Source organism: Paenibacillus terrae (assembly GCF_000943545.1).
Classification (GTDB): domain Bacteria; phylum Bacillota; class Bacilli; order Paenibacillales; family Paenibacillaceae; genus Paenibacillus; species Paenibacillus terrae_A.
Genome location: NZ_JTHP01000006.1, coordinates 1 through 57,671 on the forward strand (window position 1 = coordinate 1; position 57,671 = coordinate 57,671).

General features: G+C 49.2%; 50 protein-coding genes and 1 other RNA gene (1 of these 51 running past the window's edge). 6 read left to right on the forward strand and 45 right to left on the reverse strand.

Features of this window, described 5'->3' with window-relative positions; translation table 11 throughout:
• Both QD47_RS04925 and QD47_RS04930 read left to right on the forward strand, forming a co-directional pair.
• The coding region (locus tag QD47_RS04925; RefSeq protein WP_044645069.1) for an ATP-binding cassette domain-containing protein at positions 1-578 on the forward strand (578 nt) is incomplete at its 5' end.
• Positions 571-2,421, forward strand: coding sequence for an ABC transporter ATP-binding protein (locus tag QD47_RS04930; RefSeq protein WP_044645070.1), 1,851 nt, complete (start codon positions 571-573; stop codon positions 2,419-2,421). The genes QD47_RS04925 and QD47_RS04930, both read left to right, overlap by 8 nt.
• A 121-nt stretch (positions 2,422-2,542) precedes the next feature.
• Here QD47_RS04930 and QD47_RS04935 read toward each other — a convergent pair whose 3' ends face one another.
• Positions 2,543-2,773, reverse strand: a complete 231-nt coding sequence (locus QD47_RS04935) for a hypothetical protein (RefSeq protein ID WP_044645071.1) — start codon at positions 2,771-2,773, stop codon at positions 2,543-2,545.
• 169 nt (positions 2,774-2,942) lie between these two features.
• Here QD47_RS04935 and QD47_RS04940 point away from each other — a divergent pair, with 169 nt between their 5' ends.
• Complete coding sequence (locus QD47_RS04940) at positions 2,943-4,163, forward strand: aminotransferase-like domain-containing protein (protein WP_044645072.1); 1,221 nt, start codon at positions 2,943-2,945, stop codon at positions 4,161-4,163.
• Between the two features lie 341 nt (positions 4,164-4,504).
• On the opposite strand, the gene rnpB is transcribed toward QD47_RS04940, so the two are convergent.
• The 28 genes from rnpB to QD47_RS05065 all read right to left on the reverse strand — a co-directional run bounded on the left by rnpB (position 4,505) and on the right by QD47_RS05065 (position 31,623).
• An RNA gene (rnpB, locus tag QD47_RS29990) (RNase P RNA component class A) lies at positions 4,505-4,903 on the reverse strand.
• Positions 4,904-4,988: 85 nt separating this feature from the next.
• Positions 4,989-5,273 (reverse strand): flavin reductase, encoded by a 285-nt coding sequence (locus QD47_RS04945; RefSeq protein ID WP_235332185.1) that lies wholly within the window; start codon positions 5,271-5,273, stop codon positions 4,989-4,991.
• Between the two features lie 95 nt (positions 5,274-5,368).
• Entirely contained in the window at positions 5,369-6,484 is a 1,116-nt protein-coding gene (locus tag QD47_RS04950) for a Nif3-like dinuclear metal center hexameric protein (RefSeq protein ID WP_044645073.1), read from the reverse strand.
• Positions 6,460-7,221, reverse strand: coding sequence for a tRNA (adenine(22)-N(1))-methyltransferase (locus QD47_RS04955; protein ID WP_044645074.1), 762 nt, complete (start codon positions 7,219-7,221; stop codon positions 6,460-6,462). The genes QD47_RS04950 and QD47_RS04955 overlap by 25 nt, the downstream gene beginning before the upstream one ends.
• Positions 7,218-8,057 (reverse strand): hypothetical protein, encoded by an 840-nt coding sequence (locus QD47_RS04960; protein ID WP_044645166.1) that lies wholly within the window; start codon positions 8,055-8,057, stop codon positions 7,218-7,220. Before QD47_RS04960 ends, QD47_RS04955 begins: the two co-directional genes overlap by 4 nt.
• 86 nt (positions 8,058-8,143) lie before the next feature.
• Positions 8,144-9,277: an RNA polymerase sigma factor RpoD gene (gene rpoD, locus QD47_RS04965; RefSeq protein WP_014282481.1), complete on the reverse strand. Its 1,134-nt coding sequence runs from the start codon at positions 9,275-9,277 to the stop codon at positions 8,144-8,146.
• A 43-nt stretch (positions 9,278-9,320) separates the two neighbouring features.
• The gene (dnaG, locus tag QD47_RS04970) at positions 9,321-11,195 is read right to left on the reverse strand and encodes a DNA primase (RefSeq protein WP_200893388.1); all 1,875 of its coding nucleotides are present in this window, start codon (positions 11,193-11,195) and stop codon (positions 9,321-9,323) included.
• Positions 11,188-11,670: a YaiI/YqxD family protein gene (locus QD47_RS04975; protein WP_044645075.1), complete on the reverse strand. Its 483-nt coding sequence runs from the start codon at positions 11,668-11,670 to the stop codon at positions 11,188-11,190. The genes dnaG and QD47_RS04975 overlap by 8 nt, the downstream gene beginning before the upstream one ends.
• A gap of 114 nt (positions 11,671-11,784) precedes the next feature.
• Positions 11,785-13,860 (reverse strand): glycine--tRNA ligase subunit beta, encoded by a 2,076-nt coding sequence (gene glyS, locus QD47_RS04980; RefSeq protein ID WP_044645076.1) that lies wholly within the window; start codon positions 13,858-13,860, stop codon positions 11,785-11,787.
• Positions 13,853-14,740: a glycine--tRNA ligase subunit alpha gene (gene glyQ / locus QD47_RS04985; protein WP_044645077.1), complete on the reverse strand. Its 888-nt coding sequence runs from the start codon at positions 14,738-14,740 to the stop codon at positions 13,853-13,855. The genes glyS and glyQ overlap by 8 nt, the downstream gene beginning before the upstream one ends.
• Positions 14,741-14,859: 119 nt before the next feature.
• The gene (locus tag QD47_RS32055) at positions 14,860-15,015 is read right to left on the reverse strand and encodes a hypothetical protein (protein ID WP_161797151.1); all 156 of its coding nucleotides are present in this window, start codon (positions 15,013-15,015) and stop codon (positions 14,860-14,862) included.
• Positions 15,016-15,142: 127 nt separating this feature from the next.
• Positions 15,143-15,895, reverse strand: a complete 753-nt coding sequence (recO, locus tag QD47_RS04990) for a DNA repair protein RecO (RefSeq protein ID WP_044645078.1) — start codon at positions 15,893-15,895, stop codon at positions 15,143-15,145.
• Between the two features lie 42 nt (positions 15,896-15,937).
• Complete coding sequence (locus QD47_RS30505; RefSeq protein ID WP_013372137.1) at positions 15,938-16,075, reverse strand: YqzL family protein; 138 nt, start codon at positions 16,073-16,075, stop codon at positions 15,938-15,940.
• 524 nt (positions 16,076-16,599) lie between these two features.
• The gene (era, locus tag QD47_RS04995) at positions 16,600-17,502 is read right to left on the reverse strand and encodes a GTPase Era (protein ID WP_044645079.1); all 903 of its coding nucleotides are present in this window, start codon (positions 17,500-17,502) and stop codon (positions 16,600-16,602) included.
• A gap of 61 nt (positions 17,503-17,563) precedes the next feature.
• Complete coding sequence (locus QD47_RS05000; RefSeq protein ID WP_044645080.1) at positions 17,564-17,938, reverse strand: diacylglycerol kinase family protein; 375 nt, start codon at positions 17,936-17,938, stop codon at positions 17,564-17,566.
• Positions 17,938-18,435 carry an rRNA maturation RNase YbeY gene (gene ybeY, locus QD47_RS05005; protein WP_044645081.1) on the reverse strand — a complete coding sequence of 166 codons (498 nt, stop codon included), beginning with the start codon at positions 18,433-18,435 and terminating at the stop codon, positions 17,938-17,940. Before ybeY ends, QD47_RS05000 begins: the two co-directional genes overlap by 1 nt.
• 53 nt (positions 18,436-18,488) lie before the next feature.
• On the reverse strand, positions 18,489-20,735 hold the full coding sequence (locus QD47_RS05010; RefSeq protein WP_044645082.1) for an HD family phosphohydrolase: 2,247 nt from the start codon (positions 20,733-20,735) through the stop codon (positions 18,489-18,491).
• A 115-nt stretch (positions 20,736-20,850) separates the two neighbouring features.
• Complete coding sequence (locus tag QD47_RS05015) at positions 20,851-21,822, reverse strand: PhoH family protein (protein ID WP_014282491.1); 972 nt, start codon at positions 21,820-21,822, stop codon at positions 20,851-20,853.
• A 6-nt stretch (positions 21,823-21,828) separates the two neighbouring features.
• A complete protein-coding gene (yqfD, locus tag QD47_RS05020; RefSeq protein ID WP_044645083.1) occupies positions 21,829-23,022 on the reverse strand; it encodes a sporulation protein YqfD in 1,194 nt (397 codons plus the stop codon).
• Positions 23,019-23,312, reverse strand: a complete 294-nt coding sequence (gene yqfC / locus QD47_RS05025) for a sporulation protein YqfC (RefSeq protein WP_025683268.1) — start codon at positions 23,310-23,312, stop codon at positions 23,019-23,021. Before yqfC ends, yqfD begins: the two co-directional genes overlap by 4 nt.
• 446 nt (positions 23,313-23,758) lie before the next feature.
• Entirely contained in the window at positions 23,759-25,168 is a 1,410-nt protein-coding gene (locus QD47_RS05030; protein ID WP_044645084.1) for an amino acid permease, read from the reverse strand.
• Between the two features lie 452 nt (positions 25,169-25,620).
• Entirely contained in the window at positions 25,621-26,211 is a 591-nt protein-coding gene (locus QD47_RS05035; protein ID WP_044645085.1) for a hypothetical protein, read from the reverse strand.
• A gap of 44 nt (positions 26,212-26,255) precedes the next feature.
• Positions 26,256-27,257, reverse strand: coding sequence for a flotillin-like protein FloA (gene floA, locus QD47_RS05040; protein ID WP_149093283.1), 1,002 nt, complete (start codon positions 27,255-27,257; stop codon positions 26,256-26,258).
• A 45-nt stretch (positions 27,258-27,302) separates the two neighbouring features.
• Entirely contained in the window at positions 27,303-28,670 is a 1,368-nt protein-coding gene (locus QD47_RS05045; RefSeq protein ID WP_044645087.1) for an NfeD family protein, read from the reverse strand.
• Positions 28,671-28,949: 279 nt separating this feature from the next.
• On the reverse strand, positions 28,950-29,393 hold the full coding sequence (locus QD47_RS05050; protein ID WP_044645088.1) for a GatB/YqeY domain-containing protein: 444 nt from the start codon (positions 29,391-29,393) through the stop codon (positions 28,950-28,952).
• A gap of 16 nt (positions 29,394-29,409) precedes the next feature.
• Complete coding sequence (gene rpsU / locus QD47_RS05055; protein WP_005547957.1) at positions 29,410-29,583, reverse strand: 30S ribosomal protein S21; 174 nt, start codon at positions 29,581-29,583, stop codon at positions 29,410-29,412.
• Between the two features lie 169 nt (positions 29,584-29,752).
• Positions 29,753-30,112, reverse strand: a complete 360-nt coding sequence (locus tag QD47_RS05060; RefSeq protein WP_014282498.1) for a histidine triad nucleotide-binding protein — start codon at positions 30,110-30,112, stop codon at positions 29,753-29,755.
• 161 nt (positions 30,113-30,273) lie between these two features.
• A complete protein-coding gene (locus QD47_RS05065; protein ID WP_044645089.1) occupies positions 30,274-31,623 on the reverse strand; it encodes an aminotransferase-like domain-containing protein in 1,350 nt (449 codons plus the stop codon).
• Between the two features lie 217 nt (positions 31,624-31,840).
• Here QD47_RS05065 and QD47_RS05070 point away from each other — a divergent pair, with 217 nt between their 5' ends.
• A complete protein-coding gene (locus tag QD47_RS05070) occupies positions 31,841-32,788 on the forward strand; it encodes a DMT family transporter (protein WP_044645090.1) in 948 nt (315 codons plus the stop codon).
• Positions 32,789-33,002: 214 nt separating this feature from the next.
• Here QD47_RS05070 and QD47_RS05075 read toward each other — a convergent pair whose 3' ends face one another.
• From QD47_RS05075 to QD47_RS32930, 7 genes are all read right to left on the reverse strand, one after another.
• Complete coding sequence (locus QD47_RS05075) at positions 33,003-33,395, reverse strand: hypothetical protein (RefSeq protein WP_044645091.1); 393 nt, start codon at positions 33,393-33,395, stop codon at positions 33,003-33,005.
• Between the two features lie 264 nt (positions 33,396-33,659).
• A complete protein-coding gene (locus QD47_RS05080) occupies positions 33,660-37,058 on the reverse strand; it encodes an AAA family ATPase (protein WP_044645092.1) in 3,399 nt (1,132 codons plus the stop codon).
• On the reverse strand, positions 37,055-38,239 hold the full coding sequence (locus tag QD47_RS05085; protein ID WP_044645093.1) for an exonuclease SbcCD subunit D: 1,185 nt from the start codon (positions 38,237-38,239) through the stop codon (positions 37,055-37,057). The genes QD47_RS05080 and QD47_RS05085 overlap by 4 nt, the downstream gene beginning before the upstream one ends.
• Positions 38,240-38,287: 48 nt before the next feature.
• Positions 38,288-42,376 (reverse strand): helicase-exonuclease AddAB subunit AddA, encoded by a 4,089-nt coding sequence (gene addA / locus QD47_RS05090; RefSeq protein WP_044645094.1) that lies wholly within the window; start codon positions 42,374-42,376, stop codon positions 38,288-38,290.
• The gene (gene addB / locus QD47_RS05095) at positions 42,373-45,939 is read right to left on the reverse strand and encodes a helicase-exonuclease AddAB subunit AddB (RefSeq protein ID WP_044645095.1); all 3,567 of its coding nucleotides are present in this window, start codon (positions 45,937-45,939) and stop codon (positions 42,373-42,375) included. The genes addA and addB overlap by 4 nt, the downstream gene beginning before the upstream one ends.
• Positions 45,940-46,170: 231 nt before the next feature.
• Positions 46,171-47,550: a class I SAM-dependent rRNA methyltransferase gene (locus tag QD47_RS05100; protein WP_044645096.1), complete on the reverse strand. Its 1,380-nt coding sequence runs from the start codon at positions 47,548-47,550 to the stop codon at positions 46,171-46,173.
• A 446-nt stretch (positions 47,551-47,996) separates the two neighbouring features.
• On the reverse strand, positions 47,997-48,206 hold the full coding sequence (locus QD47_RS32930) for a hypothetical protein (RefSeq protein WP_235332192.1): 210 nt from the start codon (positions 48,204-48,206) through the stop codon (positions 47,997-47,999).
• Between QD47_RS32930 and QD47_RS05105 the strand changes: the two genes are divergently transcribed.
• On the forward strand, positions 48,177-49,142 hold the full coding sequence (locus tag QD47_RS05105; protein WP_235332189.1) for a Na/Pi cotransporter family protein: 966 nt from the start codon (positions 48,177-48,179) through the stop codon (positions 49,140-49,142). The genes QD47_RS32930 and QD47_RS05105 overlap by 30 nt on opposite strands.
• Here the strand turns inward: QD47_RS05105 and QD47_RS05110 are convergent.
• The 5 genes from QD47_RS05110 to prmA all read right to left on the reverse strand — a co-directional run bounded on the left by QD47_RS05110 (position 49,132) and on the right by prmA (position 53,611).
• Complete coding sequence (locus QD47_RS05110; RefSeq protein WP_044645098.1) at positions 49,132-49,566, reverse strand: NUDIX hydrolase; 435 nt, start codon at positions 49,564-49,566, stop codon at positions 49,132-49,134. The genes QD47_RS05105 and QD47_RS05110 overlap by 11 nt on opposite strands.
• Before the next feature lie 111 nt (positions 49,567-49,677).
• Complete coding sequence (gene mtaB, locus QD47_RS05115) at positions 49,678-51,021, reverse strand: tRNA (N(6)-L-threonylcarbamoyladenosine(37)-C(2))-methylthiotransferase MtaB (protein WP_044645099.1); 1,344 nt, start codon at positions 51,019-51,021, stop codon at positions 49,678-49,680.
• Position 51,022: 1 nt separating this feature from the next.
• Positions 51,023-51,787 carry a 16S rRNA (uracil(1498)-N(3))-methyltransferase gene (locus QD47_RS05120; protein WP_044645100.1) on the reverse strand — a complete coding sequence of 255 codons (765 nt, stop codon included), beginning with the start codon at positions 51,785-51,787 and terminating at the stop codon, positions 51,023-51,025.
• 163 nt (positions 51,788-51,950) lie between these two features.
• Positions 51,951-52,643: a site-2 protease family protein gene (locus QD47_RS05125; protein WP_044645101.1), complete on the reverse strand. Its 693-nt coding sequence runs from the start codon at positions 52,641-52,643 to the stop codon at positions 51,951-51,953.
• A 2-nt stretch (positions 52,644-52,645) separates the two neighbouring features.
• On the reverse strand, positions 52,646-53,611 hold the full coding sequence (gene prmA / locus QD47_RS05130; RefSeq protein ID WP_044645102.1) for a 50S ribosomal protein L11 methyltransferase: 966 nt from the start codon (positions 53,609-53,611) through the stop codon (positions 52,646-52,648).
• Positions 53,612-53,805: 194 nt separating this feature from the next.
• Between prmA and QD47_RS05135 the strand changes: the two genes are divergently transcribed.
• Complete coding sequence (locus QD47_RS05135; protein WP_044645103.1) at positions 53,806-54,225, forward strand: hypothetical protein; 420 nt, start codon at positions 53,806-53,808, stop codon at positions 54,223-54,225.
• 87 nt (positions 54,226-54,312) lie between these two features.
• Here the strand turns inward: QD47_RS05135 and QD47_RS05140 are convergent, their stop codons facing one another.
• From QD47_RS05140 to QD47_RS05155, 4 genes are all read right to left on the reverse strand, one after another.
• Entirely contained in the window at positions 54,313-54,498 is a 186-nt protein-coding gene (locus tag QD47_RS05140; protein WP_044645104.1) for a YfhD family protein, read from the reverse strand.
• 24 nt (positions 54,499-54,522) lie between these two features.
• A complete protein-coding gene (locus QD47_RS05145) occupies positions 54,523-54,897 on the reverse strand; it encodes a hypothetical protein (RefSeq protein ID WP_044645105.1) in 375 nt (124 codons plus the stop codon).
• A gap of 171 nt (positions 54,898-55,068) precedes the next feature.
• Entirely contained in the window at positions 55,069-56,274 is a 1,206-nt protein-coding gene (locus QD47_RS05150) for an NAD(P)-dependent malic enzyme (RefSeq protein WP_044645106.1), read from the reverse strand.
• A gap of 76 nt (positions 56,275-56,350) precedes the next feature.
• Positions 56,351-57,671, reverse strand: the 3' portion of a protein-coding gene (locus QD47_RS05155; protein ID WP_044645107.1) for a 2-hydroxycarboxylate transporter family protein. 26 nt of this gene lie beyond the right edge of the window; the window shows 1,321 of its 1,347 coding nt (coding positions 27-1,347); its start codon lies beyond the right edge, outside the window; the stop codon is at positions 56,351-56,353.

Consider the following 57,671-nt stretch of genomic DNA (forward strand, 5'->3'; position numbering starts at 1 on the left):
AGGTGCTCGTGGATGGTGTGAATGTCAGAAACTATAAGCAGCAGGCACTCCATAACAAAATCGGGTATGTCCCTCAGAGAGCCGTGCTTTTCAGCGGTACAGTGGCATCCAACGTTTCGTATGGCGATAGCGGAAGAGCAGAAGCTTCGGAGAAACTCATCCAAGTAGCCGTAGGGATTGCCCAAGGCACGGAATTTGTCGAAAAAATGGACGGTCAGTATCAGGGACGGATTTCACAAGGTGGAGCGAACGTATCAGGCGGTCAAAAGCAGCGGCTGTCCATTGCGCGTGCCATCTACCGCCAGCCGGAGATTTATATCTTCGATGATTCCTTCTCGGCACTGGACTACAGAACAGACCGGATTCTGCGCTCCGCTCTCAAAAAAGAAACCGACCATGCTACGACACTCATTGTTGCTCAGCGCATAGGCACCATTAAGGACGCTGACCGGATTATCGTACTGGACCAGGGTGAGGTTGTAGGGAACGGCACACATGAAGAGCTGATGGCGAACTGCAGCACCTATCAGGAGATCGCTTATTCGCAGCTTTCGAAGGAGGAACTCGTACATGGATAAGAATGAACAAACCGTCGACAGCCAGCATATGAAAACGAAACAGCGAGGTCCCATGGGTGGAGGTCCTGCGGGGGGCATGGGTGCTGGTGAAAAAGCGAATGATTTTAAAAAGACCATCAGCCAGCTTTTATCCTACATCAAGGCCTATGTGCCCATCATTATACTCTCTATGGTGCTGGCCCTGGTCGGTTCCGCCTTCAACGTCATTGGTCCGGGTAAGCTCAGCGATATTGCCAACCTGATCCAGGAAGGAATCGTAACAGGGGTTGATGTGAGTGCTGTCCAGAAAATTGTTCTTGTTTTGGTACTTTTGTATGGTCTTGGTCTTATCTTTAACTATTTCCAAGGCTTCATTACGGCGACCGTGTCACAGCGTCTTACAAAGAAGATGCGGACAGAGCTGTCCCGAAAAATCAATCATATGCCTTTAAAATATTTTGATGCTACGAGCTATGGTAATGTACTCAGCCGTGTGACCAACGATGTCGATACCATCGGACAAACGTTAAACAACAGTCTCGGCACGCTTGTCAGCGCGCTGGCAACCTTCGTAGGCGCCTTGATTATGATGCTGTATACAAACTGGATCATGACCGTTACCGGGATTGTAGCTACGCTGATCGGTTTTTCCCTGATGACCGTGATTATGAAGCATTCACAGAAATATTTTGTAGCACAGCAAGCGGAACTTGGCCAGATCAACGGTCATATCGAAGAAACCTATGCCGGTCATAACGTAGTCAAGGTATATAACGGAGAAAAAGCAGCCAAGGAAGAGTTCCATGGCATTAACAGCCGCTTATATACAAATGCATGGAAATCCCAGTTCATGTCTGGCCTGATGATGCCAGTCATGATGTTCATCGGGAATTTCGGTTATGTCGCGGTCTGTGTCGTGGGCGCTTTGCTGGTGAACCAACATGCTATAACGATCGGAACTATTGTGGCCTTCATGGTGTATATTCGTCTGTTTACACAGCCCTTGTCACAGCTGGCACAGGCCGCAACCAATCTGCAATCGGCGGCTGCCGCCAGTGAACGTGTATTCGAATTTCTGGGTGAAGAAGAATTGGCGGATGAGAGCGACAAGACCAAGAAGCTGGACAACGCCAAAGGGGATGTCGAATTCAAGCATGTCCGTTTCGGTTATAACCAAGACCGTATGATTATCAAAGACTTCTCCATGAAAGCTGAAGCCGGTCAGAAAATTGCCATTGTTGGTCCGACAGGCGCCGGTAAGACGACGCTCGTGAATTTACTCATGCGGTTCTATGAGCTGAACGGCGGAGAAATCTATATTGACGGAACCCCGATCAGCCAATTAACACGTGAGAATATTCATGAATTATTCTGTATGGTGCTGCAGGATACCTGGCTGTTTGAAGGAACGATCCGTGAGAATATCGCCTTTTCCAAAGAGCAGGTTACCGATGAACAGGTGGAAGCCGCATGTAGAGCGGTGGGGCTGCACAGCTTCCTTAAAACACTGCCGCAGGGCTATGATACAGTGCTGGACGACAAAGCCAATCTCTCTGCTGGTCAAAAGCAATTGATTACCATTGCAAGAGCCATGATTGAAGATGCACCCATGCTCATTCTAGATGAGGCCACAAGCTCGGTCGATACGCGTACGGAATTGCTGATCCAACAAGCGATGGACCGGCTTACCGTAGGGAAAACCTCCTTTGTGATTGCCCACCGCCTCTCGACGATTAAGAACGCCGATATGATTCTGGTCATGAAGGACGGTGACATTATCGAAACAGGTAACCACGAGGAACTGCTGGCTAAAGGCGGCTTCTATGCCGATCTATACAATAGTCAGTTTGAACATGCATCCTAAAAAATAACCAGTCTCTATTTGAAAAAAACATGATAGTAGTCACTAATAGCATATCAGGGTAAAAGAGAGACGTGTCTGGATGATCGCTGCGAAGGGCGATCCAGACACGTTTTTGGTGTGCTCAAAAGCTGTCCGATGTTCGGCGATCAGCTTGTTTATTATGTTTTTTCATAGTTGCTAGAATTTCCAAGCCCATATTATCTGATTGCTCATTATGAGTACCCAGTTGCTCATATGAATCATTCGATTGCTCATTTTGAGCAATCGGTAAATTTCCACTTGGGATGGTTTTTTGTAAAGCGTAACCTTCTAGCGAGAAACCAAGCATTTCAAGCTTGCGCTGAAATTGCAAGATTTACGTGATAGTGATTTGTATGGTCGAATTTTTTCTTGGGATCAAGATTTTTCGGCTTTCCATTAGACCAATCAACTGTTATATTCAGACGTTTACTGTTATACTTCATTATTGTTATAATACAATAAATTTCATAGTACAGTATAGAACACAGGAGATGATTGGATTGGAATACAAATTTTCCGGTATGGCTCGTACTCAGGGCTCGTCCATCGTTAGGGACATTTTGAAGCTGACACAGGGAACAGAAGTGTTATCCCTGGCAGGTGGTCTTCCGGCCGATGCCTTTTTTCCCATCGAAGCCGTTGCTAAAGCCTATGAGCGGGTATTCCGTCTCGGCGGTACTACCGCGCTTCAATACGGTCTAACCGATGGATATATTCCTCTACGGGAACGCCTTACAACCATAATGGCATCCCAAGGCATCTCCGTCACCAGAGATAACATCATCATGACGACGGGCTCACAGCAGACTATCGATCTGGTTTCGCGTGTGCTGCTTGATCCGCAGAATACTGTATTGGTGGAGTCCCCTACTTATTTGGCAGCTCTTCAGGTGTTTAAGTCCTATGGCGCCAACATTGTAAGTGTAAATACAGACTCCAACGGTATGCAATTAGATGATCTTGAAGCCAAGCTCAAGGAATATCAGCCTAAATTCGTGTATGTCATCCCAACTTTCTCCAACCCGGCGGGGAGTGTATGGAGCATGGATCGCAGAGTAGGCGTTGTTGAGCTATGCCGTAAATACGGAACTTTGATTTTTGAGGATGATCCTTACGGACGTCTCAAATTTGACGAAAACCTTAACTTCCCTACCCTTTTATCCATTGACCAGCAGCAAGGTGAAGATAGTCATGTCATGTACACCTCTACGTTCTCCAAAACCGTTGCTCCTGGTGTTCGTTCTGGATGGCTGGTTGCTGATCAAGCGATTGTCAATAAAGTCTCGAAGGCCAAACAATCTGCTGATCTGCACTCCAGCAGTATCGATCAACGTGCTTTAAATGAGCTCTTGGACTTTTTTGATTTGGATGGACATATTCGTACCGTATCCAGCGAATATCACTCTCGTATGCTACGCCTCACAACACTGATGAAAGAACGTCAATGGGAAGGCATTACGTGGAATGATGCACTTGGCGGCATGTTTATGTGGGTCACTTTACCCGAAGGCTTCCGTTCCGATCGCTTGCTGGAACTGGCCATTCAGGAAGGCGTCGCATTTGTGCCAGGACAAGTATTTTATGCTGATCTGAGCGGTAGTAACCATATGCGGATCAACTTTACGCATACCGATCCTTCACTGCTTCCTGAAGCGGTTAACCGTTTGGATCGGGCATTGAAGATATATACAGAGGAAAGATTGGAAAAAAGCGCGCGCTGATGAAGGTTGGCAGGCACCCACGCGAGAACGCTTCGCGAATCCTTTGGTCTTACGATCGCTGCGTTTCTCCGGATTCAAATGCTCCGCTACGCTGACTACGTGCCTCATCCCCGGACGTTTTTACGATAGAGGGAATGAGTAGATAAAAAAACAGAATGAAATAGACCTAAATATACACGTACACTGCGTAAAATACGGTATACAAAAAAGGTTCAAGCCTGATTCCCAAAGGAATATGGCTTGAACCTTTTTTTGTAATTCATTAAATACATTTGGATTCCATGTTTTCATGCAAACAGTCATTTAAAAGGTTAACATCATACATTTTAAGGTGTTGCAGTGTGGAAAGTTTTCCGTAAGCCGGGTTCTGTGCTATTCGTGGTTCAGACGGGAACTACCCTCCCACTACAAGCGACAATCATCTATCTAGGCCGAATATTGCTATCCGGCTCCAGCGACCAACCTAGACACGCCTCGGGCTAAGGCCGCTTCGCGAAGAAGCTGTGTCCCATTAGGTCTTGCTCCAGATGGGGTTTACCAGGAACGAAGTCACCAGCGTTCCTCGGGGTCTCTTACACCTCGGTTCCATCCTTGCCTGTGCCGCAAGCGGCCATCGGCGGTCCATTTCTGTGGCACTATCCTTCAACTCGCGCTGACTGGACGTTATCCAGCATCCTGCCCTATGGAGCCCGGACTTTCCTCTCGCGGTTCACACCGCCAGCGATTGTCTGTTAAACTTTCCGAACAACATTACATAGTATACAGGGAACGCACGCTCGACACAACCCTAAAAATATTGTAAATTAGCAAGCTTCCTTTATTTGTTCAAATAAAACGGGTGTACCTTCTTTTGTAACGTATCATCTGCCACAAAATAAGTAGAGCGACCCACGTATAACGGAATATGAAGCTTACTAAATTCAGGTATGCCTTCATCCAGAAAGAGTCATCATCCCGGTAAGTTTGCTGTATCTCACCGACAATCCAATCATGATCTCCATAGGTATGACTATCCACCACTTTACACTCATAAGCAAGATAAGCATCCAGCAATACAGGGACATCCACAGAAATTCCGTCCTCATATGCAATCTCGAAATGTTGAAACATGGATCGCAGGATCAGCAATTAAAGTTCGCATACAACCTCTCCCCTATGAACTAAAAGTAATGAAACACTTTCATCTTCTCATAGAAGTTAAGCTTTTACAAAAATTGAAAAGGCTCTGTATTCACCTCAGATACATGTACTTCCGTAGAGTATCGGCCTTCTTCCAACCGTTTGCGCATCCATTCTGCGGTTTTAGGCTTCATAATCTTCTCTGCGTTATGACCAGGGTCAATGATGGCAATGCCAGCCATAAGGGCATCCTGAGCCGTGTGATAGTCGATATCACCCGTAACTAAGACATCAGCCCCTTTGAAAATCGACTTGTTTACATAGCGGCTGCCAGAGCCTCCGAGCACGGCTGCTTTTTTAATTGTACGGTCCAAGTCGCCCACTACACGTACATGCTCGACGTTGAAGCCTTCTTTCACATCATTGACAAACTCGCGTAACGTGCGGGCTTCCTTGAGCTTCCCCACCCGTCCCAGGCCAAATGTGCGGCCCTGCAAATCCATATGGTACAGGTCATAGGCCACCTCTTCATAAGGATGAGCTTTGAGCATCGCCTGGACAACTTTGTTGCGCACACCCTGTGGTACAACGGTCTCTATGCGTACCTCTTCGCTGCGTTCCATTTTACCCGGCTCACCCAAAAACGGCTGTGTGCCTTCACCCGGCACGAAAGTTCCGTAGCCATCAATGTTAAAGCTGCAATGGCTGTAATTGCCGATATGTCCGGCTCCCGCACCCAACACAGCGTCCAACACCCGTTGATGATGTGTTTTCGGTACGAAAACGACGAGCTTGAACAATTGCTCCGTGTGGACATCCTCCAGCGTACCTTCACTTTGAATGCCCAAAGCCTCGGCCATCCAGTCATTCATACCGTCCTCTGCCGTATCCAGATTCGTGTGACTGATGTAGACGGCAATATCGTTCTTGATCAGCTTTTCATACAATCTGCCTGCGGGCTGATCCGTATTCAATGCTTTGAGTGGACGGAATATGATAGCATGGTGGGCAATAATCAGGTCGGCCTTTACACGGATCGCCTCTTCCACAACCTCATCATTGACATCCAGAGCTACCAGTATGTTTTTGATCTCTTTTTGCAGACTGCCAAGCTGAAGCCCGATTCTGTCGTCCGGAACTGCCAAATATTTTGGAGCCAACTGTTCCATATAGCTAATTACCGTTTGTCCTTTGGCAAACATGCAAGTACCTCCTTTAGCTGTTCAATTTGCTTACGTAATTGTTCCTGCTTTTGCTGCGCCGATTCCTGCTCTGATCGCGCCAACTGCGCAAGGACATTTTGGAGCTTATGAATTTCCAGCTTCCATTTACGGAAAAAGACTTCGTTGGGCTCTCTGACCAGCAACGGTCCAAGCTGTTCCAGCCAATTCTGCGTCAATACTAGCGAGCTGCCGCTAAGGGCTAACGGTCGGTATAGCTCGTCCTGCTTCACAGGACTATCCGACACGGGTACAGCCGTCAAAACTTCATATATCTTTCCGTCTTCTTCCATAATATGCTCGCCTGTCAATACCCATTGATGCTCGATCAGCCATCGGCGCAAAATATCCTCGCCTACGTTTGGCTGTAAAATAAGCCGCTTCACTGAATCCAACTTGTCTTTCCCCTGCTCCAAAATGGAAGCGATTAAGGCACCACCCATGCCGGCTATCGTAATAATATCAACCTCATGGGCTGTAATTACGGCCAAGCCGTCGCCTCTTCTAACCGTTATGCGGTCAGTAAGACCTGCTTCGGCGACCTGCTTTTGAGCCGCTCGCAACGGCCCATCATTGACTTCGCCCGCCACAGCTTGCGTTACCCGACCACTTCGCACCGCAGCCACAGGCAAAAGCCCATGGTCAGAGCCAATATCCGCTAATCTGCTCCCGGCAGGAATTTGTTCCATAATATATTGTAATCGTTGTGAAAGCTTCATGACGTCACCCACGTAATCCATTTTTTTCGAGTCCAAAATAAAATTCCTACAACAATAGCCAACTTCAATAAGGCGTACAACACAACATCTCCCGGCGCTTGTTGGCGCAGCACGATCATGTCTGCTTCAGGCATGAAAACCAGTGTCATTCCGATAGCAAAATAAACCGAAGCCAGACGTGAAAAGCGACGATGTACCCACCAGCTTAACCATACCAGCAATGCTGCATGTAAAATCCAAAATCCCTCCAGCATTACGTGAGAAGCCGTAGGCCAGTAGCGGCCTATAAGCACTGCGTACACCAGAAGCAGCGCAATAAAGCCACAGTAGTGAAGCAAGCTGATACGCAGGGTTAAGCCCACAAGGCACCATACCAGCCCGCACAGACCGACAAGAACCAGAAACCAAAATTTAGGTTCACCTTGGTGAAGCTGAATAATCCACACACCTGAACCCAGCATAATCACACTGCCCAAGGTACTCAGCATGGCGCTCATGCTCTGCTCTGAAGAACGCCAAACAGCGGCTACTCCATAGCAGATCGCGATTACTGCACATGCCGAGAATATTTGCATTGCCAACGGAAAAGCGGTAAAATAAAAACCGATCAAACAAATGCAGGAAATAATGACAAAACCAAGAAGCCAGGCGATTCCATGCCCGTTTCTAAGATATGTAAGCAGCCCGGTGCTACTGTGGCTTTGGCTCTGTGACGGATTTTCGTCCTCTCGATAGAGATTAGACAAAAAATCGCAATATTGCTCAGGGAGCAGCCGACTTCGCCGCCAATGCTCAATTTCATGTAACAGTATTGCCCGTTTTTTCTCCTGGTCCAAGCTTTTCCCCTCCACCAAGGCTGCCATGGGATAAAAAAAGACCCTCTGCGCGCTCCAAGCCGCAGAAGGTCCGCAATGTTACGCTTCTATTCGAGGAAATCCTTCAGTCGCTTACTGCGGCTTGGATGGCGCAGCTTACGCAGCGCTTTAGCCTCAATCTGACGAATACGTTCGCGTGTAACACCGAATACTTTACCCACTTCCTCAAGGGTTCTGGTTCTACCGTCGTCCAAACCAAAACGGAGACGCAATACGTTCTCTTCCCGTTCGGTCAACGTATCCAGCACATCCTCAAGCTGTTCCTTCAGAAGTTCATAGGCAGCCGCATCCGCAGGCGCCAGCGCTTCCTGGTCCTCAATGAAATCCCCCAAATGTGAATCATCTTCTTCACCAATTGGCGTTTCCAATGAAACCGGTTCTTGGGCAATTTTCATAATTTCCCGTACTTTCTCCACGCTCAGCTCCATCTCCGCAGCCACTTCTTCCGGCGTAGGTTCACGCCCCAGCTCTTGCAACAGTTGACGAGATACCCGAATCAACTTGTTGATCGTTTCCACCATGTGCACAGGAATACGGATTGTTCTTGCCTGATCAGCTATAGCGCGCGTAATGGCCTGACGAATCCACCAGGTTGCATACGTACTGAATTTAAATCCTTTTTCGTAATCAAATTTTTCTACTGCCTTAATCAGACCCATGTTACCTTCCTGAATCAGATCCAGGAAAAGCATTCCACGGCCAACATAACGCTTGGCAATACTTACAACCAGACGCAAATTCGCTTCTGCGAGTCGACGTTTGGCTTCTTCATCACCATTGTTGATCCGTTTCGCCAGCTCCACCTCATCATCAGCGGAAAGAAGCGGTACACGGCCGATTTCCTTCAAGTACATCCGGACCGGATCATTGATTTTAATACCGGGAGGCAGGCTCAGATCGTCATCGTAGTTAAAGTCATCCCCGTCGTTGTTTTCCGGGTCGTCGTTTTGACGCAATCTGGTAACTTCTTCGTCGTTATCGTTTACAACCTCAATCCCCAAGTCACCCAGCTGCTCATAAAACTCATCCATTTGCTCGGGGTCCTGATCAAACGACGATAGTTTTTCCATGATATCTTTGTAGTTCAGAGAGGAACTTTTTTTACCCAACTCAATCAATTGATCCTTAACCTGATCCAGTGTCAGTTCCGTCTCCAGTTCAGTATGCTGATCATTCGCCATCTTTCGACTCCCTCCTCCCTAGAAACATCCGACCTCTGTGTGTTCATTGTCTCTCTAGGGCTATAATCTCACTTGCAATTTGTGCTGCACGCAAAAAGTCACCTAAGCGCTCAGCGGCTCTCATCTCTTCCCTCTTCAGATCCAGTTGCTCCTGCAATGGAAATTTGCGCACCTGATGAATATAATCGTCCAAAATGTGCGGTGCCCATACGCCTGGAGCATCCATCATCATGATCGAGCTTACGTTTTTCTCCAGCCGATCATCTTGCAAAGATGAAATAAAGCGGCTTGTATCTGGTAACTTTCCTTGTGCGTAATAGGCGTATAGATAAGCAGCAATTGCTGCATGATCCTCAATATTAAAGGCGTCCCCCAGATGTTGTTCTACATACTGTGCAGCTTCTAAATCCTGCATCATCCAGTGAAGCAATCTGCGTTCCGCAACATGGTAAGCCGGCAGCAAATTTGGTGTAACGACCTGCCCTTTTTTATGCCTACCATTATTCCACCGATTTTCGTTATTATCCCCAAAGTCCTGTTTTTTTTGCAGGGACTGGCGGAGTAAATTACATTCTTGCTTTAAGGTTTCAAAATCCACCTTGACTTCGGCTGACACTTCGCGCAAATACACTTCCCGCTCGGTCGGGGATGACAGAGGTGCAATGACATTTAATGCTTCGCGGGAATACGCGATTCTTCCTTCTTCCTCTTGCAGTATATGGTTTTTTTTCAGATATATAAGCTTAAATTTCACCGTTGAAACGGCACTTTCGATAATTTGGCGCTGAAACCTTTCCCCGCCGTATTGCCGGATAAAATCATCCGGGTCCATACCGTCGCTGACCAGCGCTACTTTAACGTGAAGCCCCGCATTTTCCAGCAACGGAAAATTTTTAAGCGCAGCAGCTTGTCCTGCCCGGTCACCATCATAGCAAATAATGACCTCGTCGCACAGCCCCTTTAACATCGTAGCATGATGCTCCGTCAAAGCTGTGCCCATAGCGGCCACCCCGTTCTGCACACCTGCCTCCCAAGCTGAGATAACATCGCCGTATCCTTCAAAAAGGACACTCTGACGAAGCTTGCGAATCGAAGTCTTGGCATGGTGGAGATTGTACAGTGTCCGGCTCTTGTTGAACAGTTTGGTTTCCGGTGAATTCAAATATTTGGGCTGTCCTTCACCAAGAATGCGGCCCGCAAAGGCAATTACTTTTCCATTTCGGTTCCAAATAGGAAAGATAATGCGATCCCTGAACCGATCCACATACCCATCATCCTCATGTCGGGGAGAGATAAGCCCGCCCTTTTCCATCTCAACAGGATCGAAGGAACGCTTCTCCAGAAACTGGACAATCGTATCCCATCGGTTAGGTGCATAGCCAATTTGAAATTGATCAATGATCTTGTCAGTAAATCCCCTTGACCGCAAATACTCGATAGCTGGTTTGCCATGCTCCGTATTCTTAAGGAGAAAATGGTACATCTTAGATGTTAGCTCGTACGCTTGCAACAACCTGTCCAACTCAGGATGCTGATGCGTTGACTCACGTCCCTGCCATTCGCCGAGAGGGATATGACTTTCTTCCGCCATTGTTCTGACAGCTTCGGGAAAGGATAGTCCTTCGATTTCCATCATAAATTTGATGGCATTGCCTCCCGCGCCGCAGCCGTAGCAGTAAAAAATCTGACGATCCGGTGTCACGGTGAATGAAGGGGTTTTTTCGGAATGAAAAGGACAGAGGCCTTTCATATACTTCCCCTGCTTGGTCAAATGCACGTACTTGCTTACCGTATCTACGATATCATGATGCTGTAAAACCGACTCAATGATATCGTCCGGTATGTTGCCTTGTCCAGCACTCATGTTAACCACCTTCATCTCTTTAGCACGTAAATATAATTCGATATCGTTATTCATTCTCCTGCAAGAAGAGTAAAAGTTTTGTCAGTTTATGTTGAAAAAATTCACGATCCTCTGATGTAAACGGTTTAGGACCCTTTCCATAACGTCCTTTTTTCCTTTCCTTGGCAGAAGTATGACGGCGATCGAGCATAAAATCAATCGAATCGTTTCGATACATCGTTCCGCGAAAGGACATAACCTCACAGCCTTTAGCCAAAGCGAGTGCCGCAAGACCATAATCGTTGGTGGTTACAATATCCCCTCGACGGATATGATTAGCAATATAGAGATCAGCGCTTTGGTCGCTCCGGTCCACTTTTACGACGGTCACGCCTCCGCTGCCCTGGATAAGATGATCATATGAAGATACCATAATAACCTGAACATGAAAACGGGAAGCTGTATCCGCAATTTCGCTTTTGACAGGACAAGCGTCTCCGTCAACAACGATCCGCACATCCGATAAACCCCCGGATATTCCCACAAGCATCCCCCATCTCCATCCGGATTCGAGTAAAATACGGAACGGCTGCAAGATCGCTCTTACACCGTTCCGTATATTTATACCCATTTTTTCAAGTTATTCATACTATTACAGCTACGATTAGCCCACGAGTTTGGAAAAATCGGCAAAACGCTTCAGCTCTCTATCAATGGCGGCCAGCAATGCCAAACGGTTATTACGGATCGCATCATCCTCAGCCATAACCATTACGGAATCAAAGAACGCTGTCACCGAAGGAGTAATGGACGAAGCAAGTGCTAAAGCTCGCGTAGCATCGCCTTCCTGCAAGGCAGTATGATAAGATTCATAAACGCCGTACCATGTTTCATAGAGCGCTTTTTCACCCTGTTCCGTAAATTCACCCGTATTAACTGATGCATGAACAGCTTTTGCAGCCAAATTGCCTACACGGTTAAACGACTCTACCGTTGCTTTAAAGGTATCTCCCGTTTGTACCGCACTCATCAGGGCGGCTCCGCGATCAACGACAGAAGCAACATCATCGAATCCGGCAGCAAGCACAGCGTCTACGACGTCATAACGAAGCGTCTCGGACAACAGTTTTTTCACACGCAAACCAAAGAATTCATGTAACTCTTTACGAATTTCATCGGCAGAACGTTTCATATTTCCAAGGTTGTCGTGTACGTCAAGTGCAATATTGAACACATCAGACAAAGTTGCCGAAAGATTACGATCCAGTAAAATCTGCACAATACCTGCGGCCTGGCGACGAAGCGCATAAGGATCCTGCGAGCCTGTCGGTATAATACCGATGGAGAAACAGCCGGTGATCGTATCTATTTTGTCAGCAATACTCACAATAGCTCCAGCGTTCGTAGAAGGAACCCTTTCTCCGGCAAAACGCGGCTGATAGTGCTCAAACACCGCTCTCGCCACTTCTTCCTTCTCTCCAGCCTTACGAGCATAGTCCTCACCCATAACACCTTGCAGTTCCGGGAATTCATATACCATTTGCGTTACCAGATCAAACTTACAAATATCTGCTGCCCGGCTAACCGACTCCTGTGTATCGGGGGAAACCCGCAGCTTCTCAGCTAAAGCATCGGCAATGCGGCGAATCCGCCGTACCTTGTCTCCAACCGTACCCAATTCCTCGTGGAAAACGATACTTTCCAGCTTGGAGAGCGCATCCTTGATTTCCAGTCTCTGATCTTCTTCATAAAAGAATTTGGCATCAGATAGCCGCGCGCGCAATACTTTTTCGTTCCCTTTGGAAATGACATCCAGCGATTGACTTCCACCGTTACGTACCGTAACAAAGTATGGCAGCAGCTCTCCCGCACGATCCAGCACCGGGAAATAGCGTTGATGCTCACGCATGGAAGTAATCAGCACATCCTTCGGAATGTTGAGGAACGATGGATCAAAACCTCCAAACAGTACCGTCGGCGTTTCAACCAGATACAGCACTTCTTCCAGCAGATCATCCTTAACCGCGATCGTCCAGTCTTTTTCGGCTGCCAATGCTTCAATCTGCTTCACAATAATGGACTGGCGTTCCGCAATATCCACAATGACATGCTGTTTACGAAGCGCCTCAACATAGTCTGCCGGACTTTCCACAACAGTATCCTGCCCGAGAAAACGATGTCCTCTTGTCACATTCCCGGATTGAACCCCGGCAATTTCCAGGTTCACAATATCGTTACCAAACAAGGCGATCAACCAGCGGATTGGACGAACAAACTTAAAGTCATAGCTGGCCCAACGCATAAATTTAGGGAAGGTCATGGCATGCAAAATGTGCAATAAGCCTTCGGACAGCACTTCCGCTGTCGGTACACCTATACTGCTCTTGGTCGCGTAAATATACTCTACGCCTCCAAGCTCCTTGAATGTAAACTGTTCAGGATCAACACCTTGGCTACGGGCAAAGCCGAGAGCTGCCTTGCTCCAATTGCCGGCTTCATCAAGTGCGATTTTGCGGGAAGGACCCTTCACTTCTTCGTTAATATCTTCCTGCTTTTCGGCTACTTCCTTAACCAGCACTGCCAGACGACGAGGAGTAGCATAAGCTTCTACATCACCATGAGCAATACGTGAGCTGTCCAGCCATGCCGTCATACGCTCCTTTAACTGCTGAATCGCAGCAGGAATAAAACGGGCGGGCACTTCTTCCAAACCGATTTCAAACAGCATATCCTTAGACATGTGCCGTACCTCCTTTCTTCAACAACGGGAAGCCCAGCTTCTCGCGTTCCTCCAGATAAGTTGCAGCCACCTGACGGGCCAAATTCCGTACACGCATAATAAATCCGGTTCGTTCCGTTACACTGATTGCCCCGCGGGCATCCAGCAAGTTGAACGCATGAGAGCATTTCAGCACATAATCGTAGGCTGGAAATACAAGGTGCTGCGCCATGGCTTTATTCGCTTCTTCTTCATACATATTAAAAAGGGTGAAAAGCATTTTGACATCAGATACTTCAAATGTATATTTAGAATGCTCAAATTCAGGCTGGTGGAAAACATCACCATACGTGATGCCATTAACCCACTCGAGATCGAATACGTTCTCCTTGTCCTGAATGTAGGACGCAAGACGCTCCATACCATACGTAATTTCAACCGCAACCGGACTGGCATCGATACCGCCCACTTGCTGAAAATACGTGAATTGGGTAATTTCCATACCGTCCAGCCATACTTCCCAACCTAATCCCCATGCTCCCAGCGTTGGCGCTTCCCAGTTGTCTTCAACGAAGCGAATATCATGTTCCAGAGGATTAATACCAAGGCGGCTCAAGCTCTCCAGATACAATTCCTGAATGTTATCAGGCGATGGCTTCAAAACAACCTGAAACTGGTGATGCTGATACAGACGGTTCGGGTTCTCCCCATAACGACCATCTGCGGGACGGCGGGATGGCTCAACATAAGCTACGTTCCACGGCTCAGGTCCAATCGAACGTAAATACGTCATTGGGTTCATTGTGCCTGCCCCTTTTTCCGTGTCATACGGCTGTACAATAATACAGTTGTGCTCAGCCCAAAATTGTTGCAGTGTCAAAATCATCTGCTGAAAATTCATGGTACACCCTTCCCTTCCAAATTACCTTAAATGGTGGTGATCCTTCCTCATAAAGCTTCTATGTACAGGGCTACCAGCTTCCAACAAGCCTCGCCAGAGACAGCAAAAAGCCCCCGCCTCTACGCCTGTACAGACGTAGGGACGAGAGCTGACTCCCGCGGTTCCACCCTACTTGATTGCAGTCCTCCATCACCAGCCAGACCGTAATCCTCTTTTCCGTGTCCAATCAGATGCTCCCGAGTGCCTTGTTCACGAAGATTTCCCGCCAGGCTCACACCGTCCCCGACTCGCTTACTCTAGAGAATAAACTCCGCTACTTTCTCGTTCAATGCCTCTGCTCCCGAAGGAGATATAGTAGAATATTACACGTTTTCAGCAGCACAGTCAAGGGAGCAAGAGGTTTCACATATCATACTTGTCGAGCTGGTCCAGAAAATTACGGGTTTTCAGCTTGACCTCCAGCTGCATGTCCATAAACTGGCGCATGACATGTTTGATTTCCAGCTTGGTCGAGTCCTTCACATCAATGTTGCCGAGCCGGTTTAAATCCATTCTCGCAAACAAACGCAACAGCTTCAACGTACGCGGTGTGACACTCAATGCAGCCGGATCAAAATGCTTATAGCCTCGACACAAAACTCCGCCCAGCCTCGGACTGATAAACATATCTTCATCAGCACACTGTTGTCCGCTGGAAATACAGGCATCAAGCTGGGGAGCATATCCGGCCGCCTGCAATATTTTAAATTCATAAATGCTCATGACGATCAGCGGATCTTTGCCGCTCTCCAACGCTTCCAGACATGCTTTAAGCTGCTTAAACCAGAAGGTGCCCGTTTCTTCATCATGTAGTACCCGTTCGAGCAATTCACAGGCATATGAGGCGTAAGCAGCCTTGGTAATATCCTCGCGCAGTGTATGGTGGGATTGGATAATTTCACCGGCATTCAACGTTCCTAAGCCGGTATTTCGAAAAAACACAAATTCACCATACGTAAACGGCTGCGTTAAAGCGGCATGACGGCTTTTGGGCTTCTTGGCTCCTCTGACCAGCACGCCTGTCTTACCGCCGCTTTCGGTGCAAAGCGTAATAATTTTGTTCCCCTCACCGTAATCCATGCTGCGGATGACGATTCCTTCCACCCTGTAAAGCATGCCTCTTCCCCCAAACATTCGCGAAGAAGCCAGTGACTCGCGCTATTCACGGGCTTCTTCATGCTCGTCCGACTCTCCTTCATCCGTGTCTTGCTCCCTTGTCACGGCGCTCTCCCTGTATAACAGATACGCACCGACATCCCCAGTCATCGCAAAATACTTCCACGAAAAATCTCGCAATCGTATTCATCCTTTCTTCGGAAATGACGTTTGCATCTCAAAATTAGAATGATGCGAAGAGGTGGGAAGTATGCGATGAAATAAATGGATTGCTGTTAAAAATGGCACAGTGACAAGTTTGCACCGCTTCGCGAATGATTTGATCTTTCGATCGCTGTTACCCCTGAATTTATTTATATATGAAACATGAAAAGGTTTAAATTCAGGGGTAAAGGCGAACGCTGACGCTTCTTCAGATTCAAATCCTTCGCTCCGCTACAGCGTGCATACTGTGGCACAGAGCCTTTTAAAAGCAACCCTTATTTCATTGGCTGGAGGGAAGGGGGTTGGAAGTACCAAGAGCTAAACGCCGCACGTGCGCGGCGCTTTTGAATACCGAAGACACTACACTTCTCATGTATTAGGTAAGGTTAGTCGGAACGGCTTTTTTGGTGCTTAAAAGACTAAACGTATTTGGTTTCAAACTTATTAAAACTCAATTTTAAGATCCCTTAGGGAACTAAAGTGTGAATTTAACATGTTTTTTAAGCGTCGCGGTGGAAGCCGAGGTCACGCAGTACACGATCCTGGTTACGCCAGTCTTTTTTGACCTTTACCCACAGTTCCAGGAAAATTTTGGAACCTAACAGGTTTTGGATATCTATGCGTGCCTGTTTGCCCACTTCCTTGAGCATAGCTCCCTGCTTACCGATAATAATTCCCTTCTGGGAATCCCGCTCTACAAAGATGACTGCCATAATATGCACTACGCCGTTGTCCTGTACCTTCATGTCTTCAATCATGACTGCAATCGAATGTGGTACTTCCTCACGCGTCATATGCAAAATCTTTTCCCGTACCAGCTCGGCGATGACGAACTGCTCTGGATGGTCGGTAATTTGGTCATCCGGGTAATATTGTGGACCTTCAGGCAAGAATTTCTGTACCTGCTCCAGCAGACGGTTCACATTGTTGCCCATTTTAGCCGAGATCGGCACGATTTCCGCAAAGTCGTACAGCTTGCGGTATTGCTCAATCAGGGGCAGCAGTGCTTCCGGCTCAATACGGTCAATTTTATTTAAAACCAGAATAACTGGCGTTTTTACCTGTTTTAGCTGCTCGGCAATAAAACGGTCGCCTCCGCCTAATCCTTCAGAGGCATCAATAAGAAAAAGTACAGCCTCAACTTCGCCCAACGTATTAAAGGCCGTCTGATTCATGTAGTCGCCCAGTTTAGACTGGCGCTTATGAATGCCCGGTGTGTCCAAAAATACAATTTGCGTGTCCTCTGTAGTGAATACCCCATGTATTTTGTTACGTGTGGTTTGGGGCTTGTCCGACATGATGGCGATTTTCTGGCCGATGACATGGTTCATCAGAGTTGATTTACCTACATTGGGTCTGCCGACAATCGCAACAAAGCCTGATTTAAAGTGTTTCTTAGCCATTTCGTTTCCTCCAGCACTATTAAGCGCCTATTTTTTTGGTTTTTGGGTTAGGTCTTTTCCATTAAAAAAGCTGACTAATCAAGGTCAACAACGGCCTGTAAAACACAAATATACCAATAATTACAGCAAAAACCGCTGCCAGGAGCACAGCTCCGGCGGCGGTGTCTTTAGCCGCTTTGGCCAGCGGATGGATATCAGGCGAGATTAAATCTATCGCCGCTTCAACAGCGGTATTGATCAGCTCGGCTACGATTACCATGGCAATCGCCATAGAGACGAATAACCAGTCGAGCCGGGAGATGCGCAGGCTTAAGCCTGCTGCGATGACGAGAAACGCCATGACCACATGTATCCGCATATTTAATTGCGTGCGCAGAGCATACATCACGCCTTCTGCGGCATAACGAAAGGTCATTCTCCAAGGCTGACGTCTCATTACCGTGTCAACCCCACTTGAGCCAGTACCGCCTCTTGCTTGCCCATCATTTCAGCCTCACTGGCTTCATCCTGATGATCATAGCCCAGCAAATGCAAGAAGCCGTGAACAAACAAAAATCCGATTTCACGCTCAATGGAATGACCGTACTCCTCACTTTGAGCCTGAGCTGTCTGCACGGAAATAATAATATCCCCCAGCACATCCGGCACATCATCCAGCGGTCCTTCGTCATCCGGCTCATAGATGATTTCAAGCTCTTCATCCAGTGTTTCCTTCATGGCAAATGACAGCACATCGGTTGGACGATCGATTCCCCGATAATCCCTGTTTAATTCATGAATTTGCTTATCATTAACGAAGGTGAGGGCCACCTCACCGTCCGTCACCCCTTCCACCTTGCCTGCTTCCTCCAATAGAGTGTTCAGCAAACCAATCAAGGATTCATTAATTACCATATCGTTTTGTTCATTATTCCAAGCTAATTGAAGGCTCATGCCAACCGCTCCTTTTAATTCTAATGCCGCACTTCATGCACAAGCCTATTATGCTATGCTTTCCCGTTCTTAGGCTTTGGCCTTTCTTCGGGATATTCAATACGGGAATGGAAAGTTCCCATCACGGTTTCTTTAAGAGTTTGAGCCACAATATCAAGCTCCCGCATCGTTAGCTCACAATCGTTGAACTGGTGATCATCCAGACGACTTTTAATAATTTTTTCAATCATCGACTCCACCTGTTCCACTGTTGGTTTCCGCAGGGAACGGACGGCTGCTTCCACACTATCAGCAATCCCGACTACAGCAGCCTCCTTAGACTGGGCTTTTGGCCCAGGATAGCGAAAATCATCCTCGGTAAAGTCTGGCTCTACGCCCTGTTCTTCCGCCTCACGCAGCGCCTTATGATAAAAATAGTGCAGAAATGTCGTTCCGTGATGCTGCTCGGCAATATCGCGAATCGGCTTGGGCAGCTTGTAATCCAATTGCATTTCCACACCATCACGGGCATGGGCAATAATGATGGACTTACTTAGCTTCGGCTCTATCGTATCATGCGGATTATCCATACCGTTCTGATTTTCAATGAAGTACGAAGGCCTTTTTGTTTTACCGATGTCATGATAATACGAACCGACCCGGCACAACAAGCCGTTAGCGCCTATAGCCTCCGCTGCTGCCTCTGACAGATTACCTACCATTACGCTGTGGTGATACGTACCCGGTGTCTCTGTAAGCAGCTTGCGCAGAAGCGGATGATTCGGGTTAGACAGCTCAACCAGCTTCAGCGCTGACAAAATGCCAAAGGTAGACTCAAAAAATGGCATTAACCCAATAACAAGTATAGCTGTTATCAAACCTCCCGCAAAAGCAAAAGCTACCGCATAGAGCGTCGTCGTTTGAGTCCAGTTGCTCTGATCGATCAGCGCCAGAGTGAAGACCGACACAGCGCCGAACAAACATACCATAATGGCCCCCTTGAACAGCGTTGAACGCTGACTGGCTCGATGCGTCGAGAAAATCGAAGCAAGACAAACCACAAGGGCAAAAAATCCGAAGTTAAAATCAAAAATTTGTCCTTGTCTGACATTCAAAATGACACTTGCCAATATACTAAATATAATGGCACAAACGAAGGCCAGCGACATATCGAGTAACAGCGTTACAAGCATGGCTCCAAGCGCGATAGGCGCCAGATAGCCGAGATAAGACCGTTCACTGTCCTGCAATATGGCGGTTAACATCATTGCGCCTACCGTGATCACAAAAATTAACACCAGCATGAGCAACTGCGCATTGTTATACTTAAAACGGCGTGTTCGTGATTGGAACTGGCGAATATACATAAACAGGCCCAAGGCCAGCATTGCAGACAACATCAACAGGCCAAATTGCGGCCAATAGTTAATCTTGTCCTTTAGCAGTTCGTTCTCATCCAGTAAGGTATAAATTTCCTGGGTAATAATCTCGCCTTTCTTGACGAGCACTTCACCCTGTTTGATATAGACTGTTGGTGTATCTTCACGAGCCTGTACCCTGGCATCCTTCGTAGCTGTATCATCATAAAACTTGTTGGCCGTAATCACAAGCCTTGCAAGCTCCTGAACAACTTCACGGGAGGTGCGCTTGGTAAGCGTACTCGTACTGACCCGCTCGGCCACCTTGGCCCGGGCTGTTTGTGCATCCGTAATCTGATCGTTCATCAATCCGGTCACGATTTCACGAGCAACCGGCCGCATCTCTGCAATATCCTCAGACGTGAGACGCGGAATTTTGATAAAGGTTTCCTCTGGAATCCGGTATGTCTGCTCTTTTGTTTTTTGCAGCACTTCGTCCAATAGCTTTTCCGGGTAGGCATCGGCATTACGGCTATTGTTCACAAAATTTTGCACAAATTCTCGCGCACGCTGAGGAATCTCGTCTTTGTAAATAGAGATTTTATCAGATCTGGAAACCTGGTCATCCTGATTAAGCCGTTCAATTCGGTCCAAAATACCAGTAATCAGGTTATCGTTGCGAATCGGTACAATCGTATACATTGGCTGTACCCGTTCTGCAGACTCTTCCTGAGCCTTTAATGTCGCTTTGCTGTTGGGAAGTTGCATCGGAGCAACAATTTCCTTTTCACTTGGCTGGTTTACCCGAATGTCATAGCGCTCGGGAAGCAGCTTTGAGGCTAAACCTACGTAAAAAAGAACCACTAAAAATAAAAACAGAAGATAGCGTGTTGCCACGCTATACTTCCATCCACTCATTCTATGCTGGAATGTTTTGCCCTTAGACAATTCCTTCGAGGTCATCTAAAACAATCCCTCTCCATCATCTTTTTCAAGACAGCTACGCTGCTTATTTTCATACTTCAGGATTTATGCAAAATCCTCACTTCTGATAACTTCACATCCGTGATATGAAGGCTTATCCCTGATTTTCGGCAACCTGGTCGTAAGCCACGATGATTTTCTGAACCAGGGAATGACGGACAACATCCTCTTGTGCAAAATGTACGAAGCCTATTTCCTCAATTCCCTGTAAAATCGCATTCGCTTCAATCAGACCGGATTTTTTGCCACGAGGCAAATCAATTTGCGTAACATCACCGGTGATGACCATTTTGGAGCCAAAGCCCAGTCGGGTCAAAAACATTTTCATTTGCTCCGGCGTGGTGTTTTGCGCTTCATCCAAAATAATGAACGAATCATCCAGCGTACGTCCCCGCATATAGGCCAGCGGCGCGATTTCAATCAGCCCGCGCTCCAGTGCCTTTGCTGTCTGCTCCGGTCCCATAACATCGTACAACGCATCATACAACGGGCGCAGATAAGGATCAACCTTTTCCTGCAAATCCCCTGGCAAAAAGCCCAGATTCTCGCCTGCTTCCACCGCAGGACGGGTTAATACAATACGCTTGACCGAACCTTCCTTCAGGGCAGCTACGGCCAGCACCACGGCCAAATACGTTTTACCCGTACCCGCCGGGCCAATGCCAAATACGATATCGCGTTTTTTTATTGTGGTTACATAGTGCTTTTGTCCAATTGTTTTGACACGGATCGGCTTGCCCCGGAAGGTGGTCGTTATTTCTCCCTTGAACAGATCAAGCAATTGATCGGCGCGTAAATCTTTTGCCAACTCAATCGCATAATGGACGTCTCTTTCGGTCAGGATATATCCATTACGAATTAACTGAAGTAGTACATCGAATAATTGTTCGAGCACTTCCACCTCATGGGCGTTACCAAAAATATTGATTTCCGCCTCACGGGAATCCATTTTTGCGGGAACAGCCGCTTCAATCAATTTTAAAAAGGAATCCTGCGGGCCGAACAGCGCCTGTCCTTCTCCCGCATTGTTCAATGCAATTTGTATGCTGCGTTGTTGTTCTGCCAAATAGCCTCATTCTCCTTGGTTATGAACTAGCGGAAGTTCTTCCGCAATATTCTGTTCCACTTCAAAAAGCACTTTCATATAAACTTTACCATTCTCTCTCTTCTCATGCAAAATTTTTTGGCTCATTATTTTCGTTCCTTTGCCGTATTTGGCTAAAATATCGGCTCGTGCCCCTTCTATTCCCCTATTTTGGGCTTCTGCTTCCGTAAGCTTACCCTCATGTATCTTTGTCTCCCTTACGCTTTCGGTCATCCAACCGACGGGAAGACGGAAGGAGCGCCACGTCAGCGGGTCATGCTCAACTGTGGTTTTATGCGCAGAATAAGGGATTTTTCCATATCCCCATAACTGCACCGCATGGTTGCCCAACACCAGATACAAGCGGTCGTGACTGTTTCCAGTATATGTGCTGCTGCGTCGCACTGTGGGACTGCTAATTTCGTACTCATGCCATACGAGGCCCTTAATCTCCCCCTTGGCTACGACCAGCTGCTGATTTTCCTCATCCCCGAGCGTTCCCGAGATAAGTATGGCTCCTTTTTTGACACGTGTATTTTTATGCACGACAGGACGACCCTGCTCAGCAAAAATTTCAGTGACTACCGCATCTGCATTGCTGATGAGATGGCGTGGGCTGTAGAGCGGCGCAGGGGCAGGGTGTGAGGCTTCAACGACCTGAATCGTCACCGAAGTACCCTGCTTATCTACGCCGATCCAGGATGCCTCAGGGAGCTTCTGCATGAGTGCACGCGAAAGCTTGTCCTGACTGGAAACACGGAAGCTCCATTGAAACGGATACAGCCCCTCCTGACGGGCAGCCTTGAGTACAGCTTCCGTTGTGAGCTTGTCATTCCCCTTTACTTCAACGTCCCAGATGAGCGAGGACATCAGGAACAGACCTACCCAGAATACAGCCAGTCCAACCAGAAAAAATTTACGTTTGGCCAGCCGCGCAGCGATAAAGGGAATCCCTTGGCGCTTTAAAATATGCATTTTGCAGCCTGTCCTTCTCAGAAGCGGGCGCAGCAGGAAGACGTGCGGCAGCAGAAGGTTCATATCTGCATGTCTTGTACCCATCGGCCGCACGTTCCAAACAGGTATTTGATGCTCAGTGAGCAGATTAATGAAAGCTTCCACGCTCTCGCCCTTGACTGCAAGGGTAACCGTGCCACGCAGCTTTGTTAAAGCAGGATGTTTCATGAGCCTTCCTCCGTTCCTTCCAATTGGATATCCGTAATGTGTCCTTCCACACTTACCTGCTCAGGCACAATAGACGTAATGACAAGCCCATGCCCTGTCACCCGCAACCTGCCCTGCGCAAGCGCAAGTACAAGCCGATCTGGCGTGAAGTCCACGACGCCCCGGTGATTCTCCACATAAAGCTGGCGGCTGCCAATGAGAGTTAACCGCGGCAGGTCAAATAGAATGTCCTGCGGAAGTTCCAGCGTCTCACTGGCCCACTTTCGCAGTTTGCGGCTCATCCGGCTCATACGAGGGAATCTCCTTTCCTGTCATAAAAACAATCGTTATCCAACGGCTAATCATTGCTTTTATGGCAGCTACGCTGCTGATTTTTCATCTCGTGTCCATACCATCCAACGGCTAATCATTGCTTTTATGGCAGCTATGCTACTGATTTTCATTCCTGTTATGGTCATTCAGTGGATCATAGTCATTTTCATGGCAACTGCGATGCTTTTTTATAAATTGCCGATGCCGCTTAGATATGGGCGTCGTTACAGCAGCGCCACAGATATCTGTACTGTACACTTTATGATCCAGCCTCCATATTTATGAAACGAAACTAACAATTCATCGTAGCCCTTATTTTGCATAGCAAGAGCCTTGATACTTGCAAAATGCACAATTAAAAAAGACAACCCCGATTCAAGCATCGAAACGAGATTGTCTTTTCCAGATTTTATAGAGCATTCTGTTATTTTTCGGAATCATGATTTAAAAGAGAGTTTTTTCTGGAATATAGAAAATAAACGGCCAGACCTATAACGAGCCAGATCAGAAAACGGATAAACGTTTGGCTGTGCAAGTTCAGGATGAGCACTCCACACGAAATAATAGCCAAAATCGGAACATATGGAACACCCGGACATCGGAAGGCTCTGGGCAGATCAGGCTGTGTTCTTCTCATCACAATGACAGCGACTGAAATCAAAATAAATGCTGAGAGGGTACCGATATTCACCAAACTCGCTAACTCATCCAGCGGAATCAACCCACCCATTAATGCAGATAATGTACCAAAAAACAACGTGTTAATATAAGGAGTTTTGTATTTAGGATGAACCTTTGACAATACTTTTGGCACCAAGCCATCACGTGACATGGCAAACATGATACGGGTTTGACCATAGAGCATGACCAGCATGACTGTAGTCATCCCTAAAATGGCCCCCACATCCACAATGCCCGCAACCCAGTTCTGACCTGCAACCTGCAAGACAAGTGACACTGGATGAGAAATACCTTCAAAGTCCATAAAAGGCACAATGCCTGTCATAATCCCGCTGACAATGACATACAAAAGTGTGCATATAATAAGTGAAAAAATAATGCCGCGCGGTAAATCCCGAGCCGGATTTTTGGTTTCTTCTGCGGCAGACGAAACGGCATCAAATCCGATAAAAGCAAAGAATACCAGCGCTGCGGCTCCAAACACTCCACTGAGCCCAAATGGCATAAAAGGTGTCCAATTATCCGGCTTTACATATTTAAAAGCAACGAAAATAAATAATAAAATCACAACAATTTTTACAATAACCATGATATTGTTCATACGTTTCGATTCTTTGATTCCAAAGTAGAGCAAGGAGGTAATCCCCATCAAAATCAAAAAAGCAGGAAGATTAAAATAGGTGGTTTGATCTTTTAAAGCGCCTGGTGCCGCAGTGAATTCAAGGGGGATATGGATACCAAGTCCATTCAAAAATGATACAAAATAACCCGACCAGCCTGCGGAAACTGCACTGGCAGCAAGCATATATTCCAAAATCAAATCCCATCCGATAATAAAAGCCAGAAGCTCCCCCATCGTTGCATATGTAAAAGTATAAACAGAACCGGATACCGGAACGGTAGATGCAAACTCTGCATAAGCCATTGCTGCGAATAAACAGGCAAGCCCCGCAACCACAAAAGAAATAATTAGACCCGGACCAGCCGTGACCGCTCCCGTGCCTGTCAACACAAAAATCCCTGTTCCGATAATAGCTCCAATGCCAAGCATGGTTAAATCAAAGGCACCAAGCTCTTTTTTAAGTGCTTTTTCACCCCGCGTTGCAGCAAGCAACTGATCAATGCTCTTTTTTCTAAACAAGCTATTATTCATCCATCCCATCCTCCTAAACATGTAATATATACTTTTATACCTGGGTCACCTCATCTCTGAATTCCGTTTATTTTCTCTAAATTTGGAGTAAATTTTCAGAAAAACTTATCTTTGAGAACATTATATATAAAAACAAGAAAATGAAAACTGTTTTCAGAAACCTTAATTTAGATTCTTACATTTGATCATTTTACCTCCATATATTTTCAAAAATTCATCATTAAAGTAGACAGAATGACAGAATTTTAGCTTACAAAAGACGTAAGAAAACCTTGATACTACAGGGTTTATCACATCTTATGTCAGGTCATAAGAGGATCTGTCGCTAAACTGATTTCTATTCTGAACTAGCCTATGTATTAGCAAAAAAATAGTCCGCACCAGCTAAAGCCGGGGCGGACTAAACCATTCATGCAAACTGCTCAAATAAAACGATACTAACTTATGTCTTTTTAACGTCTTCCTCCACCCATATAACGCTTGGAACGCGGTGGACCCAATATTTCTGCCCAGATCACGCCTCTCCGCAGGTCAGCCGCAGTTACTGTACTACGCTCCTGCGAAGCCCCCTCTGAGGCATCTGTAATCTCTCCTGACTCCCTTGCATTGGATATGCGGTCGAGACGTGCCAAAACCGATCTACGCTCTTCTTCCATGGCCCGGATTCGATCCTCCAGAGTAGAACCGTTATCCAGGGAATCCCGATTCGTCTGTTGCTCCGTTTCCGTCCAATCATTCATTTGTTCTTCCATACGCCGAGCTTCCATAACTACACGTCGTTCATCAGGAAACTGACGCTGCAATTCTCCGGCAGTATCCTGCCTTTGCGGCTGACGTTGCTCCTGTCTGTGTTCCGTAGAGAAAGGTCCGGAGGGTGATGAAGGACCGCGAGAGCCGTGGTCGCCACCAAACGTAGGCATGCCCTTTCCCGGCGGCGCTTTTCTCTCTGTGCTTTTCATGCTTTTGCCCAAAAAAGACACCAACGCAAAGCCGATCACAATCAGGATATACAAATGCTCAAAAATCCAGCTGATAAAGTTCATAACTCACCGCCTTGCTGCCGCAATTCATCGGCTATATCCTTTGGTTAATCCCGGTTTTTGTTGTCATTTCCCGAGTTTTCATTTGGTTTGCCCAAGGAGCCGCGCATTTGCGTATCTGCCTCAATATTTTTCAAATTCATATAATCCATAACGCCAAGTTTTCCGCCACGCAGCGCCTCAGCCATCGCCAGCGGCACTTCGGATTCGGATTCAACCACACGCGCTCTCATCTCTACGACACGCGCCTTCATTTCCTGCTCCTGCGCCACGGCCATTGCACGGCGTTCTTCCGCTTTTGCCTGCGCAATCCGTTTATCGGCTTCCGCCTGCTCGGTTTGCAGGAAGGCACCAATGTTTTTGCCTACATCAACGTCCGCAATATCAATGGACAAGATTTCAAACGCCGTCCCGGCATCCAAACCTTTGGATAGTACCGTTCTAGAAATGGAATCCGGGTTCTCCAGCACGTCCTTATGCGAATTACTGGAGCCGACAGTCGTAACAATACCTTCACCGACCCGCGCAATAATTGTTTCTTCTCCGGCACCCCCGACGAGTCGATCAATGTTGGCACGCACTGTAACACGAGCCTTAACCTTCACTTCGATACCATCCTTGGCTACCGCAGCGACAGTAGGTGTCTCGATGACACGCGGATTAACGCTCATCTGGACCGCTTGCAGAACATCCCGACCCGCAAGGTCAATCGCAGCTGCGCGTTCAAATTCGAGCGGAATGTTGGCCCGCTGCGCAGCAATCAGCGCATTGATCACTCGGTCTACATTACCACCCGCCAGAAAATGACTTTCCAGTTGGTTGATATTTAAGCCCAGACCAGCCTTGGTTGCCTTAATCAGCGGATTCACAATCCGGCTTGGCGTTACACGACGTAACCGCATAGCTACCAGTGTAATGATGCTAATCCGCACCCCTGACGCCAACGCTGAAATCCACAGCATCACCGGGAAAAAACTGAAAAATACGCTTAACACAATAATCACTACAACGGCAATCAGCAAAACGCTGACAATACCCGATTCGAACACTCGCATCATCCTCCATTAATCTAATTCTTCGTTTGTTTTCGCGTTTTAGGCGCTGGTGTCCGCCTTGACCACAATGCGTCCACCTTCTACTTTGGATACGATAATGGGCATATCCGTAGCGATAAACTCGCCGTTCGTCACGACGTCCACACGTTCGTCAGCGATAAGCACGGTTCCTGCTGGACGAAGCGGTGTCAGACTCACACCTCTTTGTCCCAATAGCAATTCCCGATTCACTACCGAAGAAAAGCCTTGGTCAGCCGTCAAGCTTTCTTTAAGTATAAAACGGTTCCATATTCCCCGATCCTTGAAAGCAATCCCTATGATCGCCACCACAGCAACGGCAGCAGCAAAGGCTATACCCAATGATATAAAAGCATGCTGCATGTTGTAGGCCGCGCGAACAACTCCGGCGACAAGACTGATGGAACCCAAAATACCCAAAATGCCAAAGCTTGGAATGAACATTTCAAGTATAAGCAAAGCCAGACCGATGATAAACAACAGCCACGTCTCGGAGCCTGCAAAGCCAGCAATATAATTGCCGAAAAAGTACAAACCAAATCCGAGCACACCTAAAATTCCCGGCACTCCAAAGCCCGGTACGAGTAGTTCAATGACAACACCTGCGATACCGATAAATAAAAGCAATGTCTGTACAATCGGGTTGGTCAATATCTCGGCTGCTTTTTCAGCCCATGTTCGCTCCACGTGAAATACATCATCCGTGCTATAGCCCATCCACTGGATAACTTCTTGTTCTGAAGATGCGATGTGATCCGCATAGCCCAGTTTAAGCGCTTCCTCGCTGGTTAAAGAAATGATCTGTCCTTTTTCTTTATTAAAGTTCAGCTCCGGTATAGCTACAGCAATTTTGGAGTCTACCATACCTCTCGCAATATCCGGGTTACGTCCGCCGGATTCTGCAGCAGATGCCATGCTGCTCTTCCACCAAGCCACCGTTTTTGGGTCAGTGATAGCTTGCCCTTTGCCGTCCACCAGTGCTGCTGCTCCAATGATGCTGCCCGGCTTCATAACAATTTTGTTTGCGCTTAACGCAATATAGCTCCCCGCAGAGGCCGCTTCGCCTCTTACATAGGCAACCGTCGGAATCGTACTGTCCTTAATCAGCTTGCCCAGCTTTTCCGCCGTATCTACACGTCCGCCTGGCGTATTAACATCCAGCACAATGAGGCCCGCTTTGGACTCCGCCGCTTCTGCAAAGCCGCGTTCCATAAAGCTGCCCAGTCCCTGTTCAATTTCCTGATCCACCGGTATAACGAACACAGCACCGCCTTTCACAGCGGCCGCCGCTGATCCCGAGTGAAATAATGGCAACAGCAAAACAGATATCATGATCCACATGCTCCAAAAGATCATTTTGCGGCTGGAGTGGTGATGTTCTCTATGCATTACTCTCCCCCCTTTCGATCTTTCTATGTTATAGCATATCAAATTTTGTCAGGTAAACCATACAATTTTCAGGATTTATTGTGAAATTCTTGAGTATGCTGCTATCCTGATGGCTGTCATGTACTTTACGCACCCGATGGACATCACGTTTCAAATGATTATAGATAACGCTTACAAAAAAAGTTCTCCTTATACTAACAGCCTATGACAAAGAAGGCAGATACAGAAATAACACCCTCTGTAAACAGAGGGTGTTGCGCTTTCCTGTTTGTCGCAGGTTTATTGCAGAAATTGCTGAACCGCTTGGTTCACGAGCTTACCGTCAGCGCGGCCTTTTACCTTAGGCATCAAGGCCGTCATTACTTTCCCCATCTCGGCTTTCGAAGAAGCACCGGTTTCCTGGATGGTCTGCTGTACAATAACTTTAATTTCTTCTTCAGAAAGTTGTTCGGGAAGGTACTGAGCGATGATCTCTATTTCTGCTTTAGCGCTTGTCGCAAGTTCATCACGACCGGCTTTTTCAAATTCATGGAGGGCATCTTTTCGCTGTTTGATCTCACGACTCAGAATATCAAGCACTTCGTTGTCGTCCAAATCCCGTTTCAAATCTATTTCAAGATTTTTAATCGTAGAACGAACCATTCGAATGGTGGAGAGTTTGAACTTGTCCTTACTCTTCATTGCTTGCTTCATATCTTCGTTCAATCGTTCGCTCAAATTCATGATTGCTTAGATCCTCCTAGAACTTTCTCTTACGAGCAGCCTCGGACTTTTTCTTGCGCTTTACGCTTGGCTTTTCATAATGCTTGCGTTTCTTCACCTCAGCCAATACGCCATCCTTAGCAATGGAACGTTTAAAGCGACGAAGTGCAGCATCAATTGTCTCGTTTTTGCGAACTTTAGTTTCAGACACCAGTTTTCCCTCCCTCCGACCAGACCGTCCAAGAGCAATAACACGGTTCATCAAATTTTATTATAGGTGAAACGGAAACCGGGTGTCAACCTATAAGAAAAAATGAATAAATAAAGGATACATATTTCTCCATTCACGCCGTATTACTGAAAGACAAGCACTGTCATTTTTAAGAATGTGAGTCCGAAATACCCGTCAAGGCACCCAATGGGGCACCGCCCAACAGATGATAATGCAAATGTCCCACCGCTTGCCCGCTATCCGGACCGCAGTTGTTAATCAACCGATAACCGGATTCAGCGATACCCAGTTTTTTCGCCACCTCAACCGCAACACGATGAATCTCCGCAATCAGAGGAAGATCCTCTTCCGTCACAGCATTCATTGAAGGAATATATTTCTTCGGAATAATGAGCACGTGTACTGGCGCCGCAGGCTGGATGTCATGAAATGCAAGCACATTGTCGGTTTCCAGCACTTTTTTGCTGGGGATCGTTCCATCCACAATTTTCAAAAACAAATCGTCCATTCAAAACCCTCCTTTGGCAGTGAGCCGACCATCAGGTTCGAAAGTGCAGAACCCATGCTCTCGGCATTCAAAGTTATGTATTTCCCACAACCGAATTAAACATATACAGTTATGGTTTGTTATACCTATGTTTCTATATGTATCATAACGGAAAAAGGGGCTTAATACCAGTTCCCTCTTCCCGCTTCTTCTATAATAGCTTTTACCCCTTCATCTATTTGATCCGGCTGAGCACGCGAAATACTGATGCGTAAAAACTTTTCGTGTTCCTTATAATCGGATAAGTAAAATCCTTTACCGGATACCACAAGCACCTTCCTCGCGGCAAGACGCTGTACCAAACGCTCCATGTTCACCGTCCGGGGTAGCTTCAACTGCATATACACTCCCGAGCTTACAGCCGACACTTCAATCACTCCGTCCTGATTATATCGCTCTACTGCCTGGTTTAAAATGCGAATGCGTTCCGCATACAGGCTGCATATCGTGTGCTTGTGGCGTTCATACATTCCATTTTTAATATAAATATCGAGTGCGGCTTGAGATAAAATGGAGGTGTCGACGTATCTTTTGTATGCGCTGAACGTCTTTAACAGGATTTCCGGCAAAACCACCACGCCTAAGCGCAAGCCTGGGAAAATGATTTTCGAGAAGCTTTTTAAATAAATAACATGGTCTGTCTGATCGTACGCATATATAGGATCAAACAGGTGGTCGATCCCCAAATCAGCCATGTAATCATCCTCCACGATGAACACATCGTATTTGGCAGCTAATGCGGCTATAGCCTTGCGTTCCTCTGTGTTGTAGGAGGTCCCCAGTGGATTATGATATCTTGACATGGTATAAAAAAACTTGATGGTCCCGTTCTTAAATTGGTTCTCCAATTCCTGCAAATCCATACCTGCCGCTGTTCTGGCGATGGTGCTGACGGGTATACTCTCTCCCTCCAGTAAACGCAAATAAATATCGTAGCTCGGCTGCTCCACCAAAACCGTCTTTTTGCCGTTTGGAAACGGCATTTTTGCAAGGATTTCCAACGCCTGCTGAACACCAGAAGTGACGATAATCCGCTCCATTTTTGCAAATACCTGATTATCGGCCAAGTGAGAAACGAGCGTATGACGCAATGTCTCCAGTCCTTGCGAATCTCCGTAGGTAAACAGATGATATTTGTACGTATCAATGGCCTGATTCAGACAGTGCTGAAAGTCCAGATACGGAAATACGTTTAAATCCGGGGAGGCCGAAGCGAAATCAATCGAGGCCTGAATATGGCTACGGCTATGACGCAAATCTCCGGAGTTCTCCACCACATAATATCCGCTCTGCGGAATGGAATAGATGACGTGTTTTTTTTCAAGTTCGGCGTATGCCCGCAAAATCGTGCTTTTGCTGCACCCGTACAACTCTGAAGCATCTCGGATAGAAGGCAGCTTCTGACCCGAGATGTATTGCCCCTCGCGGATTTTAAGCTCTATATCCGATAGAATCGAAATATATTTTTTCACAATGATCCTCCTGCCTGTTTATTTCACTTCCTACTTCTTTATACGGTTGATATTAACATGCTTTATGGATAACAAGGATGCCCCATTTTATAAAATTGTACCGATACAGTTATGATAATTTGATATCCCACAGGCTCGTCCATTGTTGTACCTTTAGTTCATCGGAGAGGACGTTCGCAAACATGGTCCCGAAGCATGAAAGAGAGGTAGGCAACTTATGGACACCCAAACAAAAGGATTAAAACTGGCTTATTTCTTTGCGGTGCTGAATGCTGCAATTATTGGATTTTCGTTTTTATTTACTAAAATGGCACTGGTGCATGCCCATCCCATCGATACGCTGACTTATCGGTTTGCGGCTTCTTTTATAGTTCTGTCGATTCCGGTGGCCTTGGGGTGGATCAAGTTATCTTATCGGGGCAAACCCATATTTAAAGCGCTGCTGCTGGCTTTGATGTACCCGCTGGGATTTTTCACACTACAAGCATTTGGATTACAACACGCAACCTCCGCCGAGGGAGGTATTATGTATGCCTTCACACCCGTTGTAACGATGATCATTGCTTCACTATTTTTAAAAGAAACAACGACCCTTTTACAGAAGCTGTCGATCTTTTTATCTGTGTTCGGCGTTGTGTTCATCTTTATCATGAAAGGGAGCAGCTTTAACTTGTCCAATTTGGGCGGGCTCTCCATGCTCTTCCTGACGTGTGTAGCTTTTGCCGGATACAGCGTTTTGGCACGCTCTCTGTCGAAGCATTTTAGTCCGGCGGAAATCAGTTATTTTATGATGGGCATCGGGTTTATTACATTTTTGGTCGTATCGCTCACGAAACATATTCAAGGTGGAACGCTGAGCCAGTTTGTCGCATTGTCCGGCAACGGCACTTTCGTACTGTCCATTATATACCTTGGCGTGGTGGCCTCGCTTATCACTTCTCTGACTGCAAATTATGCTTTGTCCAAAATAGAGGCGTCGAAAATGAGCGTATTTACCAATCTGTCGACCATCGTGTCTATCGCAGCCGGGGCTTTGTTTATTGGCGAAGAAATAACAGTGTACCATCTGATTGGCTCGTTACTGATCATAGCCGGGGTGATCGGAACCAATTATTTAGGCCGGAAAAAGACAGTACCGCTTCGTGCAGACACGCTTAAGACGTAATCGCTCATAGAGAAGTGAGCTGGAAAAGAATGATTGTCGAGATAGCTGAGGGCATGTTATGAGGTAGGTGGCATGCTGAGATTAGATATGGAAAGCCATAGGTCAGGATTTTGCAAAATCCTCAGGTAAAAAAAGAGGCTGTTTCTTCTTGGCGGAAGAAGCAGCCTTAAGTATGTCATGATGACCACACTATGGCGATTAAAAAGACAGGGGTTTAATAATAAGGGAGCAGGCTGATTGCGGTCAGCGCAGCAAGCGGCAGGATCAGACGGTTAAAGCGCCGACGTCCATATGGGAAACCATATCCGTAGCCTATGCCGGGTACCGGGGCTGGGTACGGATATGGCGGGTAGGATGCAAAGCCGCCATAAGCACGGGAACCGCAGCCGCAGTTGTTAGGCGGATAAGGGAGATTTACGTTCTCTGCTTCACCCACGGGAACTGCCAAATATAATTTTTCATCATCCACATGCTCCACAATTCCATCATACATCGTTCCATCCTTCACCCATACGCATACGTAGCGGTGCATATGCTGTTGACATAGCGTTTTAGCATCCATTTTTTCTGGTGCAGTCCCTTTTTCGTTGGTCATGCTTTTTTCCATGGTTGTTTCCTCCTAGGCTCTTGCATGTATACCGTATGTTATTCAAAAATGGGCTATGTGCTACATCAAATTGGGCGAATTCCGGCTTGCAAACAAAAAAAGAAGCACCCCGGAGGCTCTTGGTAGAGCCCCTCTGAACGGACGTATGACGGGAAGTTTCCTTCCGCAGCATACGTCCGCCGGGGTACTGTATGATTAACTTGTCGGCTTAGCTGTATTATAACAATACTTTGAAACTGTATCTGTGATCTGTATCACGTCGCTTCAAAATGTTTCCATAACCACGCGGGAGCCGCCTCCAGCCTGCTCTGCGGGAAGAACGACCAGCTTGCGCGGCAGACGGGCCCGCAGCTCGGGCACATGGCTGATCACGCCGACTGACAGTTGATCGTGATGCAGCTTTTCCAGCGAGGTGATCACCGTGTCCAGCAGTTCAGGGTCCAGCGTTCCAAAGCCTTCATCCAGAAAGAAAAATTGCAGCGGGTATTGGCCACGCAATTGAATCTGGGCCGACAGCGCGAGTGCGAGCGACAAGGAGGTCAGGAACGTTTCACCGCCGGATAAGGTCGATACTGGACGCTTGACCCCGCCGTTGGCATCGTCACTAATAACAAAGCCACCGCTGGAGTCTACCTCTAGCGCATAACGCTGCTTGGTCAGAAAACGTAAACGGCGTGAAGCCGACTGACTGACCTGCATTAGCTGCTCCTCTGCAATGTATTCGACGAAGGCGTTGCCCCGGAAAACGGACTGGAGCTTGGACATCTTTTCTGCCTCGCTGCGCAAATGTGCGCGATTGGACTCCAGCTCCATCCAGCGGACATGCCGATGCTGCAAATCCTCCAAATCACGCTCAGCCTTGGCACGATTCTGGAGTGCCTCTTCGTCGCGTGCACGGCAATCACGCAATTGCGTGGCGGCCGTTGCCCACTGTTCCTCGGTCACTGTTGCTCCATCTAGCTGTTCTTCCACATGTTTTAAACGGGAGGACAGCTCCTTTTCACGTTCCCGGTGCAGACTCACTTCACGTTCATAACGTGCGGCTTCCTCCGGACCGAGACAGCATTCCACGACCTCTGCTTCCGTAGCAAAAGGGGAGGCTTCCAAACGATTACTCCAGCGGGACTCCGATACCTGCCGTCTTTCTTCTGCCGAATCGGATGCCTGCCGGGCAATCAGCGAAGCATGAACGGCTTGCTGCTTGCGTTCCTCCGCTTCAGCGCGGCGGCGTGCGGCGGCTTCGGCTCCGTTTCTCAGCCCTTGAAGGCGCGAGTTCGCTTCTTCCAGCAAGGAAGCCGCAGGGTCTTCTCCAACCCACTTGCGAAGCTGGACCATTTTTTCGCGCAGCGAGTCATCTTTATTCTGGAGTCCGGTACGCCGGGCAATAATGATCTTGTCTTCCTCGATGATGCTCTGCTGGATCTGCTGAACACGCACCGCCTTCTCTTCGAGGAAGGTCACGCTCGTCTCCAGCCGGGACCGCAGCTCTTCCGCACGCGTATCGCGCTCCTGCATGGCGCGATAACGCTCCGCGGCTTCGCCCGGCGCCACGTCCGGCAGCTGCGCCGCCCATTCGGCGCGCAATGCCCCGCTGCGCGTGGTGCATGCCTCGCGCTTGCTCCGCGCCTGCGTCAGCGCTGCGACAGCCGCCTCTTGCTCGGCGGCTGCGCGAATACGCCGCTGCTGTCCGGCGGCGTCCGCCTCGCGTAACGCGTGCGCCTCTGCAGGCAGCGCACGCGCACGGGCGGCCAGCTCGGCGGCAGCCTGCTCCAGCGCCGCGCAGCGCTCCGCCCAGGCGGCTACACCGCGCGGCGCGGCTGGCGCTGCGGTGGGCGCGGTCGGCTCGTCCGTGGCGGCCGCGCCGCTGGCGTCTGCAGCGGCGGGCTGCGCCAGCAGGCTGCGCTGCTCGTGCAGCTGCTGACGCAGCGTAAGGCGCAGCTCCTGCAAGCCTAGCCGCAGGCGGTGCAGCTCGTCCGGCGCGGCGGCATCCGCGCCGCGGGCCGCGGTGGCGGCGGGCGCGGGGTGGTGCAGCGAGCCGCACACCGCGCACGGCTCGCCCTCGCGCAGCTCGGTTGCGAGGTGCTGCGCAAGCCGGCCCAGCTCCTCGGCGCGCAGCTTATGGCGAAGCCGCTCCTCCTCGGCAGCCAGCGCGGACACATCGGCGGTGACCTCTGCCTCCAGCGTGAGCAGCGTCTCGATGCCCTCAGCAGCCTGTGCGGCAAGGGCGGAACGACGTCCCTCAGTCTCAAGTGTCTCCTGCTCCGTCAGCTTCAGGCGTTCGTCAGCCTGGGCAAGCCTTTTTTCCTGTGTGACACAATCCTGCTCTGCTTCGCGTAGCTGCTCATCCGCCGTCTCCAGTTGTTGCAGCCGTTGCACAGCCTCTTGAAGCATTCGCCGTTCATCTGCACGCACTTCATTTTGCTTCAATTCCTGTTGAAGCTCCTGCTGCCGCTTTGATCCTCGCGCCTGTAGCTCTTGTTCCTTAGCGAGTCCTTCGGCATATGTAGCAAGGGTTTGCTCACTCTGTGCAAGCTCTACCGCCAGACGGTCCCGTTCTGTCCGCAACGCTTCCGTATCACGCTCCAATTGCAGCGCCTGCTCCAGCTGGTCGATTCGGAGCAACAGCTTCGGTTCCTCTGCACCCAGAGCTTGCCGGGCCTGCTCGTCTGCTTGCACAGACACAACCGCAGCCTCCTGCGCCGATGTTGCCTGCACCGCTGCTGCTTCCGCCGCCTTCCGGCGCTTATCCGCTTCGGCAGCAGCTTCCTTCCAATCCGTCAGCGCAGGCAGCAAAGCCTCCGCTGCGGAGGCCTGACGGAGCTTACGCTCCAGCGAAGCAATGTTCGGCTCCCATGCCGCCAGTTGTTCCAGCTCGTTCGCCCGGAGGCTGCGCTCCATGACCAGCTCACGGATTTTGTTCAGCGCTTCCGTCTCGCGCGACACCCGTTCCAGCTCGTGGCGAGAGGCCTCTGCATGGGCAAAAGCCTCTTTGAGACGCTGCTCTGCCTGTTCAAGCGCTTCGGCACCCGCATCGCCCAACCCCTGCTGCTCCGCTTCCAACGCTTTTAGTGCAGCGTCATTGTCCTTCACACGGCGGCTCAGCTTCTGTGCGAGCTGGTCTCCGTACTTTTCCAAATGAAACAAACGCTGCAGCATCTGTCTCCGTTCACTGCCCTTTAAAGATAAAAATTCGGCAAACTTCCCCTGTGGCAATACAACAGCACGTGTAAAGTCGTCCATTTTCAGGCCGATATACTCCTCCACACAACGCGTCACGTCCTGCACCTTGTCAGCAAGGACTTCCTCGCCGTCCTCTGTGAACGCAATAAATCGACTAAGCGTATTATTCACCGATACGCCTCCAGCCCGTTTGAATCGGCGCTCCACACGATAACGACGAGGTCCTTGGGCTGACATCAGCTCGAACGTAAACGCCACGGACAGCGTATCCTCGGCATGATTCATAATGCCCTGTGTCCCATTTACCGCCCGCTCCACCTTGCCGTACATAGCCAGCGTAATCGCGTCCAGCAACGTCGATTTCCCGCTGCCTGTCGGGCCAAAGATTCCAAATAGCCCGGTTTCGGTCAGCTCATCAAAATGGATTTCCTGCGACTCCCGATAGCTTTGCAACCCCGCCAATTTCAGAAGAATCGGTTTCATACATCATCCTCCTCGGCTTGGTCCCTTGCATCATCCTGTTCCACCAACTCCAAAAATAGCTGCACCAATCCGTCATCCGGCTGTGCGCCGCCCGTTTGCCGTTGATAAAAAGCCCGAAACAGCTCGTGAACCGGCAGCTCTGAGCGCTGATGTTCCAGCTGTGCCGCCGCCATTTCAGGATACATCGGGCGGATGTGAATGATGCCTTCACGGCTTTTACGCAGCCGCTGAATATCTCCCAGAGACATCGCTTCATCCAGCGTAATTTCCAGGTCAATAAAAGCGTCCGCATCCAGCCCTTCGTCCAGCCAGCGATACACCTCTTCCAGACCTCCCCGTGCGCGCCATTTCACTAAAGGCCGTCCACTCGTAATATACAGCTCCTCGACCTGTGCGGGCTTGCCTGCGACCACGTCAATGAGCGTGACTGATTTGGCCTGCCCTGCTTCGGAAAAGCTATAAGCCAGCGGAGATCCGCTATAGCGCATCAGCCCGTCACCCTTCACATATTGGGGACGGTGCAAATGCCCCAAAGCCGTATATTGCGCCCCGATGCTCAACGCAGACGGGTCTACTGTATAGGCTCCCCCGACCTGAATCGGACGCTCCGAATCGGACTCCAGCCCGCCAAGCACATAAATGTGGCTCATGGACAGATTAACGGTGTCAGGCCGAAACGCCGTACCGAGCTGTGCCATCAGCATTCCCACACGACGGCTGTAAGCCTCTCGCAACACCGTTTCGTCTCCGTCCTCGGACAACAGCTCATTCAGGCGGGACTCCGAAGGATAAGGCAAGGCTGCGATACATGCCATTTCTCCTGTACGCGGTGTATGAATCCGCACCGCTTCCCCTCTGGGCAGCCCCAGCAACGTAATTCCGCGCTGACTCACCAGCGGCGTAACCGAGGATACCCGTTCCGGCTGATCATGATTCCCCGCAATAACGACCAGCGGTCTTCCTCCAGCCGTTAAACGGGCAGACGTTTCATAAAATAGCTGCTCGGCGGCGGCTGGAGGATTGACCGAGTCGTACACGTCTCCAGCCATCATTATCAGATCTGCCTGCTGATCGTCAGCCACTTTCGCCAATTCTTCCAGGAACGCCTCCTGCTCCTTCAAACGGCTGCGCCCTTCCAGCGTTCTCCCCAAATGCCAATCTCCCGTATGCAAAATCCGCATGCTGTTCCTCCTCTCTCCTTTTTATTTCGTACATTAAATATTAAATAACTACAATCGCACACTTTCTCCAGCCTCCAGAAAATACAACCACTTCTCCGCAATCCTTGTACCTGTAATATCTTCGATCACATGGGCGTACAGCTCCAGTTGAAAACGATATTGCTCCGTTAAATGAGGCACCGTCCTATATTCGGAAACCCGGTCTGTTTTGTAATCAAGCAAAACCAGCCCTTCTGTCCCTTCAAACAGACAGTCAATAATCCCGTTCATCAGCACTCTATCATCGTGGCCAGGCTCTGACGTCATGTTTTCCTCCTGTTGCTCGGCTCCTGGCTCTATTTCCTGTGCAGACAGCATCGACGGCAAGCTGCGGCTCCAAAAATCAGCGGCTCCTATCGTATAGGTGAACGGAAGCTCACGCTGAACATGGGATGCCTCCAGCAATCTACGACCCAGCTCGCTGGTGAAAAAACGCAATATTTTATCCGTAGCTAATGCCTCCGCCTGAACATCCAGCAACAAGCGCTGGTTCAACAGACGGGCCTTCGTTTCTTCAATCACCTCGGCGCTCATCACACCATCCAGCGGCAAATGGAGAAACAGCGTATGGTACACCGTTCCACGCTCCGTTGGCGTCAGTCGCCGATTGCCCATAAATTTGGGTCTGCGCAAGTGTAGTCGATTTCCCCCCGTCTGAGAATCTTCCATCTCCTCTGGTAACTCCGCTACCTGGAAAGAAGACAGATTCAGCCAATCCTCCGATCCAGCTTCCTGCATCGCCAGCCATCTTTTCATTTCGGTAACCGTTGTATTCGCCGCCGTCTTGCTTGCCCGTTCATACGGATAGGACCAGGAAAGCGCAGCGGCAATATCTGCATCAACCCTTGTTGTAATATCCGTTGGACTAACCGATGCGGAGTCGGATGAGAGCCACCTTTTATCGATCGGCTCGGCATTCTTCAACGCTACCGTCTTCTCCTGACGCTCTTCATTAACGATCTCCTCGTCAGGGTCCAAATTCAAACGAGAGCCGGAAAGAGTCTCCGAAGCTATGATTCTGAATAGCCAATCCCCGCCCAGCATATATTCCAGCCTGTGATAGTACCCCTCCTGATCCCCTGCCGCTTCTCTAAGTACAGCAGCAGAAGGATGTCGGATCAACGCAGGACCTACCCAGTCCAGATAACTGCGGCCTGCCGCCAGCATATAATCGGGTAAAACTGTCTCCGTATGCTCTTTGGCACGTGCCCACCCCGCTGCGCGTGCAGCGAGATCCTTTACCGTTCCGGTCATAATAAGCTTTTCACGCGGACGCGTAAGTGCCACGTATAGCACCCGCATTTCCTCAGCCAATAGCTCCAACTGAGAACGTCGACGGATCGCCAAATTAGGCAGCATCGGGTAGCTGACCCGATTTTGTTCCTCCACATATTTGGGACCGAACCCCAGCTCCTTATGCATGAGAAACGGCGCAGTCAGATCCTGCTGATTGAACATTTTAGCCGTTCCGGCGATGAACACGACGGGAAATTCAAGTCCTTTACTCTTGTGAATCGTCATAATACGGACAGCCTGATCGGGTTCAGTACCGCCACTGGATGAACCCAAATCACCGCCTCGCTCTCGCAAACGGGAAATAAAGGTCAAAAACCGGAACAGGCCCCGGTTAGAGGTAGAAGTCTCATACTGTCTCGCTCGGTCATACAGCGCCCGCAAATTACTCTGACGTTGAGAGCCGCCGGGCAATCCACCTACCCAATCCAGATATCCCGTTTCCTCCAGCAAACGCCAAATCAATGCACTCAAGCTACCTTGTCTTGCTTCCTGTCGCCACGCTTCCAAATTGCACAAAAACGAACGCAGTCGGGCAGGCAACGTATTTCCGCTATTCCTGTCATCCATATCAGATGCATCTGTCGAATCTCCTGCGAAAAGCTCCAATTCCAGCATGTCGCTGGACGTTCCATTTTCGCTATCCTGTGTAGGGTCAGCCGCTGCAAGCAGAGCGCCATAAAATAATCCGTCCGGCTTTTGCAGCCTGATTTGTGCCAGCTCATCCTCGGTCAAGCCTACAATCGGTGAACGAAGCACAGATGCCAGCGGGATGTCCTGCTGCGGATTATCAATAATGTGTAGCAGAGACAGCATCACCTCAACTTCCGTTGCTTTGAAAAAGCCTGTCGTCTGCTCCCCGGATGCCGGAATGCCCTCAAGACGCAGTTCCTCTACAATCAGCGGTGCCCATACGCTTGCCGAACGGAGCAAAATGACAATATCACCGAAGACTGCTGGACGCATCGCTTTTAACCCTCTGTCATAAATCAACAACGGTTGTCCTGTATCTCCCGTCAGTTCCTTAATCCGTTGCGCGATTGCGCGGGCTTCCAATTGTGCCGTTTCCAGCTCCGCAAGCTCAGACAATTCGCCTTCCTGCAAAGCGGACTCATCACCCGTTTCGGACAGCTCCGAAACCTCCGAAAGACCGCGCCCGCCTTTATCAACTAACAGCAGTTCAGGTGCATATGGGGATGTGGCATCTTTTTCCGTATGCTCAGGATAGGAAGCACCATGCGCCAACCATGCCCGTTCATCGTATTCAATTTCCGCCACATCCACGCTCATGATTTGTCGGAACACCAGATTGACTGCATCGACGACTTCCACCCGACTGCGGAAATTACGCGCCAGATCAATTAAAAAGCCATCTTCCTGTTCCTGCATACCGTATCGCTGGTATTTGTTCAGAAACAGACCCGGCTCCGCCAGCCGAAACCGATAAATACTCTGCTTCACGTCCCCTACCATAAAACGGTTACCCGGCTCTTCACGGGATACCAGTCTGACGATATCCTCCTGTACCGTATTCGTATCCTGATACTCATCCAATAGCACCTCGTCGAATTGCTCCTTGTATTCGAGCGCAGCGTCTGAAGGCAGCAGTCTGTTCGGAGTGGAGTCGGGGTGACGTAATATTTTTAGACAATAGTGCTCCAAATCTCCAAAATCCACCAGCCCTTTGGACTGCTTGTGCTGTTGAAATCGTTCGCCGAATAAAATAACGGTTTCCACCAGTTCGTCCATCAGAGGAGCCGCCGCATGCAGTTCCTCCAAATAGGCTTCTGCTCTCCTGCCGAACAGGGATGCCTTCATATCTGTCATCATTTTTTTGGCTGCCTCACGGAGCGCCTTGACCCGTTCCTGTAGTGCAGGCTCAGTCTGATCCTTTTTGACCGGCTTGAGCTTGCCGAAAGCCGCTATCTGAAAGTGATCATACAGCGATGCCCACGGCTGTGTCTCCAGCTCCTGCAATAGTCCCTTCACCATCGCCGCATCCTCTTGCAGCGTCACTGCATAGGGCGCAGGGCCGCCGGGCTGCATAGCCGTCCCATACGCCTGCTCCAGCAGGCTTGCTGCTCCGCGCAGCGAAAGTGCCGCATCCGCCAAAATGCTGCGGACCCAAGGAGTCTCTCCCAAAGCCGTCACATCTTCTACACGGAACGCTGCTGCCGTCTCCCTCAGCCAATGCTCCGGCCAGGGATGACTTTGCGAAAAATCGTACAAGCGCTGAACAAGCACATACATCGCATCATCTGTACGCTCACCGCTAAACCAGTCCACCAGTCTGCGAAACGTGCTGCCTTCATCGTTAGCCTCATACTTTTCCTCAAACAGTTCTTCCAGCAGTTCCTGACGCAGCAATTCCGTCTCATGCTCATTCATAATCCGAAAACCGGGATCAAGGGGAATGGCCTGATAATGCCTGCGAATGACCTCCATACAAAAAGAGTGGAGCGTCGTTATCGAGGCTCGATTTAGTAGCGATAGCTGGCGACGTACATGCTCACTATCCGGCTCCTGTTCCAGCACACGTTCCAAGGCTTCGCGGATACGTTGGCGCATTTCGGCGGCGGCAGCCTTCGTAAAGGTCGCTACCAGCAGCCGATCCACGCTGAAACCGAGCCGGGGATCGGCGATTTTACGAATAATGCGCTCTACGAGCACCGCTGTTTTACCAGACCCCGCCGCTGCCGCTACCAGCATGTTGTTGCCAGATTCAGAAATCGCACGCCACTGGTCATCACTCCACATACTGCCTTCCGGCTTGGGTATGCCATTGGTGCTTGATGTACTTATCATTGGTCCATTCCTCCTTTCCCTTCCTGTGTATGACCGAGCATATTCCAGATCTGATCCTTGCCGGGTTTCCCCCATTGGTTGTAGCCGCTGCCCTCCAAACTGTCGTCAAATTGACAAACAGGTTTGAAAGAACAGAAGGTGCATGCCGTCTCTTGCTGGATACGATAAGGCTCAATCGCCACGTCGCCCTCTGTCATGCGTGTCCCAATCGTTCGGATATTATCGCGTACCGAAGCCAGCAGGCTATCCCACTGTTCCGGCGAAGCGACAGACGCACTGCTGTAAAAGCTGCCGTCCGCCTTTACCGCAACTGGCAAAATGGAGGAATACCCCTTGTCCAATGCCGTATCCATTTGCCCAACCACATCCCGATCCGCCAACAATAGCCCTTTCATCTTGAAGCGTTTTAGAAGCTCCTGACGGGCCTGTTCCACGCTCAGACCATTCGGAGACTGCAACATCGGATTGTGGACGTGAAAATAAAGCGTACCCGCCGGATAAGCCGTCTCGCCAAGCCATTCCTCCGCCGCATTCAGCAGCACGTCCAGGTACGTGAGCATTTGCAGGGACAAGCCATAGTACACCTCATGCAGCTTGAGGTCCTTTTGGCTGGACTTGTAATCAATGACGCGTAAAAGCAAGCCTTTTTCTCCCTCTGCCACATCCACGCGGTCAATTCGTCCGACGATTTCCATCACCACACCGTTGTCCAGTCGAAAGGTCAAAGGAGGAAGCTTTTCTCCCGGCCCAAAACCCAGCTCCAACTCCAGTGGCTCAAAGCTGCCTCTACGCGCATGCTCTCCCAAAATCAGCGAAGCGCGGCTCACAATGTCTTTCAGCTTGCGCAAAATGTACCCGTACCGCTTGGAGCTCATTAAAATCTCGCCTTGCAGGCGGGGAGCCAAACGCTCCACCGTCGATTCCGCCTCTTGTCGGCATTCCTCTGTGCTGAGACTGCCCCAGCTCACGTTTCGTTTACGTAAATTAATCGCCATCTCTCCGAGCGCCGCATGGAACAACTGCCCGATATCCGGTGCCTTCAGCCGATACATTTGGCGCTCCTTCAAGCGAAGACCATGGGAAGCAAAATGCGAAAACGGACAAGCGACAAAACGTTCCATACGAGATACGCTGGTACGCAGCTTGCTGCCATACAGACGGCGACTCGTTTCTTTCCGCATTTCGGCATGATTTTCGTAAAAAAGTGAGGTCAGCAACTGACGCAGCTTGTCCCTTTCACGCCCCTGCTGGCGCGCATACCAGTTGTATACCTCCCACCAGGGAGATAAAATCTCTCCACCATGCCGCCATTGCCGGAATTGCGCGATCAGCTGCGGCAATGCCTCGGACGGATGGGAAGCATACTCCCATTGAGTCGCCCATGGGTCCCGAGGCAAAGGATATACAGCTAACGGGTGCTCTTCCAGAGCAGGGAACAGTTGACGGACATGCCGTACCAACTCTGACGGCAGCAACGACTTGCCCTCTTCGTCGGTCACGGCGTAGCTCATCCACAGACTGCTTCCGGCTGACGTGAGCGCCGTATACGCGAGAAAACGTTCATCCAGCAGACGTCTTGTCATATCCGGCGCCAGCTCTACGCCCCGTTCATTCAAGGCGGTACGTTCCTGCTCGTTCAGCACGCCATCCTCATGAAATACAGCTGGCATCACACCTTCGTTCATACCCAGCACAAAGACATGTTGAATACCAGCAACGCGTGTACGGTCCGTGTTTCCGACCAGCACCTGATCCAGAGCTGGCGGAACAAGACCCATACGGTACTCTATCAGCCCCGTTTCCAGCACACCGGCAAATAAAGAAGTGTCCAGTTTCTCGTCACCCATCATTTCGACGATCTGATCCAACAGCTCAAGCACCGAATCCCATACCTGACGATGCTCCTTGGCCTGATCGGGATTTCCCGCTTTCTCGGACTGCTGGATCAGTTCATCCAGCTTATGCCCAATTTCCGCATCCTCCAGCAACAAGTACACTGCCTCACACTTTTCAAGCGCAGTCCGGGCCTTACCCAGACGTTTCTCAAACGCACGTAAAGGCGTCACGATCACATCGCGGCACAGCTCCATTAGATCCAGCGTTTCGTCCCGCTGGCGGTTCCGCTCCTGTTCCTCCAGCTCCAGCGAAAGGCTGGGTACAGCCTGCCAAGTCCGTCCGTCTGTCCAGCGGCTGCCCTGTATCCCACAGGCCAATGCGTAATTTTCCAGACGGTCCATATCCTCGCGGCTGACCCGTCCATCCTGTGGCAACAGCAGATCCGTTTTGACCGCACGAAATACATCCTCGTACCGCCAACGCCGCTGGACAATATCCAGCGAAGCCCGAATCAATTCCACCAATGGATGATGCAATACGCTTCTGCGCTGATCCAGAAACACCGGAACCTCATATTGCTTAAATATCGGCTCCACCCACGGCTCATAATCCTCAATCTGGCGTAAAAACAGCGCCATTTCCCGATAACGTGCCCCCTCATCCCGGGCCAGACGGCGCATTTCGCGCACTGCACCCTCCAGTTCCACACGTCGGTTCGCTGCCGCATACAGTTTGATTTCTTCTGGCTGCTTGTCTTTCCATTGCTCCCGCATCTGCTGCTGACGCATGGGTCGTTCCTGATTCCGATGCCCTGCGCGACGTTCAAAATCTGCCTCCAGATACGCCAACGCCGGACGGCCCTTAAATCTCGGAAGCGGATCAGGGCGCAACAGTTGTGTCTGCGTCTCCATCATCAGCTCATCCGCCATCCCTTTAAGCTTTACATAGGTAGCCGCCGAAGGATGAAACAAATCCAGCTCATGCGGAAGCTGTCCACTCTCGTAGCTGCGATTGCAGGTCAGCGCGACCGTCAACGAAGAAGCGTGTAGCATAAGCTGCTCAACCACCTTGTATTCATGCGGCGTAAACCTGCGGTAGCCATCCATCCAAATATCCGCTCCACGTACAATGGACGACTCAGCAATCTGCTCCGCCAGCATACGCAGCGTATCCTCGCCGTCAATATATTTAAGCGCCAGCTCTCTTTCAAAATCCTCATAGATCAGACTGATATCCTTGAGCTTGCCGCGCAAAATCGGAGTCGATTCCCCCGCCGCATTCATTCTCTCCAGTTGCTCTGGTACAGGCCGGGTATCATTCCCGTACTGCTTCAGCTCCGTAAACAGCGTATTTAACCGATCCACAAAGCCCAACTGGTCTCCCGAATCCTTAAATAAACTCAGTTCATCCTTGCGACGACGAATAATTTTATATAAAAGCATCTTCTTGCCTTCCTCCGTCACAGGTACCAGCGCCGAACCCCCGGTTTCCTGCATGACCAAATAGGCAAGACGATGAAATCCCATGACCTGTGCACGCACCGTCCCCTGAATACCGTTTCCGGCTTCTGTAAGCAGCGCATGCTCGGAAGCAAATGACGATTGCTCCGGCACAAGCAACAGCATAGGCTTACCTAGCGGTTCCTTGCGTAGCATAGCCGTCATTTCACGACGGATTAACATGCTTTTTCCGCTGCCTGAGCGGCCAATTAATAAACGGACCGACATGATGCGGCCTCCTTTCCAACGAACAACAATCTATTAAACAGTATAGCATATGAGGCAAGGGAGAAAAGAACGTACGTTTGCCATCTTGTAGCATTTTATCCTCCCTCAAAAAATAAACAGTCCCGCAGGTTTGGCTTGGTGCATGCCTTCTCTACAGGACTGTTTTATTGATAAAACGAGCCTAATCTACTTATTCCGCTACCCCAAAAGGCGGTTAACTGTGTATGAATTCTACAGTTGTGTCCGGCTACGCACCTCAAAAATAGCGAATTTCAAATAATGGCCTTCCTCCACACCCAGAATTTGGGGATGATCCTTGCCAGCCGCTCTCCAATCCACCAGACGGAGGATTTTTCCAGCATCTGCCGCTGCTTCCTTAATCGTGTCCAGAAACAGCTCCGGCCGCATATGGAATGAGCAGCTCGCAGTCACTAAATAGCCGCCCTCATTGACCAGCTTCATCCCGTGCAGATTTATATCCTTATATCCCCGCGTAGCTCCTTTGACCGCATTCTTTGTTTTCGCAAAGGCTGGTGGATCAAGAATAACTACATCAAAGGTACGTCCGCCCCCTGCTGTGAGTGGCTTGGAAGTATCTCCCTTTCCCCCTGCCCGCGCGGTGCGTTCCTCTACGCCTTTAACCTGATTGCGCAAATATTGGAAAGCATCGTCCACGACAAACTCGACGCGTTCCTCAAAACCGTTCAGCTTGACATTATCCCGTGCGCTTTCAATTGCGTGCTCGGAAATATCAAGACAGGTTACTTTTTTAGCACCGTATTTGCAGGCATTAAGCGTAAAGCTTCCCGTATGTGAAAAGCACTCCAGCACGGTTGCACCATCCCAGAATGGGAACTCCACAACCTTGCCGCTTTTGTTCACAGGCTTCATGACCGCTGTGCCAGCGTCACCCTGCTCTGCTGCTACTTCCTGCAGCGTAATTCCGCTGCGTCCTCCCCAGCCCGTCATCAGTGGAGCAATCGCCGCACGATTCTCACGCTGGTCGAAGAAATAGCCTGTCTTTTGGCCCTCTACAATATCGACCTTGATACGCAAACCATTTTCCGTTACCACGACATGACGCGGGGAGTCGCCATATAAAGGCCCTTTGGTCTGTTCTAGTCCTTCCAGCTCACGGATGGATACATCACTGCGCTCATATATACCAACAGGGCCAATCACTTCAACGAGTGCATCCCTGATTTCTTCCCTGCGGCGATCCATGCCGAGCGTTAATAATTGTACAACCAATACGTCGCCAAAACGGTCTACAATCAGCCCGGGTAAAAAATCAGCCTCGCCGTATACCAGCCGATACGCGTCTCCTCCGGTCACAAAACGTTCGCGGTGCTCCAGACAATCGCGGAAGCGTTCAGCAAAGAAATTTTTGTCCATGGCTTCCAGCGGCTCGTACGATAGCACACGCACCGTAATCTGTGAAGTCGGATTATAGTAGCCTGTCGCCAAATATCGACCCTGATGGTTAACAATGCTGACCAGATCGCCCGCCTCTGGATCACCCTCGACCCTGGCTATTTCATTTTTAAACACCCAAGGGTGTGCGTGCTCCAGCCTTTTTTTGCGGCCTCGTTCTAATATTACTGAAGGCAAAACCCTCACTCCTATTCTTAGGTTACTCAAAGTGTTAAAAGCGTGGTGTTCAATGGGGCGCGGCTCCGCGATTCATTTGATCTTACGATCGCTGTTGCAATGGGATTTTTGGATTTTCTAAATGAATTAGAGGTAAGAAGCCCGTTAAGCATATTCTTTCGAAGCAGCTTTCCTTCGGAAAGCTTTCAGCCGAACGCTACCGCTTCTTCAGATTCAAATGAACCGCTCCGCTACTGCCCGCCTTTATATCGACGTCACTATTTTAAAGCTTGTGAAGCTACTACAAAATTATCGCTCTAAAAAAACAGCTCCGCCATGCTTGTCATGGCTGTCCTCGTCAGATCATAGGCTGTTACATAAGCGTCTCAGCAGTTTTGAAAAGAATTTTTTGCTTAGGTTCAAGTTCTTTATTCCGAGTGAAGCACAGGGGAACATCATTCCATTTTTTAGGCAGTTAACAGCGTAGCGGTCCATTTGAATCTGGAGAAGCATAGCGATTGTAAGATCAAATGGGCCGCGAAGCGTCCTTGGTCACCAACGTAAAATGGTTTAGAAAGGGGGATACGCCCGTATTTGCTCATGTTATTTTGCCGCTGTGCGGTGGGCTGCTTATTTTCTTGGGCGGGATGAAGCTGATGGAAGCGGCCCTCCGGCATTTGGCTGGCCCCTTCCTCACCCGCTGGCTGAATCGGGCCACCGTTTCCCCTTGGCGGGGCATGCTGTTCAGCTCAGGTATTACCGCCCTGCTGCAAAGCAGCACCGCTGTCACGGTGCTGACCATCGGACTGGTCAACGCCGGGCTGTTGACCTACGGCCGCACGCTCGGCATTATCCTCGGCACCAATATTGGTACCTGCCTGACCACCGAGCTAATGGGTCTCCAGCTAGGCAAGCTGGCTGTTCCGCTGCTCTGCGGCTCGCTGCTTTGCTGGAGCGCCGCCGTCTTGTGGGGCGAGACTGTCTCCAGCCGCCAATATGCGTCTGCCGGGCCACCATCCAGTTCCCTTCAGCTCAGTCGTCCGCAGGCTGTCCAATATATCAGCCTCGCCTTTGCCGGGTTTTCACTGATCCTTGCGGGTATCCGCGTCATGCAGACGGTCGGCCCATGGATTGAGCAGGCCGGGCTGTTCCGCTGGTTTCTAGATCACGCTGCGGCCAATATGTGGTGGGCCTTCGCCGCCGGAGCATGCCTGACCGCACTGGTTCACAGCAGCGCCGCCGTTATTGGCATGGCGATCAGCCTTGCGGCTGCGGGGGCTTTGCCAGCGGATGTAGGTATCGCCATCGTCATTGGCTCCAATGTCGGCACCTGTGTAACCGCGCTGATTGCCGCTGTTGGCGGCAGCGTATCCGGCAAATTTGTGGCCTGGTCCCACGTGCTGCTGAACGTAGGCGGGGCGCTGCTGTTTATGCCGCTGATCCCCGGGCTGGAATTGGCAGCCGCCTGGATATCTGCTGAGCCGGGAGCCAAGGTCGCTCATGCCCAAACCCTGTTTAACGTGATCAGCTCTCTGCTTGTCTTGCCAGTCTGCTATTTACCTGTATGGGCACGTTTGGAGAATCGCATGTCTTCCAACATCATCAAACGTTAATTCCAAGCATGGACAGCGCCTTGCTCAAAATGACATCATTGTTATCATATCCGCCTTGGCGCTGGAGACGCCATGCTTCCTCAGGCGTATGCCACGCAACACCTTTAATTTCTTCAATCTGTGCCTGTAAATCCCCATCCAGTGCCTCTACGAGATAATAATGGACTTCCTTGTCCACTTCCCCAAATTCAGGATGCTGATACGTATAAGCAATCATATCCACATGCTGGATAATCTGTCCGTTCAGTCCTGTTTCCTCACGAATTTCACGCAAAGCCGTCTGTTCGATCGTTTCTCCCGGCTCCATCTTGCCTTTAGCCAAGGAGACCTTGCCGTATCGGTCGGTAATCAGCTGAATTTCAAGCTGCTCCCCCTGTTTGCGGTACACAACACCGCCTGCGGAAATTTCCTTTTTTGCTGCCATCCTGTAATCCCCTTTCCTTGCGCAACAAGGATTCCGTCCTCCCTGTAAGGAAAGGCGAAATCCTTGTTTGCCATCTCTATGGCCTGTTCAGGCTTTTTTTAGTTATTGTTATTATAGGGCTGCTTGCAGTCCATTCTCCAGCACACGGACCAATTGGCCTTCACTTTCATTAACGCCCGCCTTCGTCAGCTTCACGCGGCACACCTTGCCAACCAGATCCTTAGTACCTTCAAACACCAGTTGAATGTAATTGTCACTGTAACCGTGAAGCATGCCGCTATCTTCGGTCCCTTTCGGCGCAACTTCCGGAATGACCTCCAGCACCTGACCGACAAACTTCTCTGCATAAGCCAACTGCATTTGCTCTGACAGTTCAATCAGTTCATGCACACGTGCATTTTTCACGTCCTCGTCCACCTGATCCTCCATACGCGCCGCAGGCGTACCGCTGCGCTTGGAATAAGGGAACACATGCATTTCCGAGAAGCCAATTTTTTCCATCAGCTCATAGCCGTTGCGGAACATTTCGTCCGTTTCCCCAGGAAAACCAACAATAACGTCTGTCGTAATCGCCACATCCGGCATCGCCTTGTGAATCATAAGCATTTTATTGTAAAACTCTTCTGTTGTGTATTTGCGGCGCATCCGTTTCAGCACGGTGTCATCTCCCGCCTGAAGCGGAATGTGGAAATGACGCACCAGCTTGGTGGAACGATTCAGCACATCGAGCATTTTTTCATCAATCTGGCTGGCTTCAATGGAACTGATACGGATACGCTCCAGCCCTTCCACCTTCTCCAGATCCCACAGCAGATCGGACAGATCATAATTGTCCATGTCGTCACCATAACCACCTGTATGAATGCCTGTGAGCACAATTTCTTTATAACCCGCATGCACCAGTTGACGCGCCTGAGTCATAATGCTCGCGGCATCGCGGCTGCGGGACAAACCACGCGACCACGGAATGATGCAGAAGGTGCAAAAGTTGTTGCAGCCATCCTGAATTTTCAAAAACGCACGTGTGTGGTTAGCAAAATCAGGCACATCCATTTCCTCGAACACGCGCGTTTTCATAATGTTGCGCACAGCATTCACAGGTTGACGCGACTCTTGAATCTCCTGAACAAACGGAATAATTTTGTCTCGATCCTGTGTACCAATAACGAGATCGACACCGGGAATATCCATAATTTCGGCAGGAGAAGTCTGGGCGTAACAGCCCGTCACTGCCACAATAGCATCTGGGTTCCGACGAATCGCACGCCGAATGATCTGACGACTCTTTTTATCGCCGGTATTCGTAACGGTGCACGTATTAATAAGGTAGACATCAGCTGTCTGCTCATCAAAATCCACCTGCTCATAGCCTTCATTTTTGAACAGCTGCCAAATCGCTTCTGTATCATAAAAGTTTACCTTACAACCCAATGTGTAAAATGCCACTGACGGCATATTAAACCCCTCCCATTTCTCCTGACTCATATAAAATGCAAGCCAATGCAGCCATACCTGCGGTTTCCGCACGCAAAATGCGTCTTCCCAGCCCCGTAGACTGCGCCCCGGCCTGCTCGGCCTCCAGGCTCTCCGCTTCGCTGAATCCACCTTCCGGACCCACTATCAGCAAAACACGCGGCTTGTCCATCGACGTCCATTGTCCTGCCAAAGGCTGAATCACGTCCCGTAGCTGCCGCCCCTGCTCTTTTTCATAACAATAGCATATCAAATCATACTGCGAAAAAGAAGCCAGCAGCTCTTTCCACGTCATCGGCGCACTTATTTCCGGAATCCGGTTACGGTGGCTTTGCTCAGCCGCTTCCTTTACAATCTTGCGCCAGCGCTCCAGCCGCTTGCCTTCCTTTTTGGCATCATACTGCACGACCGTACGCTCGGACAAAAACGGGACAAACCCCGCTGCCCCGATTTCTGTACATTTTTGCATAACGGTCTCCATCTTGTCTCCCTTGGGAAGACTTTGGGCAATGGTGACCTGCACATGCGGCTCGGAGGTCATCTCCAGCGGCTCGACGATCGTCGCCGTCACACGATCTTGTTCTATCGTATCCAACGCAGCCAGCGCTTCCCTTGATACCCCGTCACTGACTATAATTTTGTCACCACTACGACCGCGCATGACCTTGGCAATATGTCGCGCATCCTCACCCGCCACGATCACATGGTCTTCCAAAAACTGCTCTGCCGGAATAAAATAACGCTGCATTGTCTCTCACACCTATTCTGAAAATAACTGTTATCCATTGGCTTTCTGTACAATATCCGAATAAATCACCAAGCACCATCATATCATCTTTTGCGCCCGCATGACCAGTATGTTGCTGCTTCAATTGTTATACCACCTTCCATACCCGCAAAAAAAGGAGCCGTTAGGCTCCAAATAATCCGATGATGTAAAAAGCAAACTGCAAAAACTGCACATAAATCGTCTGGGAAAGCACGTACAGCGGCTCAATCGTCACCGCCCGCACCTGCGGGATAACAAGGATCAACAGAAAAATAAAGATAGACCACTGCTCAAAATGCTGAAGTTTGCGGCGCAGAGGTGTAGGAGCCACATCCTCCACAATCCGGTAACCATCCAGCGGTGGCAGCGGAATTAAATTAAAAATAAACAAAAACAGATTCAAACTAATCAGTGAATTGATAAACAAGTTGATGGCCTGAGCCACCCGCTGATTCTCGATATTCGGCAGCACCTGAAAATGAAGCAGCACCGCATAAATCAAGGTAGCCACAAAGGCAAGCAGCAAATTGCTCAGTGGTCCAGCAGCAGACACGACAATCCCCATAGAACGTGGACGACTGAAATTATCACGGTTGACTGGAACCGGTTTGGCCCAGCCAAAGCCCCCAATCAGCAGTAGCAACGTACCCATCAGATCAATATGCACTGCCGGATTTAATGTCACGCGTCCCAGCAGCTTGGCTGTAGGGTCACCGAATTTATTGGCATAATACGCATGTGCAAACTCATGTACCGTAAAAGATATGATCAGAGCCAGCAAGTAAAATGGAAGAACCTCTAACTTCACACGAAAAATATTTTGTAAAAAATCCATGATTACCTCTTTCTCGCCACAAACGCCAGCCAATCCTCATCACGGCACGTTTCGGCAATGTCGAAGCCCGCCGCCTTCAATGCGTTTTCGACAACCTCTTCTTTGTTCTTCCAAATTCCTGAAGCGATATAAATACCACCTGGCTCCAGAGCCTTGTACACATCATCAATAAACAGCAAAATAATTTCGGCCAAAATATTAGCGACCACTAGCTCGACTGGCAGTTGGATACCCAGCGTCGGATCGCTCGCATTCAGCACGGACAGCAGATCGCTCTCTTTAATGGTAATGCGATCCTCCAACCCATTCAGATGGGTATTTTCCCGCGCACTGGATACCGCTACGGGATCAAGGTCCAGAGCCAGTACATGCTTCGCTCCCAGTTGCACGGCTCCAATCGCCAAAATGCCGGAGCCTGTGCCCACATCAATGACTTCCTCTCCACCCTTGACCACAGATTCCAACGCTCTCAGACAAAGTGATGTTGTGGGATGCGTTCCGGTGCCAAAGGCTATGCCGGGGTCCAGCTCAATAATTTTTTCATCTTCACTGGCAGGCTCATAGGCTTCCCAAGTCGGTTTGATCGTCAGACGGTCCGACACACGCAATGGCTTGAAGTATTGCTTCCAGGCATTAGCCCAGTCATCCTCGTTGACCGTTTTCAGCTCATACCGAACCTCGCCTGGGTCAATATCGAATGTTCTCAATTCTTCGACGCGTGGCTCAATTTGCGAACGGATCCCGTCCATCTCAACTTCTTCGGCAAAATACCCCTTGATGGTCGCTTGTCCCTCGGGAATGTCATTCAAGGGCCGATCATACCACTGTCCGTAGGACGTATCGCGTGGTTTGTTCAGCGAACCGGATTCTTCAATGGAAACCCCTCCCGCACCTGCTTCGTGCAGAAAATTCGAAATCATTTCGACGGCTTCTTCGGTTGTATGTATTGTAATTTCATGCCACAACATGGTTTTCATTTCCTCCTCATTTCACATGCATACTCTATATTGTACTATATACAAGCATAGGAGTTCAAAAAAGCTAGTACCATCGAAGTGCAAAATGTTTTGTAGAACTTGTGCATGTTGCCCACTCTTTTAGTCCAAGCCTCCTTAACTCTAGTACATACAATATAGTATATTCAAAGAAGGAGTGACTTATAATGGCCAAAACCGTTTTGGATTATAATGCTGCTGTCATCACACCTATTACCAATGGGATTAGTCTTCCGGTTCCTATTTCTCCAGCCGGACTAGGGATTGCTACGGCTTCCGTATTTATTGATCCGACTATTCCTGGAGCTGTTAACAATCGGGTAGAATTAAAGGCATCCATAGGCTTGCGTTTTGTTGGTGCGGGCAACATTAGAACACTTGTACGTATATGGAGAGCCGGCAAGGAAATTTATTACGGACTGCAGACTAATCTGTTTGACGACAACATTATCATTAATGTCGAAATGGTAGATGTTGCACCTCTGGGCGTGCAAAACTATCAACTAATTATTGAAAATCAAACGCCTGCGACTACTGCTTTCGTCTCCGGTCCCCTTGTTTTTAGCGCAACAGCCTATAGCGGATAATTAAATAGACAAGAGGATAAAACACAAATAAGACGGGCAATCCCACAAATCATATTTAATGATAGGGATGACCCGTCTTATTGAATTCTACTCGCTGTCGTTTATGATGCGCTCCTGACGACGATCAGCTACTTCACCGCGCCGGATCGCTTCCAAATCCTGAGCATCTGCCTGCTCTGCCGAGAACTCAACATCCTCATTTTTAGCAGATTGTGCACGCTTGATTTTCTCGGTTTTGGTCAGCACTTTATCGAACCGTTTGTTTGTGGGCATCTGTCACAGCTCCTTCCAACGTTTTCACAGCATACCACCCGCTTGCTCCACAATAGACATCGCCTGATGATGAATGGATTCATCCACCACAGCGGTTAACAATATATCGCGGCCTGTCGGCCCACCTTGCCCGCCGTCACTCATTCCGCTGGCAGATGGATCAGCCGCAGCCAGTATCGCTGGAGTTGCATCCGTAAACTCCACTCCCTGCGTCAGTGAGGACAAGCTGCTAATTTGTCCCGCAAATACAGGTAATCCGACGTTGCCCGTAGACTGTCGGGGATAGCGGCTAAATCGGTCTATAGATACATCTGCTGCCCGGAGAGCTTCCAGCTTTCTAGCTGCTCCTTGTGCTTCCTCGGGGCTTTTGAAATACGCCAAAATATTTTTTTCACTCATCCCCAAAACTCCCTGTGTGGTATTGAGCGCAACTCCTGTTCAAGAACACAGACAGTTGCGCTTTGCTATATCCTGCTCATTGGCACGGATTTATATTCCCCACGAAGGCTAAACGGAACAAACAACACCGAGTTTAGTATGCTGAAACGGTTGGAAAGTAGTTTGTGAAGATTATAACTTTTGCGGGTGCAAAGCAGCGGCAGGAGCTTTACCTGCCTTGGCTACTCCTGTCTCCCACGCAGCGCGAACGACAGCATCCCGAACCTTAGAGACTACCTGCGGATTAAACACATTGGGTATGATATAAGTTTCACTTAGCTCTTCAGGACTGATCGCATCAGCAATGGCAAGTCCGGCAGCCAGCTTCATTTCTTCATTAATCGTCGTGGCATGGCAATCCAGTGCGCCCCGGAAAATTCCCGGAAAGCACAGTACATTGTTAATCTGATTAGGATAATCAGAGCGGCCCGTAGCCAGAACACGTACATAAGGCGCTGCTAAAGCCGGATCAATCTCCGGTTTCGGGTTCGCCATGGCGAAGACAATAGGATCAACGGCCATACTCTGAATATCCTCCACACTCAGTAAATCCGGGCCTGACACACCGATGAACACATCTGCTCCCACAATCACCTCGGATAAACTACCACTCAGATTATGAGGATTGGTCATGTTCGCGTACTCCGTCCAATGCGGGTTGCTGTATTCCACGCCACGATGAATGGCTCCCTGACGATCAACGCCAATCAGATTACGCACACCCGCCTTGAGCAGCATACGGGAGCAGGCCATACCGGCCGCTCCGATGCCTGCAAATACCACTTTGACATCCTCCATTTTTTTGCCGCATACCTTCAGTGCATTGACCAACCCCGCTAACACGACGACGGCCGTACCATGCTGATCATCATGAAATACCGGAATGTCCAGCTCCTCTTTCAGTCGTCTCTCAATCTCAAAGCAGCGCGGTGAAGAGATATCCTCCAAATTAATACCACCAAAGGCAGGAGCAATCATTTTGACAATTTGAACAATTTCGTCAGGATCCTTCGTATTAAGGCAGATTGGAAATGCATCTACGCCTGCAAACTGTTTGAACAGAACCGCCTTACCTTCCATCACAGGCATAGCCGCCTCTGGTCCGATATCTCCCAATCCTAGCACCGCTGTTCCATCCGATACGACCGCCACTGTATTTTTTTTGATCGTTAATTGATAGGCTTTGGCTGGGTCATTCGCAATTTCCATACAGATTTCAGCTACGCCGGGGGTATAAATCTTGGATAGCTCCTCCATACTTGCAATCGGCTGCTTCGGTTGGGTCTCCATTTTACCGCCCTCATGTAATTGTCTGATCTCTTCTGTCAAGCTACTCATGCTTCTCTCCATCCTTTCATGTCTGTATATTTTTTCTGTACATTTGTTATAGATATCAGGCTTTTGTATAGACTCATCAGCTCCATAAATTGAGTAACAAGGTTGCTAAAATGACTGTGGCTGCCCCGCCAATGCGTGTTGCTATTTGCGCAAAAGGCATTAGCTCCATGCGATTCGATGCAGACAGGATCGCTACATCCCCCGTACCGCCCAATCCGCCACGACAACTGGTCACCAACGCAGCTTCCACCGGGTACATGTTAATCCATTTTCCTGTGAAGTATCCAGCAACAATCAATGCAACCACAACGGATGCGCAGGTTATGGCATAAGGAATCGTAAGAATTCCAATCACACTATCCAAAGGCACATACAAAATACCCAATCCCACCATCAACGGCCATGTCAAGCTTGCCGCAATACATTTGTACAAATGAAAAGCTCCCTGCTCTATCTGGGCCGGCATCGCTTGAATACACTTCATTAAGGCCGCAGCCAGAATCATCAGAATCGGGCCAGGAATATGAAGATACGGCTCCAGCAGTTTACCTACAATAAAGAAAGTACAGGCTAGCAGCAGCCCCCCACCCATCAATGGAAACGAGACAGGTTGTTCCAGACTCACCGAAGATAACTTTTCCCCTTTTTTATCAAGTTTCAACAACTTCCCGTTACCAGAAGTACGAGGATTTTTCTCCGCCATTTTTTTTAAAATACCCGCACCTATGATGGCAACAATATTGCCAATGATGGCAGCCGGGATAAACTGGGATACGAATATCGCTGAATCCTTGCCCAGCACTAATCCATACGAAATGGACAATGGTAGAATGCCTTCTCCGATCCCGCCGGAGATAATCGGGATGATGATGTAAAAAAACGTATGATAGGCGCTGTAGCCAAAAGCCATACCCACCACCATACCTACTGCTACCGCTGCAATAGAGCCTATTATAATGGGGGCAAAAATTTTGACAATTCCATTCATCAGCATCTTCCGATCCATACCCAGAATACTTCCGGTGACCAGACAAGCGATATAAAAATAAAGAAAATTTGAGGTTTTCATCAGCGTGTGTACTGCACCCATCGCAGATGGAGGAAACATGTTCCAAAATACCATCAACGATGGAACCATGAGTGACAGAATGGCCGGACCGCCAATATGCTTGAGCAGCGGAAGTTTCGCCCCCAGATCACTGAGCAATATGCCTAAAATCATAATGACAGCAAATCCGCCCAGCAGATCGTTCGGAAGTCTCTGTGTAATCGCAGCTGCGTATACAATCAACGCAATCACGACGTAAAGCGGAAGCGGAATAACCCCCACTTTTATCCTGCCCAGCATCCTGATGCCGTCTGCAGGATTTTTACGCCATTTTTGCCACTTTTGAATG

What these genes read in the sequence shown, in the direction of transcription:
- QD47_RS04930 (WP_044645070.1), top strand. Translation starts at nt 571, where the DNA reads ATGGATAAGAATGAACAAACCGTCGACAGCCAGCATATGAAAACGAAA.
- QD47_RS04945 (WP_235332185.1), bottom strand. Translation starts at nt 5,273, where the DNA reads ATGTTTCAACATTTCGAGATTGCATATGAGGACGGAATTTCTGTGGAT.
- QD47_RS04950 (WP_044645073.1), bottom strand. Translation starts at nt 6,484, where the DNA reads ATGTTTGCCAAAGGACAAACGGTAATTAGCTATATGGAACAGTTGGCT.
- QD47_RS04955 (WP_044645074.1), bottom strand. Translation starts at nt 7,221, where the DNA reads ATGAAGCTTTCACAACGATTACAATATATTATGGAACAAATTCCTGCC.
- rpoD (WP_014282481.1), bottom strand. Translation starts at nt 9,277, where the DNA reads ATGGCGAATGATCAGCATACTGAACTGGAGACGGAACTGACACTGGAT.
- dnaG (WP_200893388.1), bottom strand. Translation starts at nt 11,195, where the DNA reads ATGAATAACGATATCGAATTATATTTACGTGCTAAAGAGATGAAGGTG.
- QD47_RS04975 (WP_044645075.1), bottom strand. Translation starts at nt 11,670, where the DNA reads ATGCTTGTGGGAATATCCGGGGGTTTATCGGATGTGCGGATCGTTGTT.
- glyS (WP_044645076.1), bottom strand. Translation starts at nt 13,860, where the DNA reads ATGTCTAAGGATATGCTGTTTGAAATCGGTTTGGAAGAAGTGCCCGCC.
- glyQ (WP_044645077.1), bottom strand. Translation starts at nt 14,740, where the DNA reads ATGAATTTTCAGCAGATGATTTTGACACTGCAACAATTTTGGGCTGAG.
- recO (WP_044645078.1), bottom strand. Translation starts at nt 15,895, where the DNA reads ATGCTTTACAGGGTGGAAGGAATCGTCATCCGCAGCATGGATTACGGT.
- era (WP_044645079.1), bottom strand. Translation starts at nt 17,502, where the DNA reads ATGGCTAAGAAACACTTTAAATCAGGCTTTGTTGCGATTGTCGGCAGA.
- QD47_RS05000 (WP_044645080.1), bottom strand. Translation starts at nt 17,938, where the DNA reads ATGAGACGTCAGCCTTGGAGAATGACCTTTCGTTATGCCGCAGAAGGC.
- ybeY (WP_044645081.1), bottom strand. Translation starts at nt 18,435, where the DNA reads ATGAGCCTTCAATTAGCTTGGAATAATGAACAAAACGATATGGTAATT.
- QD47_RS05010 (WP_044645082.1), bottom strand. Translation starts at nt 20,735, where the DNA reads ATGACCTCGAAGGAATTGTCTAAGGGCAAAACATTCCAGCATAGAATG.
- yqfD (WP_044645083.1), bottom strand. Translation starts at nt 23,022, where the DNA reads ATGAAACATCCTGCTTTAACAAAGCTGCGTGGCACGGTTACCCTTGCA.
- yqfC (WP_025683268.1), bottom strand. Translation starts at nt 23,312, where the DNA reads ATGAGCCGGATGAGCCGCAAACTGCGAAAGTGGGCCAGTGAGACGCTG.
- QD47_RS05030 (WP_044645084.1), bottom strand. Translation starts at nt 25,168, where the DNA reads ATGAATAATAGCTTGTTTAGAAAAAAGAGCATTGATCAGTTGCTTGCT.
- QD47_RS05035 (WP_044645085.1), bottom strand. Translation starts at nt 26,211, where the DNA reads ATGAACTTTATCAGCTGGATTTTTGAGCATTTGTATATCCTGATTGTG.
- QD47_RS05045 (WP_044645087.1), bottom strand. Translation starts at nt 28,670, where the DNA reads ATGCATAGAGAACATCACCACTCCAGCCGCAAAATGATCTTTTGGAGC.
- QD47_RS05050 (WP_044645088.1), bottom strand. Translation starts at nt 29,393, where the DNA reads ATGAATTTGAGCGAACGATTGAACGAAGATATGAAGCAAGCAATGAAG.
- QD47_RS05060 (WP_014282498.1), bottom strand. Translation starts at nt 30,112, where the DNA reads ATGGACGATTTGTTTTTGAAAATTGTGGATGGAACGATCCCCAGCAAA.
- QD47_RS05070 (WP_044645090.1), top strand. Translation starts at nt 31,841, where the DNA reads ATGGACACCCAAACAAAAGGATTAAAACTGGCTTATTTCTTTGCGGTG.
- QD47_RS05075 (WP_044645091.1), bottom strand. Translation starts at nt 33,395, where the DNA reads ATGGAAAAAAGCATGACCAACGAAAAAGGGACTGCACCAGAAAAAATG.
- QD47_RS05080 (WP_044645092.1), bottom strand. Translation starts at nt 37,058, where the DNA reads ATGAAACCGATTCTTCTGAAATTGGCGGGGTTGCAAAGCTATCGGGAG.
- QD47_RS05085 (WP_044645093.1), bottom strand. Translation starts at nt 38,239, where the DNA reads ATGCGGATTTTGCATACGGGAGATTGGCATTTGGGGAGAACGCTGGAA.
- addA (WP_044645094.1), bottom strand. Translation starts at nt 42,376, where the DNA reads ATGATAAGTACATCAAGCACCAATGGCATACCCAAGCCGGAAGGCAGT.
- addB (WP_044645095.1), bottom strand. Translation starts at nt 45,939, where the DNA reads ATGTCGGTCCGTTTATTAATTGGCCGCTCAGGCAGCGGAAAAAGCATG.
- QD47_RS05105 (WP_235332189.1), top strand. Translation starts at nt 48,177, where the DNA reads ATGAAGCTGATGGAAGCGGCCCTCCGGCATTTGGCTGGCCCCTTCCTC.
- QD47_RS32930 (WP_235332192.1), bottom strand. Translation starts at nt 48,206, where the DNA reads ATGCCGGAGGGCCGCTTCCATCAGCTTCATCCCGCCCAAGAAAATAAG.
- QD47_RS05110 (WP_044645098.1), bottom strand. Translation starts at nt 49,566, where the DNA reads ATGGCAGCAAAAAAGGAAATTTCCGCAGGCGGTGTTGTGTACCGCAAA.
- mtaB (WP_044645099.1), bottom strand. Translation starts at nt 51,021, where the DNA reads ATGCCGTCAGTGGCATTTTACACATTGGGTTGTAAGGTAAACTTTTAT.
- QD47_RS05120 (WP_044645100.1), bottom strand. Translation starts at nt 51,787, where the DNA reads ATGCAGCGTTATTTTATTCCGGCAGAGCAGTTTTTGGAAGACCATGTG.
- QD47_RS05125 (WP_044645101.1), bottom strand. Translation starts at nt 52,643, where the DNA reads ATGGATTTTTTACAAAATATTTTTCGTGTGAAGTTAGAGGTTCTTCCA.
- prmA (WP_044645102.1), bottom strand. Translation starts at nt 53,611, where the DNA reads ATGTTGTGGCATGAAATTACAATACATACAACCGAAGAAGCCGTCGAA.
- QD47_RS05135 (WP_044645103.1), top strand. Translation starts at nt 53,806, where the DNA reads ATGGCCAAAACCGTTTTGGATTATAATGCTGCTGTCATCACACCTATT.
- QD47_RS05140 (WP_044645104.1), bottom strand. Translation starts at nt 54,498, where the DNA reads ATGCCCACAAACAAACGGTTCGATAAAGTGCTGACCAAAACCGAGAAA.
- QD47_RS05145 (WP_044645105.1), bottom strand. Translation starts at nt 54,897, where the DNA reads ATGAGTGAAAAAAATATTTTGGCGTATTTCAAAAGCCCCGAGGAAGCA.
- QD47_RS05150 (WP_044645106.1), bottom strand. Translation starts at nt 56,274, where the DNA reads ATGAGTAGCTTGACAGAAGAGATCAGACAATTACATGAGGGCGGTAAA.